The sequence below is a fragment of the Streptomyces sp. SP17BM10 genome (genome assembly GCF_036322405.1).
Lineage (GTDB): Bacteria > Actinomycetota > Actinomycetes > Streptomycetales > Streptomycetaceae > Kitasatospora.
Genome location: NZ_JAQYXB010000588.1, coordinates 56044 through 113222, shown reverse-complemented (window position 1 = coordinate 113222; position 57179 = coordinate 56044). Strand labels below are relative to the sequence as shown.

At 72.7% G+C, this 57179-nt stretch carries 46 protein-coding genes, 1 tRNA gene and 2 pseudogenes (1 of these 49 running past the window's edge); 22 read left to right on the top strand and 27 right to left on the bottom strand.

From position 1 onward, the window contains the following. The 3 genes in view from PUR71_RS19345 to PUR71_RS19335 are tightly spaced (each overlapping or abutting the next) and all read right to left on the bottom strand, a layout consistent with a single transcriptional unit that may run on beyond the window. A protein-coding gene (locus PUR71_RS19345; RefSeq protein WP_329928285.1) for a hypothetical protein crosses the window boundary here: on the bottom strand, window positions 1-148 show its 5' end (the start). It extends 320 nt beyond the left edge of the window; only the first 148 of its 468 coding nucleotides appear in the window; the start codon lies at window positions 146-148; the stop codon falls past the left edge of the window. Next, window positions 135-1805, bottom strand: coding sequence for a vWA domain-containing protein (locus PUR71_RS19340; RefSeq protein ID WP_329928284.1), 1671 nt, complete (start codon window positions 1803-1805; stop codon window positions 135-137). The genes PUR71_RS19345 and PUR71_RS19340 overlap by 14 nt, the downstream gene beginning before the upstream one ends. Beyond that, the gene (locus tag PUR71_RS19335) at window positions 1802-2893 is read right to left on the bottom strand and encodes a hypothetical protein (protein WP_329928283.1); all 1092 of its coding nucleotides are present in this window, start codon (window positions 2891-2893) and stop codon (window positions 1802-1804) included. Before PUR71_RS19335 ends, PUR71_RS19340 begins: the two co-directional genes overlap by 4 nt. Window positions 2894-3261: 368 nt before the next feature. On the opposite strand from PUR71_RS19335, the gene pyk reads away from it, so the two are divergent. Both pyk and PUR71_RS19325 read left to right on the top strand, forming a co-directional pair. Further along, window positions 3262-4692, top strand: a complete 1431-nt coding sequence (pyk, locus tag PUR71_RS19330) for a pyruvate kinase (RefSeq protein WP_329928282.1) — start codon at window positions 3262-3264, stop codon at window positions 4690-4692. Window positions 4693-4816: 124 nt separating this feature from the next. After that, window positions 4817-5110: a type II toxin-antitoxin system RelE/ParE family toxin gene (locus PUR71_RS19325; RefSeq protein WP_329928281.1), complete on the top strand. Its 294-nt coding sequence runs from the start codon at window positions 4817-4819 to the stop codon at window positions 5108-5110. 112 nt (window positions 5111-5222) lie between these two features. On the opposite strand, the gene PUR71_RS19320 is transcribed toward PUR71_RS19325, so the two are convergent. Continuing rightward, the gene (locus PUR71_RS19320; RefSeq protein ID WP_329928280.1) at window positions 5223-6011 is read right to left on the bottom strand and encodes a helix-turn-helix domain-containing protein; all 789 of its coding nucleotides are present in this window, start codon (window positions 6009-6011) and stop codon (window positions 5223-5225) included. A gap of 104 nt (window positions 6012-6115) precedes the next feature. After that, a tRNA-Leu gene (locus PUR71_RS19315) sits at window positions 6116-6198 on the bottom strand. A gap of 134 nt (window positions 6199-6332) precedes the next feature. Between PUR71_RS19315 and PUR71_RS19310 the strand changes: the two genes are divergently transcribed. Next, entirely contained in the window at window positions 6333-6950 is a 618-nt protein-coding gene (locus PUR71_RS19310) for an ANTAR domain-containing response regulator (RefSeq protein WP_329928279.1), read from the top strand. 64 nt (window positions 6951-7014) lie between these two features. Here PUR71_RS19310 and PUR71_RS19305 read toward each other — a convergent pair whose 3' ends face one another. The 6 genes from PUR71_RS19305 to PUR71_RS19280 form a co-directional block, all read right to left on the bottom strand. Further along, on the bottom strand, window positions 7015-7731 hold the full coding sequence (locus tag PUR71_RS19305; RefSeq protein ID WP_329928278.1) for an ABC transporter ATP-binding protein: 717 nt from the start codon (window positions 7729-7731) through the stop codon (window positions 7015-7017). Then, window positions 7728-8567, bottom strand: a complete 840-nt coding sequence (locus PUR71_RS19300; protein WP_329928277.1) for an ABC transporter ATP-binding protein — start codon at window positions 8565-8567, stop codon at window positions 7728-7730. The genes PUR71_RS19305 and PUR71_RS19300 overlap by 4 nt, the downstream gene beginning before the upstream one ends. Window positions 8568-8575: 8 nt before the next feature. Next, a complete protein-coding gene (locus PUR71_RS19295; protein ID WP_329928276.1) occupies window positions 8576-10504 on the bottom strand; it encodes a branched-chain amino acid ABC transporter permease in 1929 nt (642 codons plus the stop codon). A gap of 5 nt (window positions 10505-10509) precedes the next feature. Next, window positions 10510-11439 (bottom strand): branched-chain amino acid ABC transporter permease, encoded by a 930-nt coding sequence (locus PUR71_RS19290; RefSeq protein WP_329928275.1) that lies wholly within the window; start codon window positions 11437-11439, stop codon window positions 10510-10512. Between the two features lie 161 nt (window positions 11440-11600). Next, window positions 11601-12833 carry a branched-chain amino acid ABC transporter substrate-binding protein gene (locus PUR71_RS19285; RefSeq protein WP_329928274.1) on the bottom strand — a complete coding sequence of 411 codons (1233 nt, stop codon included), beginning with the start codon at window positions 12831-12833 and terminating at the stop codon, window positions 11601-11603. Window positions 12834-13512: 679 nt separating this feature from the next. Next, on the bottom strand, window positions 13513-13977 hold the full coding sequence (locus PUR71_RS19280) for a PaaI family thioesterase (protein WP_329928273.1): 465 nt from the start codon (window positions 13975-13977) through the stop codon (window positions 13513-13515). Between the two features lie 354 nt (window positions 13978-14331). On the opposite strand from PUR71_RS19280, the gene polA reads away from it, so the two are divergent. Further along, a complete protein-coding gene (polA, locus tag PUR71_RS19275; protein WP_329928446.1) occupies window positions 14332-17022 on the top strand; it encodes a DNA polymerase I in 2691 nt (896 codons plus the stop codon). A 223-nt stretch (window positions 17023-17245) separates the two neighbouring features. Here polA and PUR71_RS19270 read toward each other — a convergent pair whose 3' ends face one another. Then, window positions 17246-18031: an SDR family oxidoreductase gene (locus PUR71_RS19270; RefSeq protein ID WP_329928272.1), complete on the bottom strand. Its 786-nt coding sequence runs from the start codon at window positions 18029-18031 to the stop codon at window positions 17246-17248. Between the two features lie 86 nt (window positions 18032-18117). After that, window positions 18118-18693 (bottom strand): TetR/AcrR family transcriptional regulator, encoded by a 576-nt coding sequence (locus PUR71_RS19265; RefSeq protein ID WP_329928271.1) that lies wholly within the window; start codon window positions 18691-18693, stop codon window positions 18118-18120. Between the two features lie 162 nt (window positions 18694-18855). Here PUR71_RS19265 and hemC point away from each other — a divergent pair, with 162 nt between their 5' ends. Together hemC and PUR71_RS19255 are read left to right on the top strand one after the other, a co-directional pair. Further along, entirely contained in the window at window positions 18856-19782 is a 927-nt protein-coding gene (hemC, locus tag PUR71_RS19260) for a hydroxymethylbilane synthase (RefSeq protein ID WP_329928270.1), read from the top strand. Window positions 19783-20020: 238 nt separating this feature from the next. Next, window positions 20021-20218, top strand: a pseudogene (locus PUR71_RS19255) (NUDIX domain-containing protein); the annotation flags it as partial. A gap of 87 nt (window positions 20219-20305) precedes the next feature. On the opposite strand, the pseudogene hrpB reads toward PUR71_RS19255, so the two are convergent. Both hrpB and PUR71_RS19245 read right to left on the bottom strand, forming a co-directional pair. Then, a pseudogene (gene hrpB, locus PUR71_RS19250) lies at window positions 20306-22821 on the bottom strand (ATP-dependent helicase HrpB). A 4-nt stretch (window positions 22822-22825) separates the two neighbouring features. Next, on the bottom strand, window positions 22826-23680 hold the full coding sequence (locus tag PUR71_RS19245) for a class I SAM-dependent methyltransferase (protein ID WP_329928269.1): 855 nt from the start codon (window positions 23678-23680) through the stop codon (window positions 22826-22828). A gap of 414 nt (window positions 23681-24094) precedes the next feature. On the opposite strand from PUR71_RS19245, the gene rpsA reads away from it, so the two are divergent. Together rpsA and PUR71_RS19235 are read left to right on the top strand one after the other, a co-directional pair. After that, a complete protein-coding gene (gene rpsA / locus PUR71_RS19240) occupies window positions 24095-25585 on the top strand; it encodes a 30S ribosomal protein S1 (protein WP_329928268.1) in 1491 nt (496 codons plus the stop codon). A gap of 209 nt (window positions 25586-25794) precedes the next feature. Beyond that, window positions 25795-28077 carry an MMPL family transporter gene (locus PUR71_RS19235; RefSeq protein ID WP_329928267.1) on the top strand — a complete coding sequence of 761 codons (2283 nt, stop codon included), beginning with the start codon at window positions 25795-25797 and terminating at the stop codon, window positions 28075-28077. Here the strand turns inward: PUR71_RS19235 and PUR71_RS19230 are convergent. Continuing rightward, the gene (locus tag PUR71_RS19230; protein WP_329928266.1) at window positions 28057-28482 is read right to left on the bottom strand and encodes a MarR family transcriptional regulator; all 426 of its coding nucleotides are present in this window, start codon (window positions 28480-28482) and stop codon (window positions 28057-28059) included. The two genes, PUR71_RS19235 and PUR71_RS19230, sit on opposite strands and share 21 nt — an antisense overlap. Before the next feature lie 74 nt (window positions 28483-28556). Here PUR71_RS19230 and PUR71_RS19225 point away from each other — a divergent pair, with 74 nt between their 5' ends. Genes PUR71_RS19225 through PUR71_RS19215 form a run of 3 tightly spaced genes read left to right on the top strand, consistent with a single transcriptional unit; the run spans window position 28557 to window position 30424 of the window. After that, window positions 28557-29195 (top strand): MBL fold metallo-hydrolase, encoded by a 639-nt coding sequence (locus tag PUR71_RS19225; protein WP_329928265.1) that lies wholly within the window; start codon window positions 28557-28559, stop codon window positions 29193-29195. Window positions 29196-29228: 33 nt separating this feature from the next. Then, window positions 29229-29816 (top strand): dephospho-CoA kinase, encoded by a 588-nt coding sequence (coaE, locus tag PUR71_RS19220; protein ID WP_329928264.1) that lies wholly within the window; start codon window positions 29229-29231, stop codon window positions 29814-29816. 56 nt (window positions 29817-29872) lie between these two features. Beyond that, window positions 29873-30424, top strand: a complete 552-nt coding sequence (locus PUR71_RS19215; RefSeq protein WP_329928263.1) for a GNAT family N-acetyltransferase — start codon at window positions 29873-29875, stop codon at window positions 30422-30424. Between the two features lie 10 nt (window positions 30425-30434). On the opposite strand, the gene PUR71_RS19210 is transcribed toward PUR71_RS19215, so the two are convergent. Then, on the bottom strand, window positions 30435-31169 hold the full coding sequence (locus PUR71_RS19210; protein ID WP_329928262.1) for a CTP synthase C-terminal region-related (seleno)protein: 735 nt from the start codon (window positions 31167-31169) through the stop codon (window positions 30435-30437). A 78-nt stretch (window positions 31170-31247) separates the two neighbouring features. On the opposite strand from PUR71_RS19210, the gene PUR71_RS19205 reads away from it, so the two are divergent. Both PUR71_RS19205 and PUR71_RS19200 read left to right on the top strand, forming a co-directional pair. Further along, window positions 31248-32132, top strand: a complete 885-nt coding sequence (locus PUR71_RS19205) for a LysR family transcriptional regulator (RefSeq protein WP_329928261.1) — start codon at window positions 31248-31250, stop codon at window positions 32130-32132. A 111-nt stretch (window positions 32133-32243) separates the two neighbouring features. Beyond that, a complete protein-coding gene (locus PUR71_RS19200; protein WP_329928445.1) occupies window positions 32244-32792 on the top strand; it encodes a hypothetical protein in 549 nt (182 codons plus the stop codon). A gap of 114 nt (window positions 32793-32906) precedes the next feature. Here the strand turns inward: PUR71_RS19200 and PUR71_RS19195 are convergent, their stop codons facing one another. Both PUR71_RS19195 and PUR71_RS19190 read right to left on the bottom strand, forming a co-directional pair. Continuing rightward, window positions 32907-33707 carry a hypothetical protein gene (locus tag PUR71_RS19195; protein ID WP_329928260.1) on the bottom strand — a complete coding sequence of 267 codons (801 nt, stop codon included), beginning with the start codon at window positions 33705-33707 and terminating at the stop codon, window positions 32907-32909. Window positions 33708-34160: 453 nt separating this feature from the next. Then, a complete protein-coding gene (locus PUR71_RS19190; protein WP_329928444.1) occupies window positions 34161-35420 on the bottom strand; it encodes an alpha/beta hydrolase in 1260 nt (419 codons plus the stop codon). Between the two features lie 321 nt (window positions 35421-35741). Between PUR71_RS19190 and PUR71_RS19180 the strand changes: the two genes are divergently transcribed. Next, window positions 35742-36248, top strand: a complete 507-nt coding sequence (locus tag PUR71_RS19180) for a GNAT family N-acetyltransferase (RefSeq protein WP_329928259.1) — start codon at window positions 35742-35744, stop codon at window positions 36246-36248. A gap of 10 nt (window positions 36249-36258) precedes the next feature. Here the strand turns inward: PUR71_RS19180 and soxR are convergent, their stop codons facing one another. Beyond that, a complete protein-coding gene (gene soxR / locus PUR71_RS19175; RefSeq protein ID WP_329928258.1) occupies window positions 36259-36762 on the bottom strand; it encodes a redox-sensitive transcriptional activator SoxR in 504 nt (167 codons plus the stop codon). Window positions 36763-37072: 310 nt separating this feature from the next. On the opposite strand from soxR, the gene PUR71_RS19165 reads away from it, so the two are divergent. Next, window positions 37073-37774, top strand: a complete 702-nt coding sequence (locus PUR71_RS19165; protein ID WP_329928257.1) for a transketolase — start codon at window positions 37073-37075, stop codon at window positions 37772-37774. 57 nt (window positions 37775-37831) lie between these two features. After that, entirely contained in the window at window positions 37832-38725 is an 894-nt protein-coding gene (locus tag PUR71_RS19160; RefSeq protein WP_329928256.1) for a transketolase family protein, read from the top strand. Between the two features lie 10 nt (window positions 38726-38735). Here PUR71_RS19160 and treZ read toward each other — a convergent pair whose 3' ends face one another. The 3 genes from treZ to glgX form a co-directional block, all read right to left on the bottom strand. Beyond that, complete coding sequence (gene treZ, locus PUR71_RS19155) at window positions 38736-40487, bottom strand: malto-oligosyltrehalose trehalohydrolase (protein ID WP_329928255.1); 1752 nt, start codon at window positions 40485-40487, stop codon at window positions 38736-38738. Beyond that, complete coding sequence (gene treY / locus PUR71_RS19150; protein ID WP_329928254.1) at window positions 40484-42946, bottom strand: malto-oligosyltrehalose synthase; 2463 nt, start codon at window positions 42944-42946, stop codon at window positions 40484-40486. The genes treZ and treY overlap by 4 nt, the downstream gene beginning before the upstream one ends. A 72-nt stretch (window positions 42947-43018) precedes the next feature. After that, window positions 43019-45172: a glycogen debranching protein GlgX gene (glgX, locus tag PUR71_RS19145; RefSeq protein WP_329928253.1), complete on the bottom strand. Its 2154-nt coding sequence runs from the start codon at window positions 45170-45172 to the stop codon at window positions 43019-43021. A gap of 447 nt (window positions 45173-45619) precedes the next feature. Here glgX and PUR71_RS19140 point away from each other — a divergent pair, with 447 nt between their 5' ends. From PUR71_RS19140 to PUR71_RS19115, 6 genes are all read left to right on the top strand, one after another. Next, on the top strand, window positions 45620-46891 hold the full coding sequence (locus tag PUR71_RS19140; RefSeq protein ID WP_329928252.1) for an SAV2148 family HEPN domain-containing protein: 1272 nt from the start codon (window positions 45620-45622) through the stop codon (window positions 46889-46891). A gap of 56 nt (window positions 46892-46947) precedes the next feature. Then, a complete protein-coding gene (locus tag PUR71_RS19135) occupies window positions 46948-47424 on the top strand; it encodes a GNAT family N-acetyltransferase (protein ID WP_329928251.1) in 477 nt (158 codons plus the stop codon). Between the two features lie 43 nt (window positions 47425-47467). Further along, window positions 47468-48211 (top strand): ABC transporter ATP-binding protein, encoded by a 744-nt coding sequence (locus PUR71_RS19130; protein WP_329928250.1) that lies wholly within the window; start codon window positions 47468-47470, stop codon window positions 48209-48211. Window positions 48212-48352: 141 nt separating this feature from the next. Further along, on the top strand, window positions 48353-50290 hold the full coding sequence (locus tag PUR71_RS19125; RefSeq protein WP_329928249.1) for an ABC transporter permease: 1938 nt from the start codon (window positions 48353-48355) through the stop codon (window positions 50288-50290). A 197-nt stretch (window positions 50291-50487) separates the two neighbouring features. Further along, window positions 50488-51189: an exonuclease domain-containing protein gene (locus tag PUR71_RS19120; RefSeq protein ID WP_329928248.1), complete on the top strand. Its 702-nt coding sequence runs from the start codon at window positions 50488-50490 to the stop codon at window positions 51187-51189. A 29-nt stretch (window positions 51190-51218) separates the two neighbouring features. Beyond that, entirely contained in the window at window positions 51219-51686 is a 468-nt protein-coding gene (locus tag PUR71_RS19115; RefSeq protein ID WP_329928247.1) for a GNAT family N-acetyltransferase, read from the top strand. A gap of 1 nt (window position 51687) precedes the next feature. Here the strand turns inward: PUR71_RS19115 and PUR71_RS19110 are convergent, their stop codons facing one another. From PUR71_RS19110 to PUR71_RS19095, 4 genes are all read right to left on the bottom strand, one after another. Next, on the bottom strand, window positions 51688-52650 hold the full coding sequence (locus PUR71_RS19110) for a hypothetical protein (protein WP_329928246.1): 963 nt from the start codon (window positions 52648-52650) through the stop codon (window positions 51688-51690). 52 nt (window positions 52651-52702) lie between these two features. Next, window positions 52703-53731, bottom strand: a complete 1029-nt coding sequence (locus PUR71_RS19105) for a polysaccharide deacetylase family protein (protein WP_329928245.1) — start codon at window positions 53729-53731, stop codon at window positions 52703-52705. A 186-nt stretch (window positions 53732-53917) separates the two neighbouring features. Next, on the bottom strand, window positions 53918-54811 hold the full coding sequence (locus PUR71_RS19100) for an aminoglycoside phosphotransferase family protein (protein WP_329928244.1): 894 nt from the start codon (window positions 54809-54811) through the stop codon (window positions 53918-53920). Window positions 54812-54924: 113 nt separating this feature from the next. Continuing rightward, the gene (locus tag PUR71_RS19095; protein WP_329928443.1) at window positions 54925-57147 is read right to left on the bottom strand and encodes an MMPL family transporter; all 2223 of its coding nucleotides are present in this window, start codon (window positions 57145-57147) and stop codon (window positions 54925-54927) included. Between the last annotated feature and the right edge of the window lie 32 nt (window positions 57148-57179).

Below are 57179 nucleotides of genomic sequence, written 5' to 3'. Positions count from 1 at the left end.
GGGCCGCCACCACCCCTGGCCACCACGCCCCGCCCAGGCCCGCGAAGTGCAGCCCCAGCCCGATCGCGCCGCCCGCGCAGCCGACCAGGTTCCGGCCCGACTCCAGGTACGTCAGCACCTGCCGGCCGGGCCCGTCACTGGTAGCCACGGATCTCCTCGAACACGCCGTCCAGCGAGCTCGTCCCGTCGAAGAGCTTGCCGCCGCTCTCGTCCGCGATCCCCTGCAACTGGCCCACCGCCGCCTCGCCGAACTTGATCGGGAAGACCGGGATCGACTTCGGCCCGGACGCCAGCGCGTCGTGGAACTTCTTGAAGTCCCCGTCCGTGGCGCCCTCGTTGCTCTCCCCGTCCGTCATCAGCACGATCGAGGTGAACCGGTCGTCGCCGGCCGCCTTCTGCTGCCGGTCGATCACCCGGTACGCCTCCTCCAGTGCGTCGTACAGCGCCGTGCCGCCATCGGCCGACAGCGACTGCACGTCCGCGTTGATCGACGCCAGCTCCGCCTCCGGACCCGGCTGACCGCCGGAGGCCGGCACCGCGTGCGTCTTCGCCCACTTCACCTTGGACGCGAAGGAGATCAGCGTCACCTCCTCGCGGTCCCGGAAGCGGCTCACCCCGCGGGTGTCGTCCGTGCCGGTCAGCCGGCCGAGCGCGGACTTCAGCGACGTGATCCGGGCGCCCTCCATCGAGCCGGAGGTGTCCAGCACGTACACCGTCCGGGACGGGCGGCGCAGCTCGTTCTGGTACGAGGACAGCAGCCCGTCCGCGACGGCCCGGGTGCCCGGGAACGGCAGCTCCCGGCGGCGGTCGGACGGCAGCGCCGGCGCCGCCGCGGCCCCCGGGGTCACCGGGCGGCGCAGCGTCACCTCGGAGATGCGCTTCTGCACGTCCGGCGTCAGCAGGTACTGCGTGAGCCGTTGGAACGAGTCGCGCTCGCTCTGCGCGGTGGACGACAGCAGCGACAGCGGGTAGTCCGCCGACACGACGCCGTCCACCGGGCGCACGACCGTCAGCTGCCGGTCCGCGGGCAGCGTCCTGTTCGTCGACAGCAGCACCGACTCGTAGTTGACCAGCGCCCCCACCTTGCCCGGCTCCGCCCGGGTGTACGCCTGCGCCAGCCAGCCGGACGACCCCGAGGTCAGCTTCTGGCCGGTGAAGAACCTCTTCAGCGACGGCGTCGCCTTCTGCACGTCCTCCTCGGTCAGCGCCGCCCCCGCCCCCGAGAACGCCGAGGCCACCGCGACCAGCGTCGAGAAGCCCGAGTTCGACCGGGACGGGTCGGACATCCCGTACGACAGCTTCCCGGCGGACGCCGCGTCCCCGATCTGCGCCCAGGTGACCTTCGACCCGTCCCCCCAGCCGAGGTCGTTCAGGACCGACGAGCGCACGCCGACCGCCACCGGGGACACCATGACCGGGGTCTCGGACAGGAGCTTCGACCGTCCGCCGGTGTCCAGCCGCAGGTACTGGTTCGACGGGAACCACACCGCGTCGTACTTGCCGTCCGCCTTGCCCGAGGACACCGCGTCCGCACCGTCGAGCGAGCCCGTCCACGCGAACTGGACCGTCACCCCGGTGGCCTTCTTCGCGTCCTCCAGGATCGGCGCCATGTCCTGCAGCTCGCTGCCCGCCAGGATCCGCAGCACGCCCGGGCGCGCGGTGGGCGCGGGCGCGTCCGTGGCGTTGGGCGACGGCCCGGGGGACGGCGACGGAGACGGGGTGCAGGCCGTCACCACGAGCAGCGCCGTGATGGACGCGACGGACGCGGCGAGGCGCTGGGTCGTACGGGTGGTACGGCTGTTCACTGCGCGTTCCCCTTCGCCGCGGCTACCAGTTTCTGCAGGACGTCCTGGGTCGGCACCTGCCACTGCTTCACCTTCGCCGAGGAGAGGTCCGGCGCGAACGTCGGCTTCCGGCCGCTCACCTCCTTGGCGAACACGTCCTTGTCGGCCTGCGGGCGGAAGCCGAACTTCGCTTCCAGCCGCCGCAGTTCGGGATCGTCCTGGAGCAGGCCGGCCAGCTTCGCGCCCTTGTCGTCGCGGGCGACCACCGTGTGGTCCGAGTAGATCGTCGAGTCCGGGTACATCACCACCATGTCTCCGGTCGGCGCGCCGCTCAGCACCGACTGCGCGGCCTGCGACTCGTACGCGAACACCAGCGGGTTGCCGACGCCGGCCAGGAAGTCCTTGAACGGCTCGTCGCTGCTGCTCTTCTGGCCGCCCTGCAGGGACGTCGCGGTGCGCAGCACGTCCTTCGAGGTGTCGATCCCCGCCTGGTCGGCCACCGGCTGGTGGTTGTTCACGAGGTACGACAGCAGGGCGACGTACATCGCGCCCGACGACGAGCTCTGCGGGTCCGTCGTGGTCACGAAGATCCGGCCGGACAGCTCGGGATGGTCGCCCGCGCCCTTCAGGTCCTGCCACTTCGTGCCGTTCCTCAGCGCCGCCAGGTAGGCGTCCATCCGGAACGTCACGATGCCCTGGCTCACGTCCGCGAGCTGGTTCGCCTGTAGCACCTCCGCGACGGCCTGGTGCGTCACGATCACCAGCGGTGAATAGAACGGCACCAGGGGCGAGTCCTGGAGGCCCCAGATCTTCTGGACCTCCTTCACCGGCGACGTGCTGGCCGGGAACGCGAAGTCGATGTTCGCCTGCTTCGCCTGGTCGACCATCGTCCACGAACCGGTCGAATCGGCGTGCACCTCCAGCCCCTGCTTCGCCAGTTCGTCCTTGACCTCCTGGTTCTCGAAGAAGGCGCGCTTCTCCGAACCGATCAGGCCGTTCACCTTGACGAGCGGCCCGGGCCCCGGATGCGGATCCGGATCCGGGATCAGCGCGTACGTCACCCCGCCGAGCAGCACCAGTGCCGCCAGCACCCCCAACGCGCGTCTCATGCCGGACGTTTCCCCCTTAGTTCGATCTCGTGCGTTCTCGTTTGCTCTCGTGCGTTCTCGTGCGTTCTGGTTCTTGGAGTGCGTTCTCGTTCGTCAAGCGCGTTACGTCAACCGGGTGGTCCCCGGGTGACGAGCGTCCCGCCGGACCGGGAGCGGGGGCCGAAGCGGCGGTGAACCGGGGGTGAACTCCCCTTCACGGAATCGCATCGGCCGAGGGCGGCGCAGGCGGGCCGCGGGCGCCGCGACCGGGCCCGTCGCACACCGGTCCGAGGATGTGTCAGATTGTTCAACTCGCCTTCCGGCAAAGGTCATCCCGAGGTCCGGACCCACGTCGAGGTTACGCGCCGGTAATGCCTACGCTCAGCACTATGCGCCGAGCAAAAATCGTCTGCACCCTCGGGCCCGCCACCGACTCGTACGACCAGATCAAGGCCCTGGTCGACGCCGGGATGGACATCGCCCGCTTCAACCTCAGCCACGGCTCCCCCATCGAACACGAGGAGCGCTACCGCCGCGTCCGCAAGGCCGCCGACGAGACCGGCCGCAGCGTCGGCGTCCTCGTCGACCTTCAAGGCCCGAAGATCCGCCTCGACACCTTCGCCCACGGGCCCGTACTCCTCGAACGCGGCGACGAGTTCACGATCTCCACCGACAACGGCGTCGTGGGGGACCAGACCATCTGCGGCACCACCTACGAGGGCCTCGCCGGCGACGTCTCGCGCGGCGAACGCATCCTCGTCGACGACGGCCGCGTCACCCTGGAGGTCACCGAGGTCGACGGGCCGCACGTGCGGTGCGTCGTCATCGAGGGCGGCCTCGTCTCCGACCACAAGGGCCTCAACCTCCCCGGCGTCGCCGTCTCCGTCCCCGCGCTCAGCGACAAGGACGTCGCCGACCTGCGGTGGGGTCTGCGGACCGGCGCCGACCTCATCGCGCTCTCCTTCGTCCGCAGCGGGCGCGACATCCTCGACGTCCACCGGATCATGGCCGAGGAGGGGCGGTTCGTCCCCGTCATCGCCAAGATCGAGAAGCCGCAGGCGGTCGAGAACCTGGAAGCCATCGTCGACGCCTTCGACGGCGTCATGGTGGCCCGCGGCGACCTGGGCGTGGAGATGCCCCTCGAACAGGTCCCGCTCGTCCAGAAGCGCGCCGTCAAGCTCGCCAAGCGCAACGCCAAGCCGGTCATCGTCGCCACCCAGATGCTCGACTCGATGATCAACGCCTCCCGGCCCACCCGCGCCGAGGCCTCCGACGTCGCCAACGCGGTACTGGACGGGACGGACGCGGTGATGCTCTCCGGCGAGACCTCGGTGGGCAAGTACCCCGTCGAGACCGTCAAGACCATGGGCCGCATCATCGAGGCCGCCGAGAACGACATCCTCGCCGCCGGCCTGCCCCCGCTCACCACGGGCAACAAGCCCCGCACCCAGGGCGGCGCCGTCGCCCGCGCGGCCGCCGAGATCGGCGACTTCCTGCACGCCAAGTACCTCATCGCCTTCACCCAGTCCGGCGACACGGCCCGGCGCCTCACCCGCTACCGCTCGCCCATCCCCGTCCTCGCCTTCACCTACGAACCGGCGGTGAGGAGCCAACTCGCCCTCACCTGGGGCGTCGAGACCTTCCTCGGCCCCTTCGCCCCGACCACCGACCGGATGGTCGAACAGGTCGACGCCGCCCTGCTCTCGCTGGGCCGCTGCCAGAAGGGCGACATCGTCGTCATCACCGCCGGCTCCCCACCCGGCCTCGCCGGCTCCACCAACCTCGTCCGCGTCCACCACGTGGGGACGCTGGACGCCTGACCGGACTTCGCACGACCGTCCACGGGCGGCGTCCCCATCCGGAGGGACGCCGCCCGTGAGCCGTCGGAATCGCCTCGGCCGGGCCTGGCGTCTTCATGACATCCGTGTTACGGCTTGGGGAGAGGTGGAGCCCGAACCGGAAGTCCGGGACCGGACCTTCGGACTGAACCAGGAAGGCCGGGAAACGGCCGCCTTCTCCATCGATCTGCCGGCCGCCCGCGGCCCACTGCCCGGAGAGCCGTACACCAGGCAACCGGACATGCGCATCACCTACTGGATCGCGTCCGGCCGGAGGATCGTCCTGCTGACCGCTTTCCGCAAGACACGCATGCGCGAGGCCGCGGAGGTCGACCGGGCCAGGCGAACGCCACGTCGCTGCATGACCGAGCAGCACACCGTCGAGGAAGACGATGAGTGAACGTGCGTCCTGGCGCGCCGTGATGCTGGAACGGCTGGCCTCGGCCCTGGACATGCGACTCACGGTCGAGACGCAGCCCCTCGACAAAGCGAGCTGACCCGGGCTGCTGGCGTCAGTACTTGGGGCCGATGTACGTGTCCATGAGCGCGACGGACTCCTTGCGGGCGACGGAGATGTTGACCTGGCCCGTGGGGCGGGGGATCGACGCCTTCCACTCGACGCCGACGGCGTCGAGGGTGGCGGTGAAGAGGCCGACGATGTCGGTCGAGGTGTTGGTGAAGAAGTAGCGCGGGTACTCGTATCGCTTCTGGACGCCGCCCACGGTTCGGGTGGTCCAGTTGGTGATGCGGCAGCCGTCGGAGTGGATGAGGCCGCGCAGGAACTCCCAGGGGTGTGCGTCGACGATCTCCTGCTGCCAGGGCAGCAGGGCTATGGTGCGCTCGTGCTTCTTGCCCGGGCCGTGTTGGGGGAAGTGGCAGGTCAAGTGATTCGAGTAGATCTTGACGTCATGGCAACCGGTACGCCGCACACGGCAGGGCTTGTTGTGGGGGAGGACCTGACGCATGGCTTGCTCGACCGAGTCGAGGATGCCCGGCCACTTGTCGTCGCAGGTGATCTGGAGGCTCTGGGTTCTGCGGTACTCGTTGGGCAGCAGGATGTGGCCATCACCGAGGTAGAGACCCAGCAGGTAGCTGTAGGCAGGGCGGTTGAGCTCGCTGCCGTAGCAGTGGGGACAGGTGGAGTGCTTACGGCCAGGGAATTTGTGCTGCTTGGCCAGATCCCGGTGCTTCCACCAGGACACCGTGCCCTTCGGGACGCCGAGACGGCGGGCCACCTCGGCATTGCTGATGCCGCGGAGAAGGAGGTGGACCGCCTGTTCGCGCACAGAGAAAGTCGTCATGTGCGTCAGCGTGAGGCGGGTCAAACCGGAGGGTGGGCGCCTTTGACGCGATCCACCAGATGAGGTGAATTTCCTGCAACCTGGGAATATGGGGAGAACTAGAGTGCCGAGTGTGGGATTCGAACCCACACGCCCTTTCGGACAATCGCTTTTGAGGCGATCGTGTCTGCCCTTCCACCAACCCGGCAAGTTCGCGCCTGTGAAGGATACCCTGTGAGCGCTGCTGGGCGCAGCTAGGTACCCTCGTGCATGCAGTACCCCGCCGGAACGAGGAGCCACGTGAGCGCCGCCGACGAGCAGGCACAGCCGCTTGAGACCGATATGCCCCAGATCACTCGGATTGTGATCGCCGAGGACGAGGCGTTGATCCGTCTTGATCTCAAGGAGATGCTCGAAGAGGAGGGTTACACCGTCGTCGGCGAGGCCGGGGACGGGGCCACGGCGGTGCGGCTCGTGGAGGAGCTGAAGCCGGATCTGGCGATCTTCGACGTGAAGATGCCGATCCTGGACGGGCTCTCCGCGGCCGAGCAGATCCACGAGAAGCACCTGGCTCCGGTGCTCATGCTGACCGCGTTCTCGCAGCGGGAGCTGGTGGACCGGGCGCGGGACGCCGGGGCGATGGCGTACATCGTCAAGCCGTTCTCCAAGTCGGACCTGGTGCCGGCGATCGAGATGGCGGTGTCGCGGTACACCGAGATGCGGGAGCTGGAGAAGGAGATCGGGGATCTCACCCAGCGCCTGGAGACCCGGAAGCTGGTGGACCGGGCGAAGAGCGTCCTGCAGACGAAGTTCGGGCTGAACGAGCCGGCCGCCTTCCGGTGGATCCAGAAGACGTCGATGGACCGTCGCATGACGATGGCCGCCGTCGCCGAGGCGGTCATCGAAGAGGGCGAGGCCCAGGACCGCAAGAAGGCGGAGGACGACAAGGCCGCCGAGTAGGACCACGCGAGAGGGGCCCGGCAGATCGTTTCTGCCGGGCCCCTCTCGCGTGTGCGCGGGGACGTCAGTCCTCGCCGAGGTACGCCTTCCGCACGGACTCGTCGTGCAGGAGGTCGGCCCCGGTGCCGCTGAGGACGATGCGGCCGGTCTCCATGACGTAGCCGCGGTCGGACAGCGACAGCGCCGCCTGGGCGTTCTGTTCGACGAGGAGGATCGTCGTGCCGCCGGCCTTGAGTTCGACGATCGTCGCCATGATCTTCTGCATCATCAGCGGCGACAGGCCCATCGACGGCTCGTCGAGCATCAGCAGCTTCGGGCGGGACATCAGGGCCCGGCCCATCGCGAGCATCTGCTGTTCGCCGCCGGAGAGGGTGCCGGCCGCCTGCTTGCGGCGTTCGCCGAGGATGGGGAACAGGGTGTAGGCGCGTTCGACGTCGGCCTGGATGCCGGGGGTGTCGCTGCGCAGGAAGGCGCCGAGGAGGAGGTTCTCCTCGATGGTCATGCGCGGGAAGATGTGCCGTCCCTCGGGGGAGTGGGCGAGGCCGAGGGAGACGATCTTGTGGGCGGGGACGGTCGCGAGGTCCTGCCCCTCGAAGGTGATCCGGCCGGCGGTGGGTCTGAGCAGGCCGGAGAGGGTGCGCAGGGTGGTGGTCTTGCCGGCGCCGTTGGTGCCGATGAGGGTGGTGACCTCACCCTGGTTGACGGTGAAGCCGATGCCCTTGACGGCTTCGATCTTGCCGTAGGAGACGCGGAGGTCCTCGACCTCGAGGAGTGCGGTCACTGGGTGTCCTCCGGTGCTGCGGTGGCGCCGTCCTCGAGGGGGGCGCCGAGGTAGGCGGTGATGACGCGTTCGTCGTTCTGGACGGTCTCTCGGTCGCCCTCGACGATCTTCTGGCCCTGGACGAGCACGGCGGTGCGGTCGCAGAGGTTGAAGATGAACCGCATGTCGTGCTCGATGACGAGGATGGAGATGCCCTTGTCGCGGATGGCGAAGACGAGTTCCTCGGCGGCGCGGGTCTCCTGGGGGTTCATGCCGGCGGTGGGTTCGTCGAGCAGGAGGAGCCCGGGGTCGGAGGCGAGGGCGCGGGCGATCTCCAGCTTGCGCTGCTCGCCGTAGGGGAGGTTGCGCGCGAGGTGGTCGGCCTTCTCGGCGAGGCCGGTGAACGCGAGGAGTTCCATGGCCCGTTCGCGGCTCTCGGCTTCGGCACGGTGGTAGCCGGGGCCGCGGAGGATGGCGGAGAAGATGCCTTCCCTGGTGCGGGTGTGGCGTCCGACGAGGACGTTCTCCAGGACGGTCATGTTGGCGAAGAGCCGGATGTTCTGGAAGGTGCGGGCGATGCCGGCCTGGGTGACGAGGTGGGGCTTGGGCGGCAGGACGGTGCCCCGGTAGCGGACCTCGCCCTCGGTGGGGACGTAGAGGCCGGTGAGGCAGTTGAAGAAGGTGGTCTTGCCGGCGCCGTTGGGGCCGATGAGGCCGATGATCTCGCCCTCGCCGACGGTGAGGGAGACGTTGTTCACGGCGGTGAGGCCGCCGAAGCGCATGGTGACGCCGGTGACGTCGAGGATGGGCTCGGTGGACCTGGGCGTGGCGGCGGGGGGCGTTTCGGTGGTGGTCATCGGGTCGGTCACGCCCCTGCCTTGGTGAGTGCGGTCGGCTCGCCGGTGGGCTGGGCCGGGATGGCGGCCTCGTGGAACTCCAACTGCTGCCGCCGGTTGGGGATGAGGCCTTCGGGGCGGACGCGCATGAGGACGATGAGGGCGGCGCCGAAGGCGAGGAGCTGGTAGTCGGAGAGGAATTCGAGCTTCTTCGGGATGAGGAAGAGGAGGGTGGCGCCGGCGAGGGGTCCGCTGATGGTGCCCATGCCGCCGAGGATGACGGCGGCGAGGAGGAAGGCGGAGTTGGGCGGGAGGGCCTCGGCGAAGGTGTACTGGTCGGGGGTGACGGTGTAGCTGACGTGGGCCTGGACGGTGCCGGCGAGGCCGGCGAGGCAGGCGCCGAGGGCGAAGGCGAGGAGCTTGAGGCGGAAGCCGTTGATGCCCATGGCTTCGGCGGCGGTCTCGTCCTCGCGGATGGCGACCCAGGCGCGTCCGATGCGGGAGTTGCCGACGCGGGCGAAGACGAGCACGACGAGGGCGGTGACGAGGAGCATCAGCAGGTAGTAGTTGGAGAACCGGCCGAGCTCGATGCCGCCGACGGTGTGGGACTCGCCGAGGTTGAAGCCGAGGATCTCCAGGTCGGGGATCCGCGGGATGCCGTTGGCGCCGTTGGTGACCTTGGGGCCCGTGGTGCCGTTGAGGTTCTGCATCGTGATGCGGAAGATCTCGCCGAAGCCCAGGGTGACGATGGCGAGGTAGTCGCCGCGCAGCCGCAGGGTGGGGGCGCCGATGAGGACGCCGAAGATCATGGAGACGGCGGCGCCGGTGAGCATCGCGGCCCAGAACGGGAACTGGACGTGGATGGGCGAGGCGGGCGAGCCGGAGACGAGCGCGGCCGCGTAGGCGCCGACGCCGAGGAAGGCGACGTAGCCGAGGTCGAGCAGGCCGGCGAGGCCGACGACGATGTTGAGGCCGAGCGCGACGGTCGCGAAGATCAGGATGTTGGTGGCGACGGAGGTGTACTGGTCGCTGCTCTGGGTGAACGGGAAGCTGGCGGCGGCGGCGAAGGCGGCGCCGGTGGTGACGGGCCGGTGCTTGACGGTCAGCGCGCGCAGCCGGGCGACGAGGCCGGAGCGGGTGAGGGCGGCGGCGACGAAGACGGTGAGGAGCAGGTAGCCGGTGAACAGCTCGCCGTAGTCGGTGTCGACGCCGAAGGTGATGACGAACAGGCCGACGCCGAAGGCCGCGACGATGATCAGGACCTCGACCCAGGAGGGGAGTCGGCGCGGCGCGGGCAGCGGCCGGTCGATCTTCCCGAGGCGCAGCCAGGTGTTGGCGAGGTGGCCGAGCTGGACGAGGAGGACGGCGCCGGTGGCGATGGCGATGCCGCCGGCGAGGGCGTTCATGACGGGGGCGACGGGCTTGTCGCCGGGGATGGCGTGGGCGCCGATCCAGGCGAGGGGGGCGACGGGGACGAGGACGAAGAGCCGTCGGTCGAGGATCTTCAGCGGGACGGCGGTGCGGCGGTCGAGGGGGAGGCCGAGGGCGCCGACGAGGCCGAGGATGCCGCCGGCGGCGAGGACCCAGCCGCCGGGTTCGAGGTTGGCGAGGCCGCCGAGGTCGACGGAGATGGCGGTGACGGCGAAGACGGCGACGGCGAGGGCGCCGGTGGCCGCGTACAGGACGGCGTTGTGGTTGCGGCCGGGGGCGGCCCAGCGCAGGCCGGGGGTGCCGTGGGCGGCGAGGAGGAGGACGAGGGTGAGGAGTCCGGCGACGAGGGCGAGCCATTGGAGTCCGGCGGGGGAGCCGTAGAAGGTGAGGTCGCCGGGGAAGTCGGAGGTCCACGTCCAGGACATGGCGGCGGAGGCGGCGGTGGCGAGGGCGCCGAGGCCGGTGACGGCTGCGGCGGCGCGGGCCGGGAGGGGGATGACCGGGCTGGTTTCGGTTCTGGTGGTCATGGTGGTCACGCCCTGTCCGCGACGCGCTCGCCGAGCAGGCCCTGTGGCCGGACGAGGAGCACGAGGATGAGGAGTACGAAGGCCCAGACGTCCTTCCAGGCGCCGCCTCCGAAGAGGCTCATTCCGGGCAGGTGCTGGATGTAGCCGGTGGCGAGGCTCTCGGCGAGGCCGAGGGCGACGCCGCCGAGCATGGCGCCGTAGATGTTGCCGATGCCGCCGAGGACGGCGGCGGTGAAGGCCTTGAGGCCGAGGATGAAGCCCATGCGGAAGTCGACCTGGCCGCTGCGCAGTCCGTAGGCGATGGCGGCGACGGCGGCGAACGCGGCGCCGATGGCGAAGGCCATGACGATGATGCGGTCGGTGTCGATGCCCATGAGCTTTGCGGTGTCGGGGTCCTGGCTGGTGGCCTGCATGGCGCGGCCGGAGCGGGTGCGGGTGACGAACCAGCCGAGGGCGAGCATGCAGAGCGGGGCCGCGGCGATGAGGAAGAGGTCGCTGGGCTGGATGGTGACGGAGCCGAGGCTCAGCGGGTCGCCGGGGATCTTCGGGAAGACGCGGGCCTTCTTGGCGTCGGGGTAGAAGGAGAAGACGAGCTGCTGGAGCAGGATGGACAGCCCGATGGCGGTGATGAGGGGCGCGAGGCGGGGTGCGTTGCGCAGGGGCCGGTAGGCGAAGCGTTCGGCGGCGACGGCGGTGAGGGTGGAGACCAGGATGCCGGCGATCAGCATCAGCGGTAGGGCCAGCCACATGGTGGTGCCGCCGGGGAGGGCGAGGTAGGCGGTCAGGGCGCCGAAGCCGCCGACCATGACGATCTCGCCGTGGGCGAAGTTGATGAGCTGGACGATGCCGTAGACCATCGTGTAGCCGATCGCGACGAGCCCGTAGAGGGCTCCGAGGATCAGGCCGTTGGCCAGCTGCTGCGGTAGGTCGTGCACCGCTGGGCCTCCGTTGTGCGTTCGGGTGTCCGCGTGGGGTGGGTGGATGTGGGCGCGCGCGGGGGCACTCGTGGCGCCCCCGCGCGGGTGGTGCTGGAGAGGAAGGTGCCGTTCGGCCGTTTACGGCTGCTCACGGCCGTTGGTGATCAGCCGTGGGCGGCTCAGCCGTTGAAGGTGCCGGTCTTCTCCACGTCCCACTTGCCGTCCTTGACGACGTAGACGGTGAGCTGCTTGTTGGTGGTGTCGCCGAACTCGTCGAAGGAGACCTTGCCGGTGACGCCGTCGAAGGAGATCTTCTGGACGGCGTCGACGACGGCGGCGCGGGCGTTCGAGGGGAGCTTGCCGCTGTTGGCGTTCACGACGTTCTTGACGGCCTCGATGATGGCCCAGGCGCTGTCGTAGGAGTAGCCGCCGTAGGTCTCGTACGGGTCCTTGTAGCCGGCCGCCTGGTAGTCCTTGATGAAGTTGGCGGCGGTGGGGAGCTTCGTGACGTCGCCGCCGACGGCGGTGGCGAAGTCGCCGGCGCTCTTGGGGTTGAGCTTGATGTAGTCGGCGCTCTGCATGCCGTCGCCGCCCATGAGCGGGATGTTGAGGCCGGCCTCCTTGAGCTGGAGGGAGAGCGGGCCGGCGGCCGGGTACTCGCCGCCGTAGTAGACGGCTTCGGCGCCGGAGCTCTTGACCTTGGTGACGATGGCGGAGAAGTCGCGGTCGTCGGGGTTGACGTGCTCCTCGCCGGCGACGGTGCCGCCGAGCTTGGTGAACTCGCCCTTGAAGGTGGCGGCGAGGCCGGCGCCGTAGGTCTTCTGGTCGTCGATGATGAAGACCTTGGTCTTCTTCGAGTCGGTGTAGAGGAACTGGGCGGCGAAGGGGCCCTGGACGGCGTCGGTGGTGGCGGTGCGGAAGTAGCTCTTGAAGGGGCGCTTCTTCTCGCCGGTGGCCCACTTCTCGCCCTGGGTGAGGGCGACGCCGGTGTTGGCGGGGGAGATCTCGACGAGGTTGGCGTCGTTGAAGATCTGCTGCATCGACTGCGCGACGCTGGAGTTGAGGGGGCCGACGACGCCGAGGACGGTGTTGTCGGCGACCAGCTGGGTGGCGTTCTGCTGGCCGGGGGCGGGCTTGGCGGTGTCGTCGAGGGCCTTGATCTGGAACTTGACCCCGGGGACCTCGTTCGTCTCGTTGGCCTTCTTGACCGCGAGGTCGACCGAGTTCTTGATGCCGATGCCGATGGCGGAGAGGTCGCCGGTGAGCGGGGCGTCGACGCCGATGGTGACGGTGGTGCCGGAGCCGCTGCCGCCGCCGTCGGCGGACTTCTTGTCGCCGCGGGAACCGCACGCGCTGAGGCTGAGGGCGGCGATCACGGAAATGCTCACGACAACTGCGGAACGATGACGCACAGGGGTCCCCTTCGGTTCAGGAAGGCGCCGCGCCTGGGGTGGCGGGAGCCGGGATGCGCGGTGGGTCCTGGGGCGTGTCCGTCGGATCAGGCCGGGTGCCGCGGCGCCCGGGCCCTCCGATCTGCTCCGAAAGACACGCCCCAGCCCAATCCGGGTGGCGCGGTGACTGGCCGTGACTCTAGGCGTCGTGAGGCGGCTCGGGCAGGGGTGCAGCGAGGCTGTGATTCTCTTGTTATGAGCACACGTATCATTTGTCTCAGCATGTGGTCGTTCTGATTCGACCGACCCGGCGGCGGCGGGCGTTTACGCGCTGGTAGGGCGATGTAAGGCCCAGAAATGAGGGTTGCTGCTGGCCGCACCGATAATCGAACGATGCCGTCCGGTGTGCATGTTCCGGGCATTCTCGTCCGGATTACGGACAAACGAAGGCGCGTGAAGGTGCTCCGGCTGCCTTTCGGATCTCGGGGTCGCCGAATGCTTTGATTTCCTAGCTGTTACGTAGCGTTACGGGTGGCGGGGCGTACTGCCGTGTGTCCGGATATGCCACCGCCCCCTTGTCTGGACCAACGCCTGCCCACGGTGGCGGAAGGTCAAACAAGGGGGCGGGTAAGGGACTTGACGACGCATATCCCCTGGCAGGGCGCCGTCAAAGACGCCCCCGGGGACCACGGGAGGACCGTCAGAGGTCGCGCAGCATGCAGGTCAGCCGGCAGCTGGTGACCCGGCGGCCGGTGTCGTCGGTGATCGCGATCTCGTACGTGGCGGCGGTGCGCCCCTTGAAGACGGCCGTCGCGACCCCGGTGACCAGCCCGGACGTCGCCGAGCGGTGGTGGGTGGCGTTGAGGTCCACGCCGACCGCGTACCGGCCCGGGCCCGCGTGCAGCATCGCGCCGATCGAGCCCAGCGTCTCCGCCAGCGCCGCGGACGCGCCGCCGTGCAGCAGCCCGTACGGCTGCTGGTTCCCCTCGACGGGCATCGTGCCGACCACGCGGTCGCCCGAGGCCTCGACGATCCGGATGCCGAGCTTCTCGCCGAGGTGGCCGCCGGAGAACGTCTCAGGGCTGACGCCGAGCTTGGCGAAGTGGTCCAGCACCTCCTGCGGGACCTTCAGGACGGGGGTGGCGTCGGGGGCCGCGTCGGTCATGGGGGGAACTCCTGCCGCTCGGGAATCACGTCGTCGTGCTGGTGGGCTGGTGGGCTGGTGGGCTGGTCGTGCTGGTGGGGTCGGTGGGGCTGGTAGGGCCGGTCGTGCCGGTGGGCTCGTGGTGCTCGGTCGTGCCGACTGTGATCGTACGACCGTCCTACTCGACGGTAGGCACCCCGCCCGCCGCCCCGCCCGCGCGTCGCGCTCCCGTTCGGTGCGCCCCGTTTTGTCGGTGCCGGGCCATAGGATCGGGGGCCGGAAGTGGAATCGGCAGGAACGGACGTTGACGTGGCTACGCAGAGTACGGACAAGGGCGCGACGGGTGGCGGCGGGGCCGGCCGGCGGCCCCGGCTGATGCTGCTCGACGGGCACTCGATGGCCTACCGGGCCTTCTACGCCCTGCCCGTGGAGAACTTCAACACCTCCACCGGCCAGCCCACCAACGCGGTCTACGGCTTCGCGTCGATGCTCGCCAACGCCGTCCGTGACGAGCAGCCCACCCACCTCGCGGTCGCCTTCGACCTCTCCCGCCAGACGTTCCGCTCCGTCGAGTTCCCCGACTACAAGGCCAACCGCGCCAAGACGCCCGACGAGTTCCGCAGCCAGATCGGCCTGATCGGCGAACTGCTCGACGCCATGAACGTCCCGCGGCTGACCGTCGAGGGCTTCGAGGCCGACGACATCATCGCCACCCTGGCCACCGCCGCCGAGGCGGCCGGCTTCGACGTCGACATCGTCACCGGCGACCGGGACTCCCTCCAACTGGTCACCGAGCACGTCACCGTCCTCTACCCGACCAAGGGCGTCTCCGAACTCACCCGCTACACCCCGGAGAAGGTCGCCGAGAAGTACGGCGTCACCCCGAGCCAGTACCCCGACCTCGCCGCCCTGCGCGGCGACCCGTCGGACAACCTGCCCGGCATCCCCGGCGTCGGCGAGAAGACGGCCGCCAAGTGGGTCAACCAGTTCGGCTCCTTCGACGAACTCGTCTCCCGCGCCGACGAGGTGAAGGGCAAGATCGGCGAGAAGCTGCGCGAGCACCTCGACTCCGTCAAGCGCAACCGCGTGCTCACCGAGCTCGTCCGCGACGTCCAACTCCCCCTCGGCGTGCCCGACCTGGCCCGCGCCTCCTTCGACAGGGCCGCCGTCGGCACCCTGATGGAGTCGCTGGAGTTCCGCAACGCCAACTTCCGCGACCGCGTCTTCGGCATCGACCCGGCCGCCGGCGAGGACGCCGAGGCGGCCGAACTCGCCCCCGGCGTCGAGGTCGACGGCGAACTGCTCACCGACCCGGGCACCCTGGCCGCCTGGCTGCGCGAGCACGCCGCCGACACCAAGACGCCGGTCGCCCTGGCCGCCGTCTACCAGTGGGCGCTCGGCACCGGCGAGGTCGCCGAAGTCGCCCTCGCCGTCGGGGAGTCGGCCGCCTGGTTCGACCCGGCCCTGCTCGCCGAGGAGGACGAACGCGCCTTCGCCGCCTGGCTCGCCGATGCCGCCGCCCCCAAGGCCCTGCACATCGCCAAGCAGGTCATGCGCGCCTTCGCCGAGCGCGGCTGGACGATCGCGGGCGTCGCCGCCGACACCGCCCTCGCCGCCTACCTGGAGAAGCCCGGCCGCCGCACCTTCACCCTGGAGGTCCTCGCCGAGGAGTACCTGGCCCGCTCGCTCACCCCCGCCACCCCGGCGGCCGAGAGCGGCCAGCTCGCCTTCGACGCCCCCGAGGAGGACCCGACGGCCGGCGCCCAGGCCCTCATGCTCCAGGCCCGCGCCGTCCTCGACCTCGCCGCCCTCTTCGACACCCGCCTCGCCGAGGTCGGCGCCGTCGAGCTCATGCGCGACATGGAACTGCCCATCGCCGCCCTGCTCGCCCGCATGGAGCGCTACGGCATCGCCGCCGACCGCCCCTGGCTCACCACGCTGGAGACGCAGTTCGCCGCCGAGATCCAGCGCTGCGTCGAGGAGGCCCACGCCGCCGCCGGGCACGAGTTCAACCTCGGCTCGCCCAAGCAGCTCCAGGAGATCCTCTTCGGCGAGCTCGCCCTCCCCAAGACCAAGAAGATCAAGACCGGCTACACCACCGACGCCGACGCCCTGACCTGGCTCGCCACCCAGACCGACAACGAACTGCCGGTCATCCTGCTGCGCCACCGCGACCAGGCCAAGCTGCGCACCACCGTCGAGGGCCTGCTCAAGACGGTCTCGCCCAAGGGCCGCATCCACACCACCTTCAACCAGATGGTGGCCGCCACGGGACGGCTCTCCTCGCAGGACCCGAACCTGCAGAACATCCCGGTCCGCACGGAGGAGGGGCGCGCCATCCGCCGCGCCTTCATCGTCGGCGAGGGGTACGAGTCGCTGCTCACCGCGGACTACTCCCAGATCGAACTGCGCATCATGGCCCACCTCTCCGAGGACGAGGCCCTGATCGAGGCCTTCGCCACCGGCGAGGACCTCCACACCACCGTCGCCTCCCAGGTCTTCGAGGTCCCGGGCGCCTCGGTGGACGCCGAGATGCGCCGCAAGATCAAGGCCATGTCCTACGGCCTGGCGTACGGCCTCTCGGCGTACGGGCTCTCGCAGCAGCTCGGCATCAAGCCCGCCGAGGCGCAGGGCCTGATGGACACCTACTTCGAGCGCTTCGGCGGCGTGCGCGACTACCTGCGCCGCGTCGTCGACGAGGCCCGGGCCACCGGCTACACCGAGACCCTCCTCGGCCGCCGCCGCTACCTGCCCGACCTCAACAGCGACAACCGCCAGCGCCGCGAGATGGCCGAGCGCATGGCCCTCAACGCCCCGATCCAGGGCTCGGCCGCCGACATCGTCAAGATCGCCATGCTGCGCGTCGACGACGCCCTGCGCGAGGCCGGCCTCACCTCCCGGATGCTGCTCCAGGTCCACGACGAAATCGTGCTGGAGCTGGCCCCCGGCGAGCGCGAGCAGGTCGAGGCCATCGTCCGCGACCAGATGGCCGGCGCCTACCCGCTGCGCGCCCCGCTCGACGTCTCCGTCGGCGTCGGCGCCAACTGGGAGGCGGCGGCGCACTGAGGCGCCGTGCTTCGCGGTGGGCCCGGACGCGTGAGTGTCCGGGCCCACCGCCCTTCTCTGCGCGATCATCGTGCGAAGAGCGGGGGAGCGGCAGCCGCCCAGGTCATGGTCTGCGGCCCAGTCCACACGGGCATCCCGATCCCACGCCCCCCGGCCCCGGCGTTCACGCCGGGCTCGGTGCGCTGACCGTGCACTGACCGGGAGCCGGCCGGTCCGGGCGTTGTCAGACCGTCTTGAGGGTGCCGCCGTCGATGACGTGATCGGCGCCGTGGATGTTGGCGGCGCGGTCGGACAGGAGGAAGGCGACCAGGTTCGCCACCTCCTCGGGTTCGGTGAGGCGTCCCGAGGCGGTGCCGAACTGCCCGGGCAGGCCTGCGAGCAGGTCGCCGTGGCCCATCCCGGACGCGGCGGCCACCCTGCCGCCGAAACCGTCCGGGTCGGTCCACACGGGAGTGGCCGTGGGGCCGGGGGAGACGGTGTTCACACGGACACCGCGTGGCGCCAGTTCCTCGCTGAGGTGCTTCCCGAACTGGTTCAACGCCGCCTTGGCCTCCGCATAGCCGACCGGTGCGCCGGTGGGCATGCGGGCGTTGATCGAGGAGATGTTCACGATCGCGCCCTTGCGTTCCAGGATGCTCGGCAGCGCCGCCTTGGTGGTCCACACCGCACTGAACAGGTTGAGGTCGAAGACCGTCCGCCACTGCTCGTCGTCGACGTCCAGGAACCCGGCCAGGGACAGGTTCCCCGTGTCGCCGCCCACGTTGTTGACGAGGAAGTCGATCCCGCCGACCGCGGCGAGCGTCTGATCGACCATCGACCGTGCGCCGTCGCGGGCGCTCAGGTCGACGGACACCGCCGCGGCGGCGACCTTCTCCAGCTCGGGTGTGACGGTTCGGGCGGCACCCACCACGCGGACTCCCTCCGCGGCCAGGGTCCGAGCGATCGCCAGGCCGATGCCGCGACTCGCTCCGGTGACCAGAGCGGTCTTCCCGCTGATGCCGAGATCCATGATCTCCCCATTCTCGTACGACGGATTCTTGAACTCGAGGTCTAAAATCAGGGCACAAAAAACGCCGCCACCCGCGGTGCTGCGGCTCAGAGGCGTGCCAGGGCCGTGTCGACGATCTGGAGCAGGACCGGCCGGTCGAACGTCTTGGCCATGACCCGCAGCCCCGCGAGGGTGGTCTGGACGAACAGCGCCTGCGCCCTGGCGTCGACGTCCCGGTCGACGTCACCGTCCCGCTGTCCTTGCTCGATGCGGGCCGCGAACAGCTCGACCATGCGTTCCTCGATGCGGTGGACCTTGCGGGTGGCCTCCTCGTCCCGCCCGCCGAGCTCCTCGACCGTGTTCTGCGCCAGGCATCCGCGACGGACCGGCCCGTCCAGGTCCGTGTCCACGAGCAGTACGAGGTAGGCGCGAATGCGCTCCTTGGCGGTCCCCGGCCGTGCGAGGAACTCCTCGGTCGCCTCCGAGCCCAACCGCCCGTAGAGGTCCAGCGCCTTGGTGAACAACTCCCGCTTGGAGCCGAAGGAGTGGTACAGGCTGCCCTTGGCCACTCCGGTCGCCTCGGCGAGGTCGGCGGGGGAAGTGCCGGCGTAGCCCTTGGTCCAGAACGTCTCCATCGCCTGTGCGATGACCACGTCCGGTTCGAAGTTCTTCGGCCTGCCCATGCCGCTACCGTAGTGAATACTTGACCTGCGGGTCAAGTATTCGGACCGTGCGCCGGTCCTCGGTGCGGATGGGGCGCGGTTTCCGACATACCGTCGGAAAGCAGACGTGTTCGAGGCGGGTAGCATGCGCTCAACGTCTCTTCTGGTGCCGGGAGTTGGCATATGAGCACACTGGTGGTCGGGTCGCGGGCCAGTCACCTGGCGCGGGCTCAGGTCAGGGAGTTCCTGGCGCCGCTGCGGGAGCGGTTTCCCGACGTGGCCTTCCGCCACCGGGTGATCACGGAGGTCGGTGACCAGGACCGCCGGTCGGCTCTCCGGGAGGTGTCGGAGCGCGGCGGCGGCTCGGCCTTCTCGGTGAACCAGGTGAACGCTCTGGTGTCCGGTGAGGTCGACGTGATCGTGCACTCGCTCAAGGACCTGCCGACCGCGAACCCGCCCGGCCTGGTCCTCCTGCCCCCGCCGCGCCGCGCGGACGTGCGGGACGCGCTGTGCGGTTCGACGTTGGCCGGCCTCCCGTACGGCGGCAGGGTCGGCACGTCGGCGTCGCGCCGGATCGCTCAATTGCTCTGTGTTCGGCCTGACGTGGTGCCGGTGGCGATCCGGGGAAACGTTCCGACCAGGCTCGGCAAGCTCCGGACGCACCAACTGGACGCGGTGGTCCTGGCCGCCGCCGGTATCAAACGGCTCGGCCGCCACGAGGAGATCAGCGAGATCCTGCCGATCGGGCTGTTCCCCCCGTCGCCGGGCCAGGGAGCGCTGGGCATCCAGATCCGCGCGGACAACGGGCTTGCCCGCGAGATCCTGGCCGGTTCCGGTGACCCGGTGACCGACGCGGAGGTGCGGGCCGAGCGGGCGATGCTGGCCGAGCTGCACGGCGGGTGCTCGGTGCCGGTCGGCGCCTTCGGCGAGGCGGATGGAGAAGTGCTGACCCTGCACGGGCAGGTCACTTCCGTGGATGGCGGGCGGCAGGTGGAGGCCCGTCTCTCCGGCCCGTTGAGCGAGCCGGAGAAGCTGGGCGTGCAGGTGGCCGGCCTCCTGCTGGACCGAGGCGCGGAGGACATCCTGGCGGAGGTCCGGGTCGCGGTCTGAGCTGCGCCTCCGGGTCGGTGGGCTTCGGCGTGGTCGTCAGCGGTGGTCGGCAGCGGCGGGCGGTGAAGCGACGACCGGTGTTGTCCGCGAGGGTGCGGCGCAGGAAGTTCGCCGGCGGTGACGAGGGCCTGCCGGGAGTGAGTGGCGTCGCCGAGGCCCGGACGGGGGTGGGTGGCGTCGAGGGAGAGGTAGGCGGCGGTCGGGTTGCCGGTGGTTCAGGGCTCCTGTCCTCCTGCACATGAGCAACAGCGCCGGGAAGTCCCGGTCAACGCCGCTCCACTCGGTGTCCGTCGCCGGGGTGGTGGTGCGGGAGGACGGCTGCGTGCTGGCGATTCGCCGGGCTGACAACGGGACCTGGGAACCCCCGGGCGGCGTGCTGGAGCTGGACGAGTCCGTCGAGGACGGCGTGCGCCGCGAGGTCTACGAGGATGCAGGAGGCGCAGCCGAGTTCGGCGACGTCTGACCCGTCCTGTGAGCTGCCCGAGACCCCACTACTCGCCGATGAGTAGGGGGTCTTCTGCTGCTACTTCCGGGTGTTGGTGCGGCGGGTGGGCTCTGCCGTGGTCGGGTCCTCGGGCCAGGGGTGGCGCGGGTAGCGGCCTCGCAGATCTGCGCGGACGGCGTGGTAGCCGTTTTGCCAGAAGGACGCCAGGTCTCCGGTGACGGCGGCGGGGCGGCCTGCGGGGGAGAGCAGGTGGATCGTGAGTGGTACCCGGCCGCCGGCCAGGGCGGGGGCCGCCGTCCAGCCGAAGAGTTCCTGCAACTTGACGGCCAGCACTGGGCGTTCGTCGCTGTAGTCGACTCGTATCTTCGAGCCGGACGGGACGGTGATGCGTTCGGGGGCGAGTTCGTCCAGGCGGCCCGCTTCGCCGGTGGCCCACGGGAGCAGGCGTTGGAGGGCGGCCGTCGTGTCGATCCGGGCGAGGTCGGCGCGGCGGCGGGCGCGGGAGAGTTCGGGCTCCAGCCACTCTTCGGCGTGGTCGAGGAGTGCCTCGTCGGAGACGTCGGGCCAGGGGGCGCCGATCGTCGTGTGGAGGAAGGCGAGGCGTTCGCGTAGTCCGGGGGAGGGCCAGGTGAGCACCTCGCTCACGCCCTCGCGGGTCAGGCCTTCGAGGAGGGCGGCGCGGACGAGCAGCGGGTCGGGGCGGTCCAGGGGTGAGGAGGACAGTTCGATCGCGCCCAGGGAATCGAGCCGGCGGGAGACCACCTCGCCGCGCCTCGTGTCCCAGTGGACTTCCTCAGTGGTGGTGAGCAGCGCCGCGCCCGCCAGTCGGGCGGTGTCCTCGTCCAGTGCGGCGGCGTGCAGCACCCGGGCGGAGTGCGCGCCCGCCGGGCGGTCGGCGACCGCTACGGCGAGCCACGGCAGGGCGCCGAGCCGGGTGTCGGGGCCAACTCCGCGGCCGTGCCGGACGCCATCAGGTACGGGCTGCGCTCGCCGGGGGCCGGCTTCTCGACGCGTGCGCGGGCGATTCGTTCGGGGAAGGCCAGGGCGACGACCAGTCCGGCGGCGGTCGCGTCGGGAAGCTGAGTGGCTGGCTCGTCCGAGGTGGCGCGCAGCAGGCGGCGGACTTCCTCGCGCCAGCGGCCCGCGTAGGGGTCGTTGGAGGAGCGGACCGTCCGCCAGGCCGTCCCCAGGTCGTCGCCGAGCGCGCGCGGCGGTTCCTCGGACAGCAGTGCGACCACCTCGGCGGCCCGGCGCGCACCGACTGCGGCGGCGCCGTCGACCAGCGCGCGACCCAGCCGGGGGTGCAGCCCCGTACGGGCCAGGCGGGCCCCGCGTGCCGTCGCCCGGCCGTCCGCGTCCACCGCCCCGAGCGCCCGGAGCGTCTGCCGGGCGGCGGCCATCGCGCCCGCCGGGGGCCGGTCGGGCAGGGCGAGGCCGGTGGCGTCCGGGTCGCCCCAGCAGGCGGCCTGGAGGGCGAACGGGGTGAGGTCGGCGAGCGCGATCTCCGGCGTGGGGAAGCGGGCGGCCAGCGCGTCCTCGGCCTCGGCCCAGCAGCGGTAGACGGTGCCGGGGGCCTCGCGCCCCGCTCGCCCGGCGCGCTGCCTGGCGGCGGCGAGCGAGGCGCGGACGGTGACGAGGCCGGCCAGGCCGCGGGCGTGGTCGGTGCGCGGCTCGCGGGCGAGTCCGGCGTCCACCACGACGCGCACACCCGGCACGGTGAGCGAGGACTCGGCGACGGCGGTGGTGAGGACGACCCGACGGCCGTCCCCGGCGGAAAGCGCGGCGTCCTGGACGGACTGCGGGGCGCGGCCGTGCAGTTGCAGCACGTCCACCGGTAGGTCGGCCAACTTCCCTGCCACCCGGGCGATTTCGCCGACCCCGGGGAGGAAACAGAGCACGTCCCCGTCGCGCTCGTCCAAAGCCCGCCGCACCACCGCCGCGACGTGGTCGAGCAGCGCCGGATCCACCCGGGTCCCGTGCGCGGGCCGGACGGCGCGCGGCGGCGGTGCCCACACCACGCCGACCGGGTGGGACACCCCGTGCGCCTCCACCACCGGTGCGCCGCCGAGGAGTTCGGCCCAGGCCTCGGTGTCGGACGTGGCGGAGGCGCAGACCAGCCGCAGCTCGGGCCGCAGCGCCTCCCGGACGTCGAGCAGGAACGCGAGCGCGGTGTCGGCGTCCAGGTGCCGTTCGTGGCACTCGTCCAGGACGACGACGTCGACGCCGGGCAGCTCCTGGTCGCGCTGGAGGCGTTGCAGCAGCACACCGGTGGTGACCACCTCGACCACCGTCGCCGGGCCGACGCGACGCTCGCCGCGCACGGTGTAGCCGACCTCGCGGCCCACGGACGACCCGAGCAGCCAGGCCATCCGCCGCGCGGCGGCCCGCACGGCGAGGCGACGCGGCTCGGCGACGAGCACCCGCCGCACGGGGCTCCCGGAGTCGAGCAGCCCGGCGAGCGCGAGCGGCACCAGCGTCGTCTTGCCGGTCCCGGGTGGCGCGGCGAGGACGGCGGTGCCGATGTCGTCCAGCGCGCGGTGCAGCGCCGGCAGCGCGGTGCGGACGGGGAGATCGCGCCACGGGGGGTTCGGCAAGGCGTCAGCCCCGCTCGGCCACGAAGATCGCGGTGCCGGGGATCAGCCGCCCGCGCAGCGGGGACCAGCCGCCCCACTCCTGCTCCAGGCCGGCCGGCCACTCGGGCTCGACCAGGTCCACCAATCGGAAGCCGGCGCCGACGAGTTCGCGGACCCGGTCGCCGATCGTGCGGTGGTGCTCGACGTAGCTGGCGCGCCCCTGTTCGTCCTCCTCGACGTACGGGGTGCGGTCGAAGTAGGAGGCGTTCGCGGTGAGGCCTTCGACGCCGGGCTCGTCGGGGAAGGCCCAGCGGATGGGGTGGGTCACCGAGAAGACCCAGCGCCCGCCGGGCCGCAGCACCCGGTGCACCTCGCGCATCAGGCGGGCGGTGTCGGCGCTGAACGGCACGGCTCCGTACGCGGAGCAGGCGAGGTCGAAGGAGCCGTCGGCGAAGGGCAGGACGGCGGCGTCGGCCTGGACGACCGGGACGGGCGCGTCGCCGCGGCCGAGGTCGATCCGGCGGGAGTGCTGGAGCTGGCGGAAGGAGATGTCCAGGGCGACCGGCCGGGCGCCCCGGGCGGCCAGCCAGCGCGAGCACTGGGCGGCGCCGGCGCCGAGCTCCAGGACGTCCTTTCCGGCCACCTCGCCGAGCAGCCGGGCGTCGGCCTCGTCCAGGCCCTCGGGGCACCAGGTGAAGCGGTCGTCGCCGAGGAACTCCCCGTGCTCGTCCTGGTACTCGTCCGCGTTGCGGTCCCACCAGTGCCGGCTGGCGCGGCTGCTCTCACCGGCTCCGGCCTGGCGCCTTACCGCGTCGTCGCCGTCGTCGTCAAGATCGTGAAGCTCGGACTGGGGGGTGGTGGCCACGGTGATAATGCCCATCGCGTAGGGTGTGGTGTGCGGAAGCGCCGCTGCCGCGAGCCGGCCCGAGAGGGTCCGGATCCAGGCGGTGGCATCCGGGGTAAGGGCCCCTTCGAGCGTCGCCGCGAGGCGCGCGATCGGAGGATATGGCCTGATCCGTACCAGGCTCCACCGTCTTGCCGCTCTTGGCGTTGACCGTGCCTGGCCGTCCCCGTATGCTACAAGTTGCGCTGCGGGCCTGCGCGCCTCGGACGGAGCAGGTCGCGCTCGCATCTGTCGAAGACCCCACGGTCGCAAGACGGACGCCGGTTCTCGTTGTTCACGGGAAGGCCGGTGCGCCGTGTTCTTGGCTGTCCGGCTTTCGGTGGGAGCGATACGGGCCCTCCGCGTGGCATTACCTACGACTTTCATGTCCGTACCGGAGCCCTTTTCCTAATGACGAGCCCCACCGACTCCTCCCTCAGCACCACCCCGCAGGTCGCGGTCAACGACATCGGCGACGCGGAGGCGTTCCTCGCCGCCATCGACGAGACCATCAAGTACTTCAACGATGGCGACATCGTCGAGGGCGTCATCGTGAAGGTCGACCGTGACGAGGTCCTCCTCGACATCGGTTACAAGACCGAGGGCGTCATCCCGTCCCGCGAGCTCTCGATCAAGCACGACGTTGACCCGCACGAGGTCGTCGCCGTCGGTGACAACATCGAGGCCCTGGTTCTCCAGAAGGAGGACAAGGAGGGTCGTCTCATCCTGTCCAAGAAGCGCGCTCAGTACGAGCGTGCCTGGGGCACGATCGAGAAGATCAAGGAAGAGGACGGCATCGTCACCGGTACCGTCATCGAGGTCGTCAAGGGTGGTCTCATCCTCGACATCGGCCTCCGCGGCTTCCTCCCCGCCTCGCTCGTCGAGATGCGCCGCGTCCGCGACCTCCAGCCCTACGTGGGCAAGGAGCTCGAGGCCAAGATCATCGAGCTGGACAAGAACCGCAACAACGTGGTCCTGTCCCGCCGTGCCTGGCTGGAGCAGACCCAGAGCGAGGTCCGCCAGACCTTCCTCACCACCCTGCAGAAGGGCCAGGTGCGCTCCGGCGTCGTCTCCTCGATCGTCAACTTCGGTGCCTTCGTGGACCTGGGTGGCGTCGACGGCCTCGTGCACGTCTCCGAGCTGTCCTGGAAGCACATCGACCACCCGTCCGAGGTCGTCGAGGTCGGCCAGGAGGTCACCGTCGAGGTCCTCGACGTCGACATGGACCGCGAGCGCGTCTCCCTGTCGCTGAAGGCGACCCAGGAGGACCCGTGGCAGCAGTTCGCCCGTACCCACCAGATCGGCCAGGTCGTTCCGGGTAAGGTCACCAAGCTGGTTCCGTTCGGTGCGTTCGTCCGCGTGGACGAGGGCATCGAGGGTCTGGTCCACATCTCCGAGCTGGCCGAGCGCCACGTCGAGATCCCGGAGCAGGTCGTCCAGGTCGGCGACGAGATCTTCGTCAAGGTCATCGACATCGACCTCGAGCGTCGTCGCATCAGCCTGTCGCTCAAGCAGGCCAACGAGGCCCTGGGTGCCAACCCGGCCGAGGTCGAGTTCGACCCGACCCTGTACGGCATGGCCGCCTCGTACGACGACCAGGGCAACTACATCTACCCGGAGGGCTTCGACCCCGAGGCGAACGACTGGCTGCCCGGCTTCGAGAAGCAGCGTGAGGAGTGGGAGCGCCAGTACGCCGAGGCGCAGACCCGCTTCGAGCAGCACCAGGCCCAGGTCATCAAGAGCCGTGAGGCCGACGCCGAGGCCGCTGCCGAGGGTGGCGACGCCGTCGCCGCCGCCGCCGGTGGTTCCTACTCGTCCAGCAGCGACGAGGGCTCCGGCGCTCTCGCCTCGGACGAGGCCCTGGCCGCCCTGCGCGAGAAGCTGGCCGGCGGCCAGAGCTGAGGCTCTCGCTTCCCGCTAGCGACCAGCTAGGGAAGGGGCCCCATCCGGATTTCGATCCGGATGGGGCCCCTTTCGTTTCCGGTTCGTTTTCCGATGTGACTTATGTGCTGTTTATGTGGAGGAAAGTGTGAGATGAGGCTCATCGCCCTTCTCTAGGCCGGAGTTCGGGTTCCACCTACATTGAGTGGAACTGCCCGAAAGGCTCCTTCATGCGCAACCCCTCCTCCGCTGCCGCCGACCTCCGGGTCCGCGGGCGGCTCGCCGCTCTGGGGCGGTTCTGCTTCCGGCACCGGCGCTGGGTCCTCGGTTTCTGGGCCGTCGTCCTGGTCGTCGGGGTCCTGATCGGCGGCCGGGTCTTCGAGGGGTCGGTGGCCGGGGCCTCCTCGGCCGCTTCCGAGGCCGACCGGGGCAGCGCGGTCGCCACCGCGGCCGATCCGGCCCGGGGGGTCGTCACCGCCGTCGTCGACGCCAAACCGACGGACAAGGGCTCGGTGGACGGTGCGGCGGTACGGGCGGCCGTCACCAGGGCCACCCAGGAGATCGCCGCCCTGCCCGGCGTCGCCTCCGCGAACGACGCCTACGGGCCGGGGCCGGGCGCCGCCGCGCTGCGCTCGGCCGACGGGAACGCGAGCCTGGTCACCGTCCGCATGGCCGACGCGAGCACCGTCGCGCAGGCGGACGCCGTCACCCAGCGGCTGGCCGCGCTGAACGGCACCGGCGGGGCGCACGTCACCGTCGGCGGTGACCTCGTGCTCCAGCAGGAGGTCAAGAAGCAGACCGAGCAGGACACCCGCTTCGGCGAGATCGTGACCCTGCCGCTCACCCTCGTCGTCATGGTGCTGGTCTTCGGCGGCCTCGCCGCGGCCAGCCTGCCGGTGATCGGTGCGGTCGCCTCGGTGGGCGGGGCGCTGCTGGCCATGTTCGGCTTCAGCCGGATCATGGACATCGACACCAGCGTGCTGCCGATCGCCACCGTGCTGGGGCTCGGACTCTCGATCGACTACGCGCTGCTCATGGTGAATCGTTTCCGCGAGGAACGCGGGCACGGCGCCGACATCGCCGCCGCCGTCGAGCGCACCGCCGCGACCGCCGGGCGCACCGTCGCCTTCTCCGGGCTGACCGTCGCCGTCGCACTCGCCGGCCTCTTCGTCTTCACCAGCCCGGTGCTCGGGGCCGTCGCCGCCGCCGGGGTGAGCGTGGTCGTGATCGCCGTCGCCGCGGCCCTCACCCTGATCCCCGCGCTGCTCGGTTTCGCCGGCTCGCGGATCAAGGCGCCGGCCGCGCCCGTGCCCGACGAGGGCTTCTTCAGCCGGACCGTCCGCCGGGTCCGCAAGCGGGCGGTGCCCGTCGCGCTGGCCTGCACCGCGCTGCTGATGGCCGCCGGGGCGCCGTTCCTGCACGCGGAGATGCGCAACTCCGGGGCGGCGGTGCTGCCCGCCTCCTCGGCCGGGCGGCAGGTCGCGGACGCGATCGACCAGCGCTTCCCGCAGCTCGCCGCCGCGCCGATCACGGTGGTCGTCGAGGGCGGGGCTCCGGTGGCGCAGGCGTACGCGGACGAGGTCGTCGCCAAGCTGCCCGGGGTGAGCGGGGTGCGGGCGGTCTCGCCGGTGAGCGACTCCGTCTCGACGATCGACGTGCTCGTGCACGGGGACCCGCAGGGCGGGACGGCCAAGCAGGTCGTCGACGAGCTGCGGGCCGACCGCGGCGGACTGCGGACCTACGTGACCGGCGGCGCCGCCTCGGTGGTCGACTTCGCCGACGAGCTGAGCTCGCGCGGGCCCTGGGCGCTCGGGCTGGTCGCGCTCGGGACGCTGGTGCTGCTGTTCCTGATGACCGGGTCGGTGGTGATGCCGGTCAAGGCGCTGCTGATGAACCTGCTGTCGCTGGGCGCCTCGCTCGGCGCGCTCACGCTGATCTTCCAGGACGGGTACTTCAGCGGGCTGCTCGGGTTCAGTCCGACCGGCGGGCTCGAGACCTTCATCCCGGTGCTGGTCTTCGCGTTCGCGTTCGGGCTGTCCATGGACTACGAGGTGTTCCTGCTCGCCCGGATCAAGGAACTGCACTCGCGCGGCTACAGCTGTGCGAAGGCGGTGGAGCTCGGCGTGCAGCGCAGCGGTCGGATCATCACCTCGGCGGCGCTGCTGATGGTGATCGTCTTCGCCGGGTTCGCACTCGGGGACATGCTCATGGTCAAGCAGATGGGCATCGCGCTGGCGGTCGCCGTCGCGGTGGACGCCACGCTGGTGCGCTGCCTGCTGGTGCCGGCGGCGATGAGCCTGTTCGGCGAGTTCAACTGGTGGGCGCCGGCGCCGCTGAAGCGGCTGCACCGCCGCTTCGGGCTGAGCGAGCACGTCGAGCTGCCGCCGATCGCGCCGGCGGTGATCCCGGCGCAGCGTCCGGTGCTCGTGGGTTCGGGCGTGGGTACGGGCGTGGGCTCGGCGGCGGGGGCGGCTGCGGGGACCGCGACGGGCTCAGCGCAGCCGGCTCAGTAGGGCGATGCTCGCGCGCAGGGTCTGCCGCTCCTCGGGGGTGAGGCGGGCCTCGATGGCGGCGGCGATCTGCGCTTCGCGGCGGGCGCGCTGTTCGAGCAGGGCGGTGCGGCCGGCCTCGGTGGCGGTGACGAGCAGCTTGCGGCCGTCGGTGGGGTGCGGCTCCTGGGTGACGAGGCCGGCCCCGGCGAGGAGGGTGACGGTGCGGGCCATCGACTGGTGGCGCACGCGTTGGCGGTCGGCGAGTTCGGCGACGGTGTAGGAGCGTTCGTCGCGGACGAGGAGGCCGAGGACGGCGGCTTGGTTCTGGGGCAGCTCGTCGTTGTCGCGCAGGGAGCGGACCAGGCTGCCGAGGGCGGCGCGCAAGTCGGCGGCGAGTTCGAGGGTCTCGGGGGCCGGACGGTTCATGGGAGAAGCCTACCGGGAATCTGTGCAGCAAAACTGTGTAGTCATGCTGTGCAGTCTTGCTGTACTGTTTTTCCATGCGAATCACCAAGTTCGGACACGCCTGCGTACGTCTGGAGCACGACGGCGCCACCGTCGTCATCGACCCCGGAATGTTCACCGACCCCGCCGCCTTCGCCGGGGCCGACGCCGTCCTGATCACCCACGAGCACATGGACCACTTCGAGGAGTCCCGGCTGCGCGCCGCGCTGGAGGCCGACCCGGCCCTGCGGGTGTGGACCAACGACGCCGTGGCCGCCCGGCTCGACGGCGTGGCGCAGCGCGTGACGGCCGTCGGCGAGGGTGACGCGTTCGAGCTCGGCGGGCTGGAGGTCTCCGTGCACGGCCAGTGGCACGCGGAGATCCACCGGGACATCCCGCTCGTGAAGAACGTCGGCTTCCTCTTCGGTGGCCGCCTCTTCCACCCCGGCGACGCGCTCACCGTGCCGCCGCACGCCGTCGAGACCCTGCTCCTGCCGATCGGCGCGCCCTGGACCAAGGCGGGCGAACTCGTCGACTACGTCCGGGAGGCCGCCCCGCGCGTGGCGGTGCCCGTGCACGACGCGGTCCTCAGCCCGCTCGGGCTCGCCGTGCACACCAACCTGGTCGGCGAGGACGGCCCGGGCGGTGCCCGGATGCAGGCGCTGGGCGAGGGCGAGAGCCTCGACCTCGACTGACCGCGGTCGAGGGGGCGCCGGTAGCCTGGCGCCATGCTGAAGATCGGACTGACGGGTGGCATCGGCGCCGGCAAGAGCGAGGTGTCCCGGCTGCTCGCCGCCCACGGCGCGGTGATCGTGGACTCCGACGTGATCGCCCGCGAGGTGGTCGCGCCCGGGACGGCCGGACTCGCGGCCGTGGTGGCCGAGTTCGGGCCCGCGGTGCTGCGGCCGGACGGCTCGCTGGACCGGCCGGCCCTCGGCGCGATCGTGTTCGGCGCGCCGGACCGGCTCCAGGCGCTGAACGCGATCGTCCACCCGCTGGTGCGGGCCCGCTCGGCCGAACTGGAGGCCGCCGCCGCGCCGGACGCCGTCGTCGTGCACGACGTGCCGCTGCTCGCCGAGAACGGACTCGGCCCGCTGTACGACCTGGTCGTCGTGGTCGACGCGGCCGACGACGTGCGGGTCGCGCGGCTGGTGGAACTGCGCGGCATGACCGAGGACGAGGCCCGCGCCCGGATGGCCGCGCAGGCCACCCGGGAGGAGCGGCTCGCGATCGCGGACGTCGTGATCGACAACAGCGGTCCGCTGGAGGAGCTGCCGGCCCGCGTCGCCGAGGTGTGGGCGCGGCTGCGGTCCTAGGTCGCCGCTCTCGCGCGGGCCTGGATTCCGTTCGTCCCGGGAGCGACGATGGCTGGATGACTGATCATTCCTCCTCCGGGAGCCCCGCCGCTCCCGTCGAGGTCGTGCGGTTGCCGCAGTACACCCGAGCCGACCAGGACGAGATCCTCGGGCCCGGTGACGACCCCTTCGGCGTGGCGCACACCGGGTTGGCGTTCCTGCCCAAGGACATCCACTTCGGCGTCCGGTCCGACGGGGGCCGGCTCGTCGCGCACACCGGTCTGCTGCAGCTGCCACTCACGGTCGGGAGCACGGACGTGCCGGCCGTCGGCGTCGGGGGCGTCGCCGTCGCCCCCGACCGGCGCGGCGGCGGCCTCGCGCGCGCCGTGGTCGGGGCCGCCCTCGACCACGCCCGTACACTCGGCCCCGCGTACGCCCTGCTGTTCTGCCGCCCGCCGCTCGTCGGCCTCTACGAGCGGCGGGGCTTCCGGGCGGTGCCCGGCGAGGTGACGGTCGAACAACCCGGCGGGCGGCTCGTCGTGATGCCGCTGCACACGATGTGGGCGCCGCTGAGGGCCGGTGCCGCATGGCCGGAGGGGGCGGCGCGGCTGCGGTCGCTGCCGATGTGAGGGACCGCAGTCAGGAGGCGACTGCCGCCCGCTCGGCGGCGGCGGCCCGCTCGACCGCCGCGACGGCCAGGGCGCGGATCATCGCGTGCGGGCGGGTGCCGTCGCCGGCGAGCTCCGGTTGGAACAGCGAGGCCAGGAAGAACGGGTGGTCCGTCAGCTCCAGGATGCGCACCGAGCCCTCCTCGTCCGCCCCGCTGAACCGCAGCCCGTGCTCGCTCAGCCGGTCCAGGTAGGCGGCGTTGAGCCCGTACGCGCAGTGGTAGCGCTCCATCGTGCGGGTGGTGCCGAGGACGCGCTCGGCGAGCGTGCCGGGGGTGACGGTGACCGCGCCCTCGTGGCCGACCAGCGAGCACGCGAGCGGGGCGATGACCTGGGCGTCCCGGTCCGGATCCTGCTCGGCGTGGACGGCGTCGCCGATGCCGCAGACGGTGCGGGCGAACTCCAGCACCGCGTGCTGGAAGCCGGCGCAGGTGCCGAGGAAGGGGATGCCGAGCTCGCGGGCGGTCCGGACGGCGGCCAGGGCGCCCTCCTCGCTGCGGTAGGGGCTGCCGGGGAGCAGCCAGATCGCGTCGAAGCGCTCGAGGGCGCCGGGCGCCCCGGCGTCGTCGGTGGGGATCCAGTAGGCGTCCAGGTCGAGCTGGTCGCGGGTGGCGAGGGCGTCGAGCAGGCCGGGGACGCGGGCGTGCGAGCGGACGGCGGGGGAGCGGTCGCCGACCAGGGCGATGCGCGGGGTCTGGTAGGTCATGCGGCTATCCTGGCCCGGCACCCGAGATCAGCGCCAACGATGATTTCTTACCTCTCGATCAGATCGGCTGATGAGCCTGTGGATCCGCAGCAGCTGCGCACCTTCGTCACCGTCGTCCGCCTGGGCTCGTTCTCCGAGGCGGCGCGCGACCTCGGCTACACGCAGTCCGCCGTCTCGCAGCAGATCGCCGCGCTGGAGGCGGACCTCGGGGCGCCGCTGCTCGTCCGCCGCCCGGTCGGCCCGACCGAGGCGGGCGTGCGGCTGCTGGAGCACGCCGCGCCACTGCTCGTGCGGCTGGAGGCGGCGCGCGCCGACGTCGCGCGCCTGGTGGGTGCCGCGAGTGCCCGGCTGGTGCTCGGCGCCACCCCGCTGGCGCTCGGCGCTGCGGTCGGGCGTGCGCTCGGCGAGGTGCGCCGGGCGTACCCGCGTGCGGAGGTGGACGTCCGGGTGCTCGGCCAGGACGCGCTGCCCGCGCTGGTCGCCACCGGGGACGTCGACCTCGCCCTCGTCGACGGGCTCGCCGCGCCCAGCGACCCGCTGCCGCTGCCCGACGTAGGCCCGCTCGGCACCGTCGCCGTCGCCGAGCAGCCGGTCGTCGTGGCGCTCCCCGCCGGACACCCGCTGGCCGGCCGGCCCGGGATCGCCCTCGCCGACCTGTCCGCGGCCCGCTGGCTCGACGCCCCCGACCTCACCCCGCCGCCCGCCCGGCTGCGCGCGGCCACCGGCACCGACGGCTTCCGCCCGGCCGTCCGCTACCGCGGCACGGACGTGCACGCCCTGCTCGCGCTCGTAGCCACCGGCCACGGCCTGGCCCTGTTGCCGCCGTCCGCCCTGGCCGCCTCGCCCGGCGTCGTCGGGGTGCCGGTCACGGCGCCGCGCCTGGTGCACCGCACCGAACTCGTGCACGGCAGCCTGCCGGATGGCCCGGCGGCCATGCTGGCACGGGAGTTGACGGACCGGTGAACTCTTACCAGTAGTTCACGTTCCGAGGCTGACGTTGTTCGTGGTGGCGCTGCTGTCATGGGCACAGTCGCCCGGCAGTCGGCCGGGCCGGCCCAGGAGAGATCATCCGTGATGATTCGTCAGCGCCTGACCGTGGTCGCCGTGGCCACCGCCCTCGCCACCGCCGGGCTCGCCGCCGGGACCGCGCAGGCCGCCGCGCACCCGTCCACGCACAAGTCCGGTGCCCGCGCCGCCGCTTGTTCGCGCGCGTCCCTGCCGCTGCCCGACCCGGCCTGCACGCCGGGCGCCTACAACCCGGCCGTCACCCAGGCGACCATCCAGAAGACGATCTGCGTCTCCGGCTGGACCGCCACCGTGCGCCCGCCGACGAGCTACACCAACGCCCTGAAGGTGCAGCAGATCGCGCAGTACGGCTTCTCGGACACCAACCCGGCCGACTACGAGGAGGACCACTTCGTCCCCCTGGAGCTCGGCGGCGCCCCGCGTGACCCGCGGAACCTGTGGCCCGAGCCGCGGTACGGCAACGAGCCGGCGCAGAGCAAGGACACCGTCGAGAACCGGCTGAAGAAGGCGGTGTGCGGCGGGCAGGTCACGCTCGACGCCGCGCGCAGAGCGATCGCCTCCGACTGGACGACCGCGCTGAGCCGCCTCGGCCTGTGACGGCTCCGCCGGCCCGCCGAGCGTGGTGACGGGCCGGCCCGTCCGGTCCCCTGTGCCGGACGGGCCGACCCGTCGTGCCCCGGGATCGCGCCCGGGGCGGTCTTCGTGGGCCGCTCAGCAGCCCGGGAGGGCCTCGCAGAGCGGGGCCGTCATGCCGGTGGCGACGTACTTGTCGTCGGGGGCCGTCCAGGCCTCCTTCGGCTGGGCGCCGGCCTTGGCGGTGGCCCAGACCGACAGCTCGCTCACCGTGCCGCCGGCCACCACGACGTACTCGTGCAGCGTGACGACGGCGCCGTCGGGCTGCGGGACCGTCACGGCCGCGGCGAAGTACGGGGCGTCGGCCCCGCCCGGGGCGGTCACCTTCACGGTGGCGTTCGGAGCGGTCTTGGCGCAGTCCTTGACGGCCGCGGTGAGGTGCTCCTCGGCCAGGTTGGTGAGCTGCTTGGTGCCGCTGCTGTGGGTCGGGTCGCCCTCGAAGAGCAGGGTCTGCTGGGCCGTCCAGTGCTCGCCGCCGAAGCCGACCGTGGCCTTGGAGGCCGCCGAGCCGGTGAACATCGACGTGTCGTCCTTGGCGACCTGGGCGTGGCACAGCTCCATGCCCTTGAACACGACCGGACGCGGGACGGGGTTGGCGTTCGCGGCGAGCGGGGCCCAGTGGAGGGTGTCGTCCAGCGGGACGCTCTTGGCGTCCATCCAGGCCTTGGCCGGGATCCGGTTGCCCGTCGACGTTCCCGTGGCGCCGTCGGTGGGAGTCGCGGCGGTGGCGCTCCCGGTCACCGGAGCGGTGGTGGAGGCCGGGGCCGGGGCGGTCGTCTTGGCCGCGTCCTGGCCGCCGTTGTCGGGACCGCAGGCACTGAGGGCGCCGAGGCAGAGCAGGGCCGTGAAGGCGGCGGCGACTGTGCGGGTGGTGCGCAACTGACGGTTCCTCACGTGTCCGGTGTGCTGGATCGGGGTCGGGCACCCGGTGGCTCCCGGCCCTGGCGGGCACGCGGCGCGGCTGGTCCTTCCCCCGGACGTCCTGCCGGACGGCACCGTGCCCGACCGAGGACTGAGGGGTGCTCAGCTCGGGGGCGGCGCCGACGGCGGTCGAAACCTAGTGCTATCGAGCCATCCCTTGCAAAGTGGAGTACCGGCTGGTAGCCGGGCCTGCCCGGCAGTTGCATCCGCCCGGTGCCGAACGTGTGTGCGACCGTGGAAGAAGCCATGGCGGGGCGGCGATGGGCACCGCCGTCCGGCGCCCCGTCGCGGCCGGGCGGGTCTTCTGCCGCCTGGTGACGGGCCGTTGCGGGGAGGGGAGGGCGGGGTCGGGGACGTCAAGGGTTTCCCCGGCGAAGTTCGTGTGGGGACCAGCTGCCCGGGCGGGCGCCGCTACGCGCGGGTGCCGGGGACGCCGAGCTGGGCCGCGAGCCACGGCAGGGCCTGGGCGAAGGTCGCGGCGCCGGTCTGCCAGGTGTGCTTGCCGGAGCCGACGGCCGTCGTCGTGCGGATGCCGTCCTTCTTCGCCGCGTCGTTCAGCACCCTGGCCGACTCGATCTGGCCGTGCTCCTCGTCGCCCTGGCCGAAGTAGCCGGACACGCCCTGGTACTTGGGGTGGTGGGCGAGGACGGTCACCGGGTCGTGCGCGGACCACGCGGCGGCGTCACCGCCGTAGAGCTCCTGGACGGTGTGCTCCTTGTCGCCGATGTACGGGCCCTTGTCGCCCGAGAAGTCCCCGAAGTGGGTGAAGACCGTGGGGTGTTCGACGGTGAGGTCGAAGGCGCACGTGCCGCCCATCGACCAGCCGGCCACGCCCCACTTGTGCGGGTCGGTGGCGGCGTTGAAGGTCTTCTGGACGAACGGCGGGACGTCCTTGACGAGATGGCTCTCGGAGTTGCCGTGCGGGCCGTCCACGCACTCGGTGTCCACCCGGAAGCCGCCGGTCGCGTCCACGAAGACGAGGATCGGCGCGAAGCCGTTGTGCTTGGCGGCGAACGCGTCCGCGGTCTTCACCGCGTCGCCGGAGCGGATCCAGTTGTCCGGCGCCGAGAACTCGCCGCCGATCATCTCCAGCGCCGGCAGCTTGGGCCGGGTCTGGCTGCGGAACCAGGCGGGCGGCAGGTAGACCAGCTCCTGGCGGTGCGCGAAGCCGCTGGCGGTGTCCGGGATGTCGACCTGGACGATGCGGCCGGTCCTCGTCTTCCCGTGCATCGAGCCGAGCTGCGCGAGCGTGATCTGGTCCGGCAGCGGGTCGCCGCTCAGCTCGCCGACCGCGTCGCCGATGGTCGGGTAGTAGCCGGTGGCCACGTTCAGGCTGTTGGCCGCCGCGAACAGCGCGAGGAAGGCGGCGAGCGGCGCCAGCGCCCGCCGCCACCAGCGGGCGCCGCGCCAGCCGAACCCGAGGACGCTGAACGCCGCGACCGCCACACCGCTCCACAGCCAGACGCCGAACGGGATCGGGTCGGTGATGCCGGACAGGGTCAGCACGCCGGCCGCCGCGAGCGCGGTCAGGCCCGCCGCCGTCCCCAGGGCGATCGGGCCCCACTTGACGCGCCAGGTCCGGTCCCGCCAGCCGACCGCGGTGACGAACAGGACGACGGCGACGGCCTGCACGGTCCACGGGAACCAGCCGCCGAGCAGCGAGACGTTCATGCGGCGGAGGCTAGGGCGGGGACATGAGAGGGCGGTTAAAGGCTGGTGATCGTCTGATTGCCGGCTGGGAGGGGGCTGGGAGCCCCTCGCACCGGCGGCGAAGGCGCTGAGCACGAAGTGGCCGCCGGGCGCGAGGACCCGGTCGAGCAGGGCGAGGTAGCCGACCCTGCGGTGCGGCGGCAGGTGGTGGAGGCAGCCGGAGTCGAGCACGAGGTCGTACCGGGCGTGCGGGACCGTCTCGACCATCTCGGCTTCAGGGCGCGCGACATGAGGAACGGTCAGGATCGCTCATGCGTTCGGACGGGTGTGGACGAAGAACTGGTGACCCTGCGCCCGATCGCCGAAGCGGACCTGCCGGTCCTCCACGTGATGACGAACGACCCCGACGCGCTCGGGGAGTTCCAGTGGTACGGCTGGCGGGACTTCGGGCCCATCCGCCGGCAGTTCGCCGAGGACGGGCTGCTCGCCGACCACCGTTCGTTGCTCGCGGTGGAGTCCGGGGGCGCGTTCGCGGGATTCGTCTCCTGGCGGCAGGCGGGCCTGCGGCCGACGTCGGCCTACTGGAACATCGGCGTGCAGCTGCTCCCGGAGGCGCGCGGCCGCGGCATCGGCACGGAGGCCCAACGGCAGCTCGTGGCCTACCTGTTCGCGCACACCCCGGTGATGCGGCTGGAGGCGGACACCGAGGACACCAACGTCGCCGAGCAGCGCGCCCTGGAGAAGTGCGGCTTCACGCGCGAGGGCGTCCAGCGGGCCCTGACCTTCCGCGACGGCGGCTGGCGCGACGTCGTGCGCTACGGCATCCTGCGGACGGACCCGCGACCCTAGGGCCGTGGCCCTAGGAAGCCTCGACCGGCTCCGGGCCGGTGCCGGGGTCGCGGGTCAGGAGGTAGCGGGCGCCGGGACCGGAGGCGGCGGCGCGGTCGGCGGCGTTGTAGAGCGCGCAGCGGGAGAGCGAGAGGCAGCCGCAGCCGATGCAGCCGGTGAGCTTGGCCTTGAGGCGCTCCAGTTCGGCGATCTGCTCGTCGATCCGGCTCTGCCAGGAGGTGGCGACGGCGTCCCACTCGGTGCCGGTGGGGACACGGTGCTCGGGGAGGCGGTCGAGGGCGACGCGGACCTCCTCGAGGGAGAGGCCGACGCGCTGGGCGGCGCGGACGAAGGCGACGCGGCGCAGCGTGGCGCGGGTGTAGCGGCGCTGGCCGCCGGCGGTGCGGGTGGCGTGGATGAGCCCGAGGCTCTCGTAGTAGCGCAGGGCGGAGGTGGCGAGGCCGCTGCGTTCGGCGAGCTGGCCGATGGTGAGGAGGTCGTGGCGGGTGGGGCCGTGGCCGGGCGCTGCGGTCATGCGGTCACTCTAGCGGCGGACTTCAAGCGGGCTTCAAGCGGACTCAGGGGGACGTCTGGGAGCGTCTCGTACTGCTGGTCAACGGGTGCCGAAACACTCCTTGGCGAGGTCGCCGAGCGGGCGGCCCGCCGGCTCCAGCTCCCGCAGGTACCAGGGCAGGTGGCTGTGGACGGGGAGCAGCGTGTACGCCATCAGGAGGCGGGGTTCGAAGGGCCGCCCGTAGGAGGTCGAGAGCCGACGGAGCGTCGGCCGAGGGCACCTTCGGGGGGCGCTTGACTTCAAGCTGGCTTCACGTTGCAGCATCGTGGTCATGACGACGAAGACGCAGACGAACTCGACGTTCCGCGACCTCCCGGCCCTCATGGCCCTGATGACCGGCGACGAGAAGCACGGCCCCGCCGCCACCTCCACGCTGGACGCGCTCTGGGTGCTCTACGACCGGGTCCTGCGGGTGACCCCGGAGACGGCCGAGGAGCAGGACCGCGACCGCTTCCTGCTCTCCAAGGGTCACGGCCCGATGGCGTACTACGCCGTGCTCGCCGCCAAGGGGTTCATCGACCCCGAGGTGCTGCCGAGCTTCGGCGCGTACGACTCGCCGCTCGGCCACCACCCGGACCGCATGCTGATCCCGGGCGTCGAGATCGCCTCCGGTTCGCTCGGCCACGGCCTGCCGCTGGCCGTCGGCACGGCGCTCGGGCTGCGCGCCCAGGGGCTGGCCGATCCGGCGGTGTGGGTGCTGCTGGGGGACGCGGAGTTCGACGAGGGCTCCAACCACGAGGCGGTGGCCTTCGCCGGCGCGTATGGGCTGGACCGCCTGCACGCCGTGGTCATCGACAACTCCTCGGCCACGCACGGCTGGCAGGGCGGCATCGCGGCCCGGTTCGCGGCCGAGGGCTGGTCGGCGGAGACCGTCGACGGCCGCGACCACGAGGCGCTGCACGCCGCCTTCACCGCCCCGCACCCGGGCCGCCCGCGGGTCGTGGTGGCCCGCGTCGAGCCCAAGGACTCCTGAGCACCGCCACCGGAACGCAACAGCCCGACTTCGCAGGAAAACGAGGGGACTTCACCGATGGAAACCATGCGCGAGCGCTTCTTCGACGTCACGACCGACCTCCTCGACCAGGACCCGCGCGTCGCCCTGGTGCTCGCCGACATCAGCGCGGCCTCCTTCGCCCCGGCCGCCGGGCGCCACCCCGACCGCGTGATCAACGTCGGCATCCGCGAGCAGCTGCTGATCGGCGCGGCCGGCGGCCTGGCGCTGACCGGGATGCGCCCGATCGCCCACACCTTCGCCAGCTTCCTGGTCGAGCGCCCCTTCGAGCAGGTCAAGCTGGACCTGGTCCACCAGGGCGTCGGGGCGGTCCTGGTGAGCGCGGCGGGCTCGTACGACTGGCCGGCCGGCGGCCGCACCCACATGTCGCCGGGCGACGTCGCGCTGCTGGACACCCTGCCGGACTGGACCGTCCACGTGCCGGGTCACCCGGACGAGGCCGAGACGCTGCTGCGCCACGCCGTCGCGGACGGCGACAGCACCGTGTACGTCCGCCTGTCCGCGCACCGCAACGAGGCGCCGGTGGCCGTCGAGCCGGGCCGGTTCACCACGGTGCGCGAGGGTTCGGGCGGGGTGGTCCTCGCCGTCGGCCCGATGCTGGACGCGGTGCTGGCGGCCACCGAGGGCCTGGACGTGACCGTGCTGTACGCCGCCACCGTCCGCCCGTTCGACGCGGCCGGGCTGCGCGCGGCGCTGGGCGAGCGGCCGGACGTCGTGCTGGTCGAGCCGTACCTGGCCGGGACGTCCGCGAACGAGGCCCACGCGGCGCTGGCCGACCGCCCGCACCGGGTGCTGGGCCTCGGCGTGCCGCGCGAGGAGCACCGGCACTACGGCTCGATCCCCGAGCACCTGGCGGCCTACGGCCTGGACGCGGCCTCGCTGCGGGAGCGGATCGCCACCTTCCTGTGGTAGCCGCGGCCGGTCACAGTGCGACGATGGCCACCGCGTCCGCGCCCAGCCGCACCGCCGGACCGTCCGGCGCGGCGGAGCCGTCCAGCGCGGCGGGCCCGAACGCGGCCACCACCTCCCGCCCCCGGCCGCCCAGCGGCAGCGCGGCCCCGTCGGCCCCGAGGTTGACCGCCACCCGGTACGGCCCCCGGTGGACGACCAACCACCGTGCGGCCTCGTCGAATTCGACCCGCACCGCCCCCAGGTCCGGATCGGCCAGCTCGGGCCGCTCCCGCCGCAGCCGGATCAACCGCCGGTGCCAGTCGAGCAGTTCGGCGTGCGGCCCGCGCCGCGGCTCGGTCCAGTCGAGCACCGAGCGCAGCACGGTCGCCGGCTCCTGCGGGTCCGGGACGTCCTCCGCGCGCCAGCCGTGCTCGGCGAACTCCCGGCGCCGGCCCTGCCGGACGGCCTCGGCGAGGCCGGGGTCGGTGTGGTCGGTGAAGTACTGCCAGGGCGTGGTGGCGCCCCACTCCTCGCCCATGAACAGCATCGGGGTGAACGGCGAGGTGAGCACCAGCGCCGCGCCGGCGGCGAGCCGCCCGGGGGTGAGCGTGGTGGAGATCCGGTCGCCGAGCGCCCGGTTGCCGATCTGGTCGTGGGTCTGCAGGTAGCCGAGCAGGCGGTGCCCGGCGGCGGCCGGCGCGAACGGCCGGCCGTGGCTGCGGCCGCGGAAGGCGGACCACGTGCCGTCGTGGAAGTACCCGCGGGTGAGCGTCTTCGCGACGGCGGCGAGCGGCGCCCGCGCGAAGTCGGCGTAGTAGCCCTGGGATTCGCCGGTCAGGGCGGTGTGCAGGGCGTGGTGGAAGTCGTCGCTCCACTGGGCGTCGAGGCCATGACCGCCGGCCTCGCGGGGGGTGGTGGTGCGCGGGGTGTTGAGGTCGGACTCGGCGATCAGGAACAGCGGGCGGTTCGTGGTCGCCGCCAACTTGCCGACCTCTTCGGACAGTTCGTCCAGGAAGTGCAGCGCCCGGTCGTCCGCGAGGGCGTGCACGGCGTCCAGGCGCAGCCCGTCGACGCGGTAGTCGCGCAGCCAGGAGAGCGCGCTGCCGATCAGGTAGCCGCGCACTTCGTCGGAGCCCGGCGCGTCGAGGTTCACCGCGGAGCCCCACGGGGTGTGGTGCCGGTCGGTGAAGTACGGGCCGTACGCGGGAAGGTGGTTGCCGGAGGGGCCGAGGTGGTTGTGGACGACGTCGAGGATCACTCCGAGGCCCGCGCGGTGCGCCGCGTCGACGAAGCGCTTGAGGCCCTCGGGTCCGCCGTAGGGCTCGTGGACGGCCCACAGGCAGACGCCGTCGTAGCCCCAGCCGTGCTTGCCGGGGAACGGGCAGACGGGCATCAGCTCGACGAAGTCGACGCCCAGGTCGACGAGGTGACCGAGGCGTTGGGCGGCGCCGTCGAAGGTGCCGCGGGGGGTGAAGGTGCCGACGTGCAGCTCGTAGACCACCGCCCCGGGCAGCGGGCGGCCGCGCCAGCCGGTGTGCGACCAGCGGAACGCGGCGTGGTCGACGGCCCGGCTGGGTCCGTCGGGGCCGTACGGCTGTCGGGGCGAGCGCGGGTCGGGCAGCGGGGGGCCGCCGTCGAGCCGGAACGCGTAGTCGCCCTCGGGCGCCTCGCCGCCCCACCAGCCGTCCCGGTCCGGGAGGCGGTCCAAGGGGTAGGGGGCGCCGTCGACCTCGACCTCGACCCGCTCTGCGGCGAGCGGTGCCCACACCTCGTACGGCCTCACGCCGGGCTCCTCCTGGTCAGCAGTGCCACGGGGTACGTCGCCAGCAGGTCCGCGGCCGGCACCGGTCCGGCCTGGTGCGTCCGGTGGGTCAGCGCGTCCGTCCACGGGCCGCCCGAGGGCAGGTCGAGGAAGGTGTCCCGCCAGCCGCCGGCGTGCTCCAGGCCGTACGGGAGGCGGGTGACGACGGTGATCACGTCGTCGCCGCGGGCGAAGGCCAGCAGGTGGTCGGAGGCGAGGCCGGTGGCGGGCAGCGGGCGGTAGGGGCCGAGCGGGCGGGAGCGCCGCAGGTGCAGGGCCGTCGTGGTGAGGTGGAGCTTCTCGCGGGCGAGGTCGCCGGGGCGCGGGGTGGCGGCGTCGGTGAGCCGGACGGCGAGGGCGCCGAGGTCGACGACGCCGCGGTTGTCGGGGTCGACGAGGGTGTACAGCGGCTCCTCGCCACCCTGGTAGAGGTCGGGCACGCCGGGCACGGTGAGGTGCAGCAGTGCGGCGGAGAGCGTGTTGGAGCGCGCGTACGGCGCGAGCGCGCGCACCTGGCCCTCGATGCGGGGGAGCAGGCCGGGGTTGTCGTACACGGCGCGGGCGCGGTCGGTGAGCGCCTGCTCGAAGCGGGCGTCGGGGGTCGTCCACGAGGTGCGCAGCTTGGCCTCGCGGGCGGCCTTGAGGAGGGCGGCGACGAGGCGGTCCGGGTCGATCGGCCAGGCGGCGACGAGGGTGTGCCACAGCAGCCAGTCGCCGTCCCGGTCGTCGCCGGGCCCGGCCGCGGCGGACCACGCCGCGGCCTCGGCGGCCCAGGCCCCGGGCTGCTCGGCGAGGACGGCGAGGCGGGCGCGGGCGTCGGCGCTGCGCTTGGTGTCGTGGGTGGAGAGCGCGGTCATGCTGTGCGGCCAGGCGCGTTCCAGGTACCGGCACCAGTCGTGGAAGTCCGCGGGGTGCAGCCCGGGGCGGGCGGGTTCGCCGCCGACCTCGTTGAGGCCGGGCAGGGCGTTCCACCGGTAGAAGGCGGTGTCCTCGACGCCCTTGGCGGCGACGGCGGCGGCGGTCTGGGCGAAGCGTGCGCAGAACTCGTCCTTCGCGGGCGCGCGTCCGAGCTCGCCGAGGGCGAGGGCGGCGACGAGGCGGTCCGTCGCGTCGGCCGTGTCGTCCAGCACGGAACGCAGGTACGCGTCGTCGGCGGCCTCGCCGGGCCGCGCGTAAGGCCGGTAGACCGGGTACCCGGTGAGGAGCCGCTCCAGCGAGGCGCGCAGCTGCCAGGGCGCGTGGTCGGCGTGCTCGGGCTCGGTGGCCCCGATCCGCATCGCCAGCCGGACCAGCCGGTCGACCTCGGCGGCGAGCTCGCCGTGCGGTCCGGTCATCTCGGCCCGGCCGCGCAGGGCGGCGGCGACGGCCGGGTGAGGGTCCCCGCAGGGGTCGGCGGCGTCGGCGGGGTGGTCGGCGGGCCCGTGCAGGAAGGCGTCGTAGGCCGCGGCCAGCCGGATCGCGCCGGCGCGGTCGGTGAGCACCCCGTCGATGCGGCGCAGCGCGTCGTACCCGGTGGTGCCGGCGCACGGCCAGTCGGCGGGCAGCCGCTCGTCCCCGGTGAGGATCTTCTCGACGACGGTGTAGGCGCCGCCGGTGGCCGCGGCGAGGCGGGCCAGGTAGCCGCGCGGGTCGGCGAGGCCGTCGGGGTGGTCGATCCGGAAGCCGTCGAGGACGCCGTCGGCGTGCAGGCGCAGCAGCACGGCGTGGGTGGCGTCGAAGACCTCGGGCTCCTCGACCCGCACGGCTATCAGCTCGTTGACGGTGAAGAAGCGCCGGTAGTTGAGCTCCGTGCGGGCCAGGCGCCACCACGCGAGGCGGTACCACTGGCGGGCGAGGAGCTCGCCGAGCGGCAGGTGTCCGGTGCCGGGGCGCAGCGGCAGGACGTGGTCGTGGTAGCGCAGCTCGTCGCCGTCGACGGTGATCCGGCCGAGTTCGTCGCCGAGCCGCCCGCCGAGCAGCGGCAGCAGGACCCGGCCGCGTCCGGGGGCGTCGGCGGGGCCGGGCTGGGCGGCCCAGTCGATGTCGAACCAGCGTGCGTACGGGGAGTCGGGCCCGTCGCGCAGGACCTCCCACAGCTGCCGGTTGAGCCGTTCGGGGACGGGCACGGCCATGTGGTTGGGCACGACGTCGGCGAGCAGCCGCAGCCCGTGCCGGTGCGCGGCGGCGGCGAGGTCGCGCAGGGCCTCCTCGCCGCCGAGCTGTTCGCTGATCCGGCCGTGGTCGACGGTGTCGTAGCCGTGGGTGGAGCCGGGGGTGGCCTCCAGGAGCGGGGAGAGGTGGAGGTGGGAGACGCCGAGGGCGGCGAGGTAGGGGACGGCGGCGGTGGCGTCGCGGAGGGTGAAGCCGGGCTGGAGCTGGAGGCGGTAGCTGGCGGTCGGCGCCCAGGACGGGGGGACACTGGCGGCCGGGCGGGTCCGTGCGGGCTCGGCGGCGGAGGTCATAGCTCCATGAGTACCCGGGGGAGCCCGCCGCCAAGACCCGTTGCTGATCCGAACAGGTGACCGCCCGCGGTTTCACGCCGGGCGCTGGAGCACCATGAGCGAGCGGTCGGTGAGCCAGAGCGTGTCCCCGGCCTTGACCCGGGCGCCGGTGCCGGGGGCGGGCAGGCGGGGCTGGGCGGTGTCCACGACGACCTGCCACTCCTGCCCGTGGTCGACGGGGACGGTGAACTCCAGCGGCTCGAAGTGGGCGTTGAACATGAGGAGGAAGGAGTCGTCGACGATCCGCCCGCCGCGCCGGTCGGGCTCGGAGATCGCGTAGCCGTTGAGGAAGACCGTGAGCGACTTGGCGTAGCTGGCGCCCCAGTTGCGCTTGGTCATCTCCTCCCCGCTCGGGGTGAACCAGGCGATGTCGGTGAGGTCGTCGTGGCCGCCCGGCCCTGCCGCCGCGCGGCCGGCGGCCGACTGCCCGGAGACGGGCCGCCCGTGGAAGAAGCGGCGGCGGCGGAACACCGGGTGGTCGCGGCGCAGCCAGATCATGCCCTGGGTGAACTCCAGCAGCCGCGCCTGTGGCCCGTCCTCCTGTGGCCAGTGCACCCAGGTGAGCTCGTTGTCCTGGCAGTAGGCGTTGTTGTTGCCCTGCTGGGTGCGGCCGAGCTCGTCGCCGTGGGAGAGCATCGGCACGCCCTGGGAGAGCATGAGGGTGGCGATGAAGTTGCGCTGCTGGCGGGCTCTGAGCTCCTCGACGGCCGGGTCGTCGCTCGGGCCCTCGGCGCCGCAGTTCCAGGAGCGGTTGAAGGACTCGCCGTCCCGGTTGTCCTCGCCGTTGGCGGCGTTGTGCTTCTCGTTGTAGGAGACGAGGTCGCGCAGGGTGAAACCGTCGTGGCAGGTCACGAAGTTGATGGAGGCGATGGGCCGGCGGCCGTCGTCCTGGTAGAGGTCGGAGGAGCCGGTGAGCCGGGAGCCGAACTCGGCGAGCGCGGCGGTCTCGCCGCGCCACAGGTCGCGCACGGTGTCCCGGTACATGCCGTTCCACTCCGTCCACAGCGGCGGGAAGTTGCCGACCTGGTAGCCGCCCTCGCCGAGGTCCCAGGGCTCGGCGATCAGCTTGGCCTGGGAGACGACCGGGTCCTGCTGGACGAGGTCGAAGAAGGAGGAGAGCCGGTCGACCTCGTGGAACTGGCGGGCCAGGGTGGCGGCGAGGTCGAAGCGGAAGCCGTCGACGTGCATCTCGGTGACCCAGTAGCGCAGCGAGTCCATGATCAGTTGGAGTACGTGCGGGCTGCGCATCAGCAGGCTGTTGCCGGTGCCGGTGGTGTCCTCGTAGAAGCGCTGGTCCTGGGCGAGCCGGTAGTAGGAGACGTTGTCCAGGCCGCGTAGGGAGAGCGTCGGCCCGAGGTGGTTGCCCTCGGCGGTGTGGTTGTAGACGACGTCCAGGATCACCTCGATCCCGGCCGCGTGCAGCGCCTTGACCATCGACTTGAACTCCTGCACCTGCTGGCCGCGGTCCCCGGTGGAGGAGTAGGAGGAGTGCGGGGCGAAGAAGCCGATCGTGTTGTAGCCCCAGTAGTTGGCGAGGCCGAGGTCGCGCAACCGGTGGTCGCGGACGAACTGGTGCACCGGCATCAGCTCGATCGCGGTGACGCCGAGCTTGGCGAGGTGTTCGATCACCGCCGGGTGGGCGAGGCCCGCGTAGGTGCCGCGGATCTCCTCGGGGATGCCGGGGTGCAGGCGGGTGAGGCCCTTGACGTGCGCCTCGTAGATGACGGTCCGGTGGTAGTCGGTGCGCGGCGGGTGGTCGGTGCCCCAGTCGAAGTAGGGGTTGATGACCACCGAGTGCATCGTGTGCGGGGCGGAGTCGAGGTCGTTGCGGCGCTCGGGGGCGCCGAAGTGGTAGCCGTAGACGGACTCGTCCCAGTCGATGTTCCCGCTCATCGCCTTGGCGTACGGGTCCAGGAGCAGTTTGGCGCTGTTGTGCCGCTGGCCGAGGCCGGGGTTGTACGGTCCGTGGACGCGGAAGCCGTAGCGCTGGCCGGGCTGGATGCCCGGGAGGTAGGCGTGGCGCACGAAGGCGTCCGTCTCGCGCAGCTCGACGGCGCTCTCCGAGCCGTCCTCGTCGATCAGGCACAGCTCGATCCGGTCGGCGCTCTCGGAGAACACCGCGAAGTTGGTGCCGGCCCCGTCGTAGGTGGCACCGAGGGGGTAGGGCTTGCCGGGCCAGACCTGCATGAGTCCTCAACTTCCTTGCCCAAAAAGAAGACTGACGTCCAGTCCAAGGGATCAGCGGCTGTCTTCCCGGCCGTGTGGCCGGGCATGTGCGGCGTTCGCGCGCCGTGACGCACGGCACAGTCCGCATACTCCACGACCCTTCCCCCGGTCGCCGGGACCCGTGCCCGGCGTTAGCCCGAACGGGCGTCCGGGCGGTATTCCTCCGATTAAGCGCGGCGCTGTGGCGGGTGGGTCCCCTGGTGCCTCCGCGCCCCGTCGGGCAACCGGCTGCGGACGGCTCTCGGCGGGCAGTACCCTTGATCGTCGGGCCGCCCCGGCCCTCGTGGCGGACCGTCAGCCGGCCGGTCGGTCGGCCGGTGGCGCGGGCCGGGTCCGCGGGGATCCCGGCAGGCCGAAGACCCGGCAGGACCCAAGGCAGTACGCGGAAACAACCAGATGAGGTGGCGCATGGTGTTCCCCGCCGGCGGCCGCGGCGCGGGGCCCGACGGCCCCGACCGGGGCGGCGCCCGCAGCGAGGCGCCGACGGTGGTCATGCGCCCCACCCTGACCGGCCGCTCCCTGGTGCCCGCCCAGAGCGGCCCGGTGGAGATCCCCGCCCTCGCCTGGTCCGGCGCCGAGTGGGAGGACGCCTACCAGCGCGTGCGCCTGTCCGGGCGGGCCTACGTCTGGCTCAACCTGGTCGAGCAGCGGCTGCGCTCCCTCGTCGACGAGGTCCTGTACCCCGTCTACGCCCCCGCCCACGGCGAGGACTGGGTCACCGCCGCCGCCGGACCGGCGGGCGAGGAGTGGGCGCACCGCGCCGGCGCCGTCCGCGAGGTCAGCCGCCGCAAGGGCTACCTGCTCGACCCCGCCGACGACGACCCGCTGGTCTTCCTCACCCTGCCCCAGCTGCGCGAGCTCATGGTCCAGCACTGGCCGTGTTTCGAGCCCTACCTCGCCGACCGGCGCGAGATCGAACTCGCCCTGGACGAGCTGGAGGTGGCCCGGCACGTGGTCTCCCGCAACCGCGTCCTGACCCAGACCGTCCTCGCCCAGACCGAACGCGCCGCGGCCCGCCTGCTCGCCCTGCTCGACGGCGGCACCGGCGGGGTGCCCGCGGACGTCGTCGAGTCGCTGGTCGCCGGCCGGTACGCGGACGTCGTCGCGGTGCACGCCGACCGGGTCCGGCTGCAGCGCGACCTGCCCGTCGAGGACCTCCTGGACGGCGCCCGGAAGCTGGACGCGCTCGGCATCGGCCTGGGCATGCTCTGCCAGAACTACACCGGCAAGCGCCTGGTGCGCCTGGCCGGCGAGGGCTGCCGGATGCGGCTGCTGTTCCTCAACCCGGCGAGCAGCGCCGTGCGCCGGCGCGAGCGCGAACTCGGCATCGGACGCGGTGAGTTGTCCCGCTCGATCGAGATGAACATCATGCACGTGCGCCGGGTGCGGGCCCGGCTGCGCGACCCGGGCGGCTTCGAGATCCGGGTCTTCGACGAGACCCCGCGCTTCACCGCCTACCTGGTCGAGGGCCCGCGGCCGGACGGCCGCGGCGGGCGCCGGGCGAGCCGTGACCTCGGCGTCGTCCAGCCCTACCTGCGCCGCGCCCGCGGCATGGAGTCGCCCGCGCTCGTCCTGCGCGGCGGCGCCGGCCAGCAGCCCGGCGGCACGGAGGCGGGCCTGCTGGAGGTCTACCGCGAGGAGTTCGAGGGCGTCTGGGGGGACTCCCGGCCCGTGTCGTGAGCTGCGTCATCGGGGCCGCTGGTGGGAGCGGGAGCGGCGGTGCCAGACTGCGCGCCGTGAACAGCCTCCCGCACTGGACCCTGGAGCCCGCCCGGCCCGAGGACGTCGAACGCGTCTGCGACCTCAAGGGCCGGGTCATGCGCGCCGACCTGGAACGCCTCGGCCGCTGGGACCCGCAGCGCTCCCGCCGACGGGTGCGGGCCGCCTTCTCCACCGCGCACACGTCCGTCCTGCTGGTCGAGGGGGCCTTCGCGGGTTCCCTCAGCGTCCGGCCCGACGAGCGGGGCGGGCGCCACCTGGAGCTGTTCTACCTCTCCCCGCACCTCCAGGGCCGGGGCATCGGCACCGCCGTGCTGCGCCACGTCCTCGCCGAGGCCGACGCGGCAGGGGAGCCGGTGCGCCTGGTCGTCCTGCGGGGCAGCGCCGCCCAACGGCTGTACGAGCGCCACGGCTTCGTCCTCGAACGGGAGGACGGGGTCGACGTCCTCCTCGTTCGTGAACCCCGGACCCCGCAGGATCGTTTCGCCGTTTGAGATGGCCACAGCAGGCGCATACGTGGTAGGCATAGCCCCCGTGATGATCACGGGGGATGAGGCCGTTCTGCGCCTCGAACAACTGCACCGCACCTACGGAACCGGCCCGGAGTCCGTCCACGCGCTCAGGGGGGTGGACGTCGAGTTCGCGCGCGGCACCTTCACCGCCGTCATGGGCCCCTCCGGCTCCGGCAAGAGCACCCTGCTCCAGTGCGCCGCCGGCCTCGACCGGCCCGACACCGGCCGTGTCACCCTCGACGGCACCGACCTCGCCACGCTGACCGAGACCCAGCTCACCGTCCTGCGCCGCGAGAAGCTCGGCTTCGTCTTCCAGGCCTTCAACCTCGTCGGCTCGCTCACCGCCGAACAGAACGTCGGCCTGCCGCTGCGCCTCGCCGGGCGCCGTCCCGACCCCGCCGACGTCCACCGCGCCCTCGACCAGGTCGGCCTCGGTCAGCGCACCGGCCACCTGCCCTCCCAGCTCTCCGGCGGCCAGCAGCAGCGCGTCGCGATCGCCCGCGCCCTCATCGCCCGCCCGCAGGTGCTGTTCGCCGACGAGCCCACCGGCGCCCTCGACAGCTCCAGCAGCCGCGACGTCCTCGCCCTCCTGCGCGACCTCGTCGACCGCGAGGGCCAGAGCACCGTCATGGTCACCCACGACCCGGTCGCCGCCTCCTACGCCGACCGCGTGCTCTTCCTCGCCGACGGCCGCCTCGCCGACGACCTCGCCCGCCCCAGCGCCCAGCAGGTCGCCGAGCGGATGACGGCCCTGGAGACGGTGGCATGAGCGAGCGAATCATCAAGAGGCGCGCGTGGGTGAATGCCCCTGGCGAGCGAAGCGAGGCGGGCGCATGAGCGAGGGAAGCGAGCGAATCATCAAGAGGCGCGCGTGGGTGAATGCCCCTGGCGAGCGAAGCGAGGCGGGCGCATGAGCGTGGCGACCCTCCTGCCCGTCGCGACCGCCGGCCTGCGCCGCCGCAAGGCCGCCTTCGCCGGCTCCTACGTCGCGCTCACCCTCGGCGTCACCCTCGTCGCCACCACCGGCACCCTGCTCGACGACACCGCCGGCGACGACTCCCCGCTCGGCGCGCCCTCCCTGCACAAGGTGCTCACCTTCACCGCCGGCATGGCCGCCTTCGTCGCCGTCTTCGTCGTCGCCGGCACCTTCGCCTTCGCCGTCGCCCAGCGCCGCCAGGAGATCGCGATGCTGCGCGCCGTCGGCGCGACGCCCCGCCAGGTCGTGCTGCTGATCACCGGCGAGGCCGCCGCCGTCGCCCTCGCCGCCGCCGTCTCCGGCTGCCTGCTCTCCCTGCCCGCCGCACCCGCGCTCGCCGCCTGGCTGATCGCCCGCGGCGCCGCCCAGGAGGGCTTCACCTCACACCCCGCGCTCACCCCGATGCTCGTCGCCGCCGCCGTGGGCCTGCTCGTCGCCCTCCTCGGCGCCGTCAGCGCCGCGCTGCGGGCCGGGCGGGTCCGCGCCGTCGAGGCGCTCGGCGACGCCGCCGTCGACCGCAAGGTCATGACGCCGCTGCGGTGGACCTGCGCCGGCGCCCAACTCCTCGCCCTGGTAGGGGCGGTGGGCTACTACCTCGCGGCCCCGAGCATGCCGCCCGCCCCCGGCGACCAGCCCGACGACCCGCAGCTCGCCTCCCAGTGGGTCATGGCCGCCGACCTCATGACGATCGCCGCGCTCGCCCTGTTCGCACCGCTGCTCGTCCCGCCGCTCGTCCGCGCCTTCAGCGCCCCGCTCCGCTGGACCGTCGCCGCCGCACCCCTGCTCGCCCGGCAGAACGCGCTCACCGCCGTCCGCCGCACCGTCTCCACCGCCACCCCCGCCTTCCTCACCATCGCGCTCACCGGCACCGCCGTCGGCGCCACCGCCGCCTTCGCCGACGCCATGACCGCCCAGGGCCGGGCCACCGCGGCGGCCCACTACGTGCTGCGCCCCGGCGCCGTGCCGCTGCCCGTCGACACCCTCGCCCGGCTCACCGCCGACCGGCCCGGGCTGCGCGCCACCGCCACGACTCCCACCGTGATCACCGGCCTCGGTGCCGACACCGCGTCCTTCGCCGACCACGGCGAGGACTCGGCCGCCTCCGTGCCGTCCGCCGCCACCGTCGTCACCGGCGACCTCGCCACCGCGTGGACCCTGCCCGCCGTCGAGGGCAGCGCCGCCGACCTGCACGGCGCCACCCTCGCCGCCTCCGTCCACCAAGTGCGCGGCCACGGCTGGAAGCTCGGCGACCAGGTCGACCTGCGGCTCGCCGACGGCACCGTCACCAGCCTGCGGCTCGCCCTCGTCTACCGCACCCAGCTGGGCCTCGACGAGGTGCTGCTCAGCGGCGACGCCGTCACCCCGCACCTGGCCGGCGCCCGCCCCGGGGCCGTCCACCTCTCCGAGGCGCCGGCCGCGACCTTCGGCGGCACGCTCACCGACGCCCGCGACCCCGGCCCCGACCCCGGCGCCCACTACGCGTGGATCGCCACCAGCACGATCCTCGGCCCGGCCCTGCTCTACGCGCTCATCGCCATCGTCAACACCATGGTGATGTCGGCCGCCGACCGCCGCCGCGACTTCGCCGTCCTGCGCCTCGCCGGGACGGTGCGCCGGCAGGTGCTGTCGATGGTCGCCCTGGAGGCCGTCCTCGTCGTGGCCACCGCCGCCGTCCTCGCCCTGGCCGTCACCGCGCTCACCCAGTGGGGCGCGACGGCCCTGATCGACCACCGCATCCTGGCCGGCCAGACCGAGATCGCCTACCGGCTCCCGTGGACCCCGCTCGCGGCAGCATCCGCCGTCTGCCTGGCCCTCGCCGTCCTGTCCAGCGTGATCCCCAGCCGCCTCGCCCTCACCCGCCCGGCCAGGTAGGACGTGGACCTCCGACCGCCCCCGCGGCCGGGTTGTCGGTGGGGCGGGTCATGATAGGGGCTGTTTCGCGCAGCAGGACGGAAGGACGCACCCCATGAGGGAACGAAGCGAGGCGGGCGTATGAGCGCGCGGAGCGAGCGAGTCGTTGAGGGGTGCGCGCGGGCGACTGCCCCTGTCGAGCGAAGCGGGGCGGGCGCATGAGTTGGTGGCAGCAGCCACTGGTCGGCTTCGACCTGGAGACCACGGGCACCGACCCGGCCGTGGACCGCATCGTCACGGCCGCGCTCGTGGACACGGTCGGGAGCCGCCGGGTGGGGGTCGCCGGCTGGCTGCTCGATCCCGGGGTGCCGATTCCCGCCGAGGCGGAGGCGATCCACGGGATCGGGGACGAGGTCGCCCGGCGCAAGGGGCGGCCGGCCAAGGAGGCGGTGGAGGAGATAGCCGGGGCGCTCTGCGAGCGGCTCGCGGCGGGGCGGCCGGTGGTCGGGTTCAACGCGCCCTTCGACCTCTCCCTCCTCGACGCCGAGCTGCGCCGGCACGGGCTGGCGACGCTCGCCGAGCGCCTCGGCCGTCCGGTCGGGCCGGTGCTGGACGCGCTGGTGATCGACCGGGCGGTGGACAAGTACCGCAAGGGCTCCCGCACCCTGCAGCGCGTCTGTGAGGTGTACGGCGTCGAGCTGACCGACGCCCACGAGGCCGGCAGCGACGCCCTGGCCGCCGTCCGGGTCGCCGTCGCCCTCGCCGAGCGCTACCGCGCCGAGGTCGGCGACGTGGCCCCGGCCGACCTGCACGAGCGTCAGGTGCACTGGTACCGGGAGTGGGCCGAGGGCCTCCAGGCCTGGCTGCGCCGCGGCAAGGACCCGCAGGCCGTCGTGGACCCCCGCTGGCCGTTGCGCTAGCGGCCGGCGCGTCCTGCCACACTCCTCGGGTGATCACCAGACCCGCCCGACCCGCCGACCCGCCCGGTTTCCTCGCCCTCGCCACCGAGGTCGAGCACGGGTTCGGGCCGGTGGTGGACGACCCCGGGTTCCGCCGGGCCGTCGTCCGCGGCATCGACCGCGGGCGCGCCACGGTGGTGGACGGCGCCGACGGCGGCCTGCTGGGCGGTCTGCTGTTCGGTGGTGAGCCGCCGGTGCACCACCTGCACTGGCTGGTGGTCGCCGAACGGGCCCGGGGGGCGGGCGTGGGCCGGGCGCTGGTCGAGGACGTGTTGCGCCGGCAGGTCCTGGCCCGCCCGGCGACCGCCGAGGTGGTGACGTTCGGCGCGGACCACCCGGGGGCGGTCCGCGCCGGAGCCCGGGAGTTCTACGAACGGCTGGGCTTCACGCCGGCCGAGGCGGCGGGGCCGGGGCCCGAGGGCGGCTCCCGGCAGGTCTACCGGCTCGCCGTCGGCTGATCTACTGGAGGTCGAGCCCGACGGGGTGGCCGAGGTCCTCCGGGCAGACGAAGACGTGCAGTTCGCCGTGGCGGCCGACGCTGAGGTCCGGGTCGTCCCCGCTCTCGACGGTGAGCAGGTGCCGCATCCGGGCGCCGCACGCGCCGCAGTCGACGGGGATCAGGTCGGTGGAGCGCCAGGACGGCCAGCCGCCGAGCTTCCAGCCGGCGGCGCAGGCCAGGCCACGGTGGTACTCGGTGCCGTGCCGTTCGGCGAACTCCTCGGCGGAGGCGTGGAGTTCGCCGGGCAGTTCGTCGCGGTCAGGGAGGTCGCGGATCTGCTCGGGGCGTAGCACGCACGGCTCGGGCAGGTACTCGTCGTCCGAGCGCCGGGGCGGCGGGGGAGTGCGGGGCGCGAGGTCGGCGGCGCGCTGCCAGTGGAGTTCGACGGCGGGACCGTAGTAGTAGCGCTCGCCCTGGATGTCGTCGTGGTCGTTGGGGCACCAGAGCGCCTGGAGGACGTCGGTGCCGTCGGGCCAGGGCAGGTGGGGTGCGTCGGCGGCGCGCACGCGCAGGAGCGGGACGAGGGCGACGGCGTCGGCGGGCGGTTCGGCGACGGTGCGGTGGGTGCGCCAGTTGACGTGGTCGAGCGAGTCGGCGCCGGCCATGATCCGCCGGGTCTCGGCGAGTTCGTCCTCGGTGAGGGTGTGGGCGCCGCCGTGCTCGCGGGCGCGCTCGCGCACGGCGAGGTCGATCGCCGTCATGATCTCGCGGTCACGCGGGGGCACGTCCTCGTGGGCGTCGTCGAGGTGCGTGGCGGTGCAGTGCGGCCAGGGCGCGCCGTCGGGCCAGAACGCCGGGCCGCCGAGTGAGCTCCCTTGGGCGGTGGGCGTTCCGGCCTCGGGGTGCAGCAGGGTGGCCGGTCGCAGGTAGGGCGCGAGGGCGGGCACGGCGTCGACCAGGCCGGCGGGGGTGGGGTCCGTCACGCGGCTCACCGTAGCGGACGGCGCCCGGGCCGCCGTCCGCTACGGTCGGGCCCTATGCCGCCGGGAAGTCGAAGGTGTAGCCCTGGGCGACCAGCCACGGCAGCAGCTGCTTGAGCGCGGCCACGGTCTGGCTGCGGTCGCCGCCGCCGTCGTGCATGAGGATCACGCCGCCGGGCCGGAGCTGGCCCTGCACGGTGGAGACGATCGCCGGCACGCCCGGGCGGGACCAGTCGCGCGGGTCGACCGACCAGCCGAGGGACTTCATGCCGAGGCCCGCCGCGATGTGTTCGTTGTCGGCGTTGAAGCCGCCGCCGGGCGCGCGGAACCAGGTGACCTGGGTGCCGGGGCCGCCGGCCTTCACGATCATGTCCTTCGCGCCGGCGATCTCGGCCACGGCCTTGTCGTGCGGCAGCTTCTGGAACGGCTGCGGGTGGTGGACGCTGTGGTCGCACAGCCGGTGCCCGGCCGCGAGGACCTTCTTGACCATGGCCGGGTTGGCGGCGGCGTTCTGGCCGATCTCGCAGAACGTGGCCTTGACGTTGTACTGGGCGAGCAGGTCGAGGATCTGCGGGGTGGCCGGGCCGGGGCCGTCGTCGAAGGTGAGGGCGACGGTCCGCCCGCCGGAGGCGGTCGAGCCGATCACGGTGGTCGCCGAGATCGGCGCGGCGGGCGCGGCCGGGGCGCCGGCGGCGGTGGAAGGGCTCGAGGTGGAAGTGTTCGCGGTGGAAGTGTTCGCGGTGGACGGGCTCGTCCCGGGGGTGTTGCCCGGCGTCCTCGGCGTGCGCGGGGTGACCGGCGGCGCGGCCGGGCTTGCCGCGGCCGCCGTGACGGGCACGCCGTCCGAGCCGGGCGCGTCCGAGCCGGGCGTGCCCGGGGTGGTCGGCGCCGGGGCGGTGGTCGGCGAGATCGTGATCGTGCCCTGCGCGGACGGCGAGGCGCCCGGCTGGAGGGCCCCGCTGGCCGTCCCGCACGCGGCGAGGCCCAGCGCGGCGACGACGGCGGCACTGCCCATGATCAGCTGGCGGCGGAGGCGGGCCGAGCGGTTCGGGGAGGCGGGCCGGCGGGCGGCGGGCTGGGACATGGCGGCGGCTCCTGGGAACTGGGGGCGGGTGCCGATGCTCTCGGTCAGGATGACTGTCCGATAGGACGCCGATCGTAGTTGCCCCGGTTGCGCACCGGACCGCTCGGGCGTAGGAGTCTTCTCACAGCCGCCCGGGTTGGCGTCCGGCCGCCGCCACGGCTATCCCGTCCGCCTCTCCCGCGCCCCTCAGAACGGGTACCAGCGCACCTCCGTCGCCCCGTCGCGCAGCGAGTCGACCCGCCGCCGGAACTCCGCCAGCGCGGCCGGGTTGCCCGCCGCCTGCTGCGCCACCCACGAGGCGCTGGCCGTCTCCCGGGCGCCGCGCAGCACCGCGAACCCCGGCCAGTCGCGCACGTCCCACCCGTACGCCGCGGTGAACGCGAGGTAGTCCTCGCCCGGCACGCCGTACCGGTCGTGGCTGAGGGCGAGCACCACGAGGTCGTGCTCGCGCAGGTCCCGCGAGACGTTCTCCAGGTCGAGCAGGACGGGCCCCCGCGGGCCGACGTGGACGTTGCGCGGCAGCGCGTCGCCGTGGATCAGTCCGGGTTCCAGATGCGGGGTGAGGTCGGGCAGGGCGGCGGCGAAGGCGTCCCGGCGGTGGCGCAGGAAGGCGACGTCGGCCGGGTCGACGTGCCCCTCGGCGGAGGCCAGCCAGCGCTCGACGGGGGCGAGGAGGTCGCGCCGGGCCAGCGGGAAGGGCGGCAGCGGCAGCCGGTGCAGGTCGCGCAGCAGCGGGGCGAGGTCGGCGGGCCGGGCGGGGCGGACGGCGGGGGCGAGCCGGTGCCAGAAGGTGACGGGGTGTCCGTCGGCGAGCTGCGGTCCGGGCGCGACGGCGTCGTACGGACGGACCACCGGGACGCCCTGCCCCTCGAGCCAGGTCGCGACGGCGAGTTCGCGCCGCGCCCGCTCCCGCAGTCCGGGGCCGCGGCCGACCTTGGCGACGACGGCGGGTTCGCCCAGGTCGAAGACGGCGTTCTCGCCGAGCGCGAGCAGTCGCGCGCCGCTCGGGTCCGGCAGGCCGGCCGCGGCGCAGGCGGCGGCGAGCAGGAGCCGGGCGCGGCCCTCGTCGAAGGGGGTCATGACCTGGCTCCGTTCCGCCGGCGTTCGTCCGGAGGCCTCCGGACGGTGATCATCATGACGCACGGGCGCCGGGCCCCGCGCGATGCGGAGCCCGGCGCCGGTCCTGCGGCGGGTCAGACCTCGACCCGGTGGCGCCGCGGCGCGGGCGCGTGCGGGGCGGTGGCGACGGGCGGGAAGGGCTCGCCGTGCGAGAGGTCCGGCAGTCGGTGGAGCCAACGCGGCAGGTACCAGTTGCGCTCGCCGAGCAGGGTCATCACGGCGGGCAGCAGGACCGCGCGGATCACGGTGGCGTCGATCAGGACGGCGACGGCGAGGCCGACGCCCATCTGCTTCATCGCCTGCATCGAGAGGGTGCCGAAGACCGCGAACACCGCCACCATGATCACCGCGGCGCTGGTGACCACCCCGGCCGTGGAGCGGATGCCGTGGGCGATCGCGGCGCGGGTCGACAGGCCGCGGTCGCGGCCCTCCTTGATCCGGGAGACCACGAAGACGTGGTAGTCCATCGAGAGGCCGAAGAGGATCACGAACAGGAACAGCGGCACCCAGGACTCCACCGCCCCGACCCCGGCGGTGCCGAGCAGCGAGGCGCCGACGCCGTGCTGGAAGACCAGCGTCAGCACCCCGTACGCGGCGCCCACCGAGAGCAGGTTGAGCACGACGGCGGTGGCGGCGACGGCCAGCGAGCGGAAGGAGGTGAGCATCAGGAGGAAGGCGAAGGCGACGACGAATCCGAACACGGCGGGCAGCGCGCCGGTCATCTTCGCGTTGAAGTCGTGCGAGCCGGCGGTCTGCCCGGTGACGGGCGCCTCGGTGCCGGGCACCTTGAGGACGGTGGCGGGCACGAGGTCCTCGCGCAGGGCCCTGAGCGCGGCGTTGCTGGTGGCGTCGTTGCCGCTGCCGTCGAGGGGGATGTCGACGGTGGCGACGTTCTGCTCGCGGTGCACGGTGACGTCCACCGGACCGTGCATCCGGCCGCTGGCCAGGGCGCGGGCCTTGAGGTCGGCGATCGCGGCGGTCATGGCGGGCGAGGTGATGTCGGTGGCCTTGATGACGACGGTGGCGGGGGCCGGGCTGCCGGGGAAGGCGGCCTCGATCTTCTGCGAGGCGGTCACGAGGGCGTTGCCGCGCGGCAGTTGCTGCTGGAAGGTCAGGTTGGCGGTGTGCATGGTGAGCAGCGGCGCGGCGAGCCCGAGCAGGAACGCCCCGGCGAGCAGGGTGGCGGCCAGCGGCCGGCGCAGCACGGGCGTGAGGACGGCGTTCCAGAAACGGCCCCCCGTGGTGGCGGCGTCCGGCCGGCGCGGTTTGCCGAGCAACGGCACCCGGCCCTTGGCGACGCGGTCCCCGAGCATCGACAGCAGCGCGGGCAGCACGGTGAGCGAGCCGAGCACGGCGGTGACCACGACGACGATGGTGCCGAAGGCCATGGCCCGGAAGTCGGCGATGCCTGTGAGGAACATGCCGGCCATGGCGACGACGACGGTGACGCCGGAGACCAGCACGGCCCGGCCGCTGGTGGCGGCGGCGACGGCGAGCGCGCCCGCGAGGTCGCGTCCGGCGGCCCGTTCCTCGCGCTCGCGGCGCAGGTAGAACAGGCAGTAGTCGACGCCGACGGCGAGGCCGACCAGCAGCATCACCGAGCTCGCGTCGTCGCTGGTGTGCAGCAGCCCGCTGCCGAGGGCGACCAGGCCGCCGGCGGCGACGAACGCGGTGAGCGCGAGCACGACCGGCAGGACGGCGGCGACCAGTGCGCCGAAGGCGACCAGCAGGATGCCGAGGGCGAGCGGGACGGCCGTCCACTCGGCACGGGAGAAGTCGTCGGCGAACTGGTCCTGGATCCACTTGCCGGAGCTCGCCTCGCCCAGTTCGACGACGGTCAGTTCGGGGTGCTGCTTCTGCACCCCGGCCACCGCGTCCATGACGGCCGGGACGTTCGCGACGGCGTCGTCACCGTCGCCCTTGAGCGTCAGCTGGACGAGCACGCCGTGGCCGTCCGCGGAGATCGCCTTGCTGTCGTAGGGCGAGCGGACGGACGCGGCCTTGCCGGTGCCCTCGACCGCGGCGATCACCTGGGCGACGGCGGCCCGGAACGCCGGTGCGTCGGCGGACAGTTCCGGGCTCTGGACCAGGACGGTCTCGCCGGCCGGGGACTTGAGGCCCGCCTCGTCGAGGATCCGCGCGGCCCGGGACACCTCCCCGGGCACCGACTCGTCGCGGGCCACCTTCGTGCTGCCGTGCATCCCGCCGAGCACGGCGGCGAGGACGACGAACAGCAGCCAGCCGAAGACGGCGGTCTTCCTGTGCCGGGCGCTCCAGGCGCCCATCGCGGCGGCCATGCCGAGCCTGGTCTTCACGGACTTCCCCCTGG

Coding starts and splice junctions, on each gene's coding strand:
- PUR71_RS19300 (WP_329928277.1), bottom strand. CDS start 8,567: ATGACCACCACCGAAACGCCCCCCGCCGCCACGCCCAGGTCCACCGAG.
- PUR71_RS19125 (WP_329928249.1), top strand. CDS start 48,353: ATGAGCGTGGCGACCCTCCTGCCCGTCGCGACCGCCGGCCTGCGCCGC.
- PUR71_RS19245 (WP_329928269.1), bottom strand. CDS start 23,680: ATGGGCATTATCACCGTGGCCACCACCCCCCAGTCCGAGCTTCACGAT.
- PUR71_RS19140 (WP_329928252.1), top strand. CDS start 45,620: ATGGTGTTCCCCGCCGGCGGCCGCGGCGCGGGGCCCGACGGCCCCGAC.
- PUR71_RS19165 (WP_329928257.1), top strand. CDS start 37,073: ATGACGACGAAGACGCAGACGAACTCGACGTTCCGCGACCTCCCGGCC.
- PUR71_RS19120 (WP_329928248.1), top strand. CDS start 50,488: ATGAGTTGGTGGCAGCAGCCACTGGTCGGCTTCGACCTGGAGACCACG.
- PUR71_RS19105 (WP_329928245.1), bottom strand. CDS start 53,731: ATGTCCCAGCCCGCCGCCCGCCGGCCCGCCTCCCCGAACCGCTCGGCC.
- PUR71_RS19225 (WP_329928265.1), top strand. CDS start 28,557: ATGCGAATCACCAAGTTCGGACACGCCTGCGTACGTCTGGAGCACGAC.
- PUR71_RS19280 (WP_329928273.1), bottom strand. CDS start 13,977: ATGACCGACGCGGCCCCCGACGCCACCCCCGTCCTGAAGGTCCCGCAG.
- PUR71_RS19265 (WP_329928271.1), bottom strand. CDS start 18,693: ATGGGCAGGCCGAAGAACTTCGAACCGGACGTGGTCATCGCACAGGCG.
- PUR71_RS19190 (WP_329928444.1), bottom strand. CDS start 35,420: ATGAACGTCTCGCTGCTCGGCGGCTGGTTCCCGTGGACCGTGCAGGCC.
- pyk (WP_329928282.1), top strand. CDS start 3,262: ATGCGCCGAGCAAAAATCGTCTGCACCCTCGGGCCCGCCACCGACTCG.
- PUR71_RS19210 (WP_329928262.1), bottom strand. CDS start 31,169: ATGACCTACCAGACCCCGCGCATCGCCCTGGTCGGCGACCGCTCCCCC.
- coaE (WP_329928264.1), top strand. CDS start 29,229: ATGCTGAAGATCGGACTGACGGGTGGCATCGGCGCCGGCAAGAGCGAG.
- PUR71_RS19230 (WP_329928266.1), bottom strand. CDS start 28,482: ATGAACCGTCCGGCCCCCGAGACCCTCGAACTCGCCGCCGACTTGCGC.
- hemC (WP_329928270.1), top strand. CDS start 18,856: ATGAGCACACTGGTGGTCGGGTCGCGGGCCAGTCACCTGGCGCGGGCT.
- PUR71_RS19160 (WP_329928256.1), top strand. CDS start 37,832: ATGGAAACCATGCGCGAGCGCTTCTTCGACGTCACGACCGACCTCCTC.
- treY (WP_329928254.1), bottom strand. CDS start 42,946: ATGACCTCCGCCGCCGAGCCCGCACGGACCCGCCCGGCCGCCAGTGTC.
- PUR71_RS19100 (WP_329928244.1), bottom strand. CDS start 54,811: ATGACCCCCTTCGACGAGGGCCGCGCCCGGCTCCTGCTCGCCGCCGCC.
- soxR (WP_329928258.1), bottom strand. CDS start 36,762: ATGACCGCAGCGCCCGGCCACGGCCCCACCCGCCACGACCTCCTCACC.
- rpsA (WP_329928268.1), top strand. CDS start 24,095: ATGACGAGCCCCACCGACTCCTCCCTCAGCACCACCCCGCAGGTCGCG.
- PUR71_RS19215 (WP_329928263.1), top strand. CDS start 29,873: ATGACTGATCATTCCTCCTCCGGGAGCCCCGCCGCTCCCGTCGAGGTC.
- PUR71_RS19095 (WP_329928443.1), bottom strand. CDS start 57,147: ATGGCCGCCGCGATGGGCGCCTGGAGCGCCCGGCACAGGAAGACCGCC.
- glgX (WP_329928253.1), bottom strand. CDS start 45,172: ATGCAGGTCTGGCCCGGCAAGCCCTACCCCCTCGGTGCCACCTACGAC.
- polA (WP_329928446.1), top strand. CDS start 14,332: ATGCTGCTCGACGGGCACTCGATGGCCTACCGGGCCTTCTACGCCCTG.
- PUR71_RS19200 (WP_329928445.1), top strand. CDS start 32,244: ATGATTCGTCAGCGCCTGACCGTGGTCGCCGTGGCCACCGCCCTCGCC.
- PUR71_RS19235 (WP_329928267.1), top strand. CDS start 25,795: ATGCGCAACCCCTCCTCCGCTGCCGCCGACCTCCGGGTCCGCGGGCGG.
- PUR71_RS19295 (WP_329928276.1), bottom strand. CDS start 10,504: ATGACCACCAGAACCGAAACCAGCCCGGTCATCCCCCTCCCGGCCCGC.
- PUR71_RS19270 (WP_329928272.1), bottom strand. CDS start 18,031: ATGGATCTCGGCATCAGCGGGAAGACCGCTCTGGTCACCGGAGCGAGT.
- PUR71_RS19310 (WP_329928279.1), top strand. CDS start 6,333: ATGCCCCAGATCACTCGGATTGTGATCGCCGAGGACGAGGCGTTGATC.
- PUR71_RS19320 (WP_329928280.1), bottom strand. CDS start 6,011: ATGACGACTTTCTCTGTGCGCGAACAGGCGGTCCACCTCCTTCTCCGC.
- PUR71_RS19335 (WP_329928283.1), bottom strand. CDS start 2,893: ATGAGACGCGCGTTGGGGGTGCTGGCGGCACTGGTGCTGCTCGGCGGG.
- PUR71_RS19130 (WP_329928250.1), top strand. CDS start 47,468: ATGATCACGGGGGATGAGGCCGTTCTGCGCCTCGAACAACTGCACCGC.